The 57671-nt window shown below is 53.8% G+C and carries 56 protein-coding genes and 2 pseudogenes (2 of these 58 cut by a window edge); 28 read left to right on the top strand and 30 right to left on the bottom strand.

Annotated elements, in window-relative coordinates:
- The 6 genes from M2374_RS16350 to prs form a co-directional block, all read right to left on the bottom strand.
- Positions 1 to 406: the 5' portion of a biotin-independent malonate decarboxylase subunit beta gene (locus tag M2374_RS16350; protein WP_115257326.1), read on the bottom strand. The gene continues 428 nt to the left of window position 1, outside the view; only the first 406 of its 834 coding nucleotides appear in the window; it begins with the start codon at positions 404 to 406; its stop codon lies off the left edge, out of view.
- Entirely contained in the window at positions 399 to 698 is a 300-nt protein-coding gene (gene mdcC, locus M2374_RS16345; protein WP_062775705.1) for a malonate decarboxylase acyl carrier protein, read from the bottom strand. The genes M2374_RS16350 and mdcC overlap by 8 nt, the downstream gene beginning before the upstream one ends.
- Before the next feature lie 104 nt (positions 699 to 802).
- Positions 803 to 1690: a triphosphoribosyl-dephospho-CoA synthase gene (locus tag M2374_RS16340; protein WP_181688692.1), complete on the bottom strand. Its 888-nt coding sequence runs from the start codon at positions 1688 to 1690 to the stop codon at positions 803 to 805.
- The gene (gene mdcA / locus M2374_RS16335; protein WP_062775702.1) at positions 1690 to 3345 is read right to left on the bottom strand and encodes a malonate decarboxylase subunit alpha; all 1656 of its coding nucleotides are present in this window, start codon (positions 3343 to 3345) and stop codon (positions 1690 to 1692) included. The genes M2374_RS16340 and mdcA overlap by 1 nt, the downstream gene beginning before the upstream one ends.
- A 194-nt stretch (positions 3346 to 3539) precedes the next feature.
- A complete protein-coding gene (locus M2374_RS16330; RefSeq protein WP_259155273.1) occupies positions 3540 to 5030 on the bottom strand; it encodes a nicotinate phosphoribosyltransferase in 1491 nt (496 codons plus the stop codon).
- 14 nt (positions 5031 to 5044) lie between these two features.
- Positions 5045 to 5905 (bottom strand): ribose-phosphate diphosphokinase, encoded by an 861-nt coding sequence (gene prs / locus M2374_RS16325; RefSeq protein WP_181596164.1) that lies wholly within the window; start codon positions 5903 to 5905, stop codon positions 5045 to 5047.
- A 192-nt stretch (positions 5906 to 6097) separates the two neighbouring features.
- Here prs and M2374_RS16320 point away from each other — a divergent pair, with 192 nt between their 5' ends.
- The 4 genes and pseudogenes from M2374_RS16320 (at position 6098) to M2374_RS16305 (ending at position 9058) form a co-directional block, all read left to right on the top strand.
- Positions 6098 to 6817 carry an NUDIX domain-containing protein gene (locus tag M2374_RS16320; RefSeq protein ID WP_117342452.1) on the top strand — a complete coding sequence of 240 codons (720 nt, stop codon included), beginning with the start codon at positions 6098 to 6100 and terminating at the stop codon, positions 6815 to 6817.
- A gap of 35 nt (positions 6818 to 6852) precedes the next feature.
- Positions 6853 to 7915: pseudogene (locus M2374_RS16315) on the top strand (hydrolase).
- Positions 7916 to 7917: 2 nt separating this feature from the next.
- A complete protein-coding gene (locus tag M2374_RS16310; protein ID WP_096759303.1) occupies positions 7918 to 8136 on the top strand; it encodes a YheU family protein in 219 nt (72 codons plus the stop codon).
- A gap of 52 nt (positions 8137 to 8188) precedes the next feature.
- The gene (locus M2374_RS16305) at positions 8189 to 9058 is read left to right on the top strand and encodes a phosphoribulokinase (RefSeq protein WP_096759302.1); all 870 of its coding nucleotides are present in this window, start codon (positions 8189 to 8191) and stop codon (positions 9056 to 9058) included.
- A gap of 72 nt (positions 9059 to 9130) precedes the next feature.
- Here the strand turns inward: M2374_RS16305 and M2374_RS16300 are convergent, their stop codons facing one another.
- Entirely contained in the window at positions 9131 to 9535 is a 405-nt protein-coding gene (locus M2374_RS16300) for an OsmC family protein (protein ID WP_096759301.1), read from the bottom strand.
- Between the two features lie 309 nt (positions 9536 to 9844).
- On the opposite strand from M2374_RS16300, the gene crp reads away from it, so the two are divergent.
- Positions 9845 to 10477 (top strand): cAMP-activated global transcriptional regulator CRP, encoded by a 633-nt coding sequence (gene crp / locus M2374_RS16295; RefSeq protein ID WP_000242758.1) that lies wholly within the window; start codon positions 9845 to 9847, stop codon positions 10475 to 10477.
- Positions 10478 to 10528: 51 nt separating this feature from the next.
- The gene (locus M2374_RS16290) at positions 10529 to 12616 is read left to right on the top strand and encodes a YccS/YhfK family putative transporter (RefSeq protein ID WP_181689102.1); all 2088 of its coding nucleotides are present in this window, start codon (positions 10529 to 10531) and stop codon (positions 12614 to 12616) included.
- Here M2374_RS16290 and M2374_RS22385 read toward each other — a convergent pair.
- From M2374_RS22385 to ppiA, 6 genes and pseudogenes are all read right to left on the bottom strand, one after another.
- Positions 12609 to 12707: pseudogene (locus M2374_RS22385) on the bottom strand (hypothetical protein); the annotation flags it as partial. The gene M2374_RS16290 and the pseudogene M2374_RS22385 sit on opposite strands and share 8 nt — an antisense overlap.
- 4 nt (positions 12708 to 12711) lie before the next feature.
- Complete coding sequence (locus tag M2374_RS16280; RefSeq protein WP_137362544.1) at positions 12712 to 13929, bottom strand: aspartate aminotransferase family protein; 1218 nt, start codon at positions 13927 to 13929, stop codon at positions 12712 to 12714.
- Positions 13930 to 14014: 85 nt separating this feature from the next.
- Complete coding sequence (pabA, locus tag M2374_RS16275; protein ID WP_096759298.1) at positions 14015 to 14578, bottom strand: aminodeoxychorismate synthase component 2; 564 nt, start codon at positions 14576 to 14578, stop codon at positions 14015 to 14017.
- Positions 14579 to 14609: 31 nt separating this feature from the next.
- Positions 14610 to 15212, bottom strand: a complete 603-nt coding sequence (locus tag M2374_RS16270; protein ID WP_117342456.1) for a putative adenosine monophosphate-protein transferase Fic — start codon at positions 15210 to 15212, stop codon at positions 14610 to 14612.
- Positions 15202 to 15369 (bottom strand): YhfG family protein, encoded by a 168-nt coding sequence (locus tag M2374_RS16265; protein ID WP_115257317.1) that lies wholly within the window; start codon positions 15367 to 15369, stop codon positions 15202 to 15204. Before M2374_RS16265 ends, M2374_RS16270 begins: the two co-directional genes overlap by 11 nt.
- Positions 15370 to 15476: 107 nt before the next feature.
- On the bottom strand, positions 15477 to 16049 hold the full coding sequence (gene ppiA / locus M2374_RS16260; protein WP_096759295.1) for a peptidylprolyl isomerase A: 573 nt from the start codon (positions 16047 to 16049) through the stop codon (positions 15477 to 15479).
- Positions 16050 to 16313: 264 nt separating this feature from the next.
- Between ppiA and tsgA the strand changes: the two genes are divergently transcribed.
- From tsgA to M2374_RS16230, 6 genes are all read left to right on the top strand, one after another.
- The gene (gene tsgA, locus M2374_RS16255; protein WP_115257316.1) at positions 16314 to 17495 is read left to right on the top strand and encodes an MFS transporter TsgA; all 1182 of its coding nucleotides are present in this window, start codon (positions 16314 to 16316) and stop codon (positions 17493 to 17495) included.
- Between the two features lie 271 nt (positions 17496 to 17766).
- A complete protein-coding gene (gene nirB, locus M2374_RS16250; RefSeq protein ID WP_096759293.1) occupies positions 17767 to 20310 on the top strand; it encodes an NADPH-nitrite reductase large subunit in 2544 nt (847 codons plus the stop codon).
- Entirely contained in the window at positions 20307 to 20633 is a 327-nt protein-coding gene (nirD, locus tag M2374_RS16245; RefSeq protein ID WP_115257314.1) for a nitrite reductase small subunit NirD, read from the top strand. Before nirB ends, nirD begins: the two co-directional genes overlap by 4 nt.
- Positions 20634 to 20839: 206 nt before the next feature.
- A complete protein-coding gene (gene nirC / locus M2374_RS16240) occupies positions 20840 to 21649 on the top strand; it encodes a nitrite transporter NirC (RefSeq protein WP_115257313.1) in 810 nt (269 codons plus the stop codon).
- Positions 21650 to 21660: 11 nt separating this feature from the next.
- A complete protein-coding gene (gene cysG, locus M2374_RS16235) occupies positions 21661 to 23034 on the top strand; it encodes a siroheme synthase CysG (RefSeq protein WP_181517787.1) in 1374 nt (457 codons plus the stop codon).
- Between the two features lie 240 nt (positions 23035 to 23274).
- Entirely contained in the window at positions 23275 to 23442 is a 168-nt protein-coding gene (locus M2374_RS16230) for a DUF4223 family protein (protein WP_096759289.1), read from the top strand.
- Between the two features lie 106 nt (positions 23443 to 23548).
- Here the strand turns inward: M2374_RS16230 and trpS are convergent, their stop codons facing one another.
- The 12 genes from trpS to M2374_RS16170 all read right to left on the bottom strand — a co-directional run bounded on the left by trpS (position 23549) and on the right by M2374_RS16170 (position 33738).
- Positions 23549 to 24553, bottom strand: a complete 1005-nt coding sequence (gene trpS / locus M2374_RS16225) for a tryptophan--tRNA ligase (protein ID WP_137399883.1) — start codon at positions 24551 to 24553, stop codon at positions 23549 to 23551.
- Positions 24546 to 25304, bottom strand: coding sequence for a phosphoglycolate phosphatase (gene gph, locus M2374_RS16220; RefSeq protein ID WP_117342457.1), 759 nt, complete (start codon positions 25302 to 25304; stop codon positions 24546 to 24548). Before gph ends, trpS begins: the two co-directional genes overlap by 8 nt.
- On the bottom strand, positions 25297 to 25974 hold the full coding sequence (rpe, locus tag M2374_RS16215) for a ribulose-phosphate 3-epimerase (protein ID WP_181688690.1): 678 nt from the start codon (positions 25972 to 25974) through the stop codon (positions 25297 to 25299). The genes gph and rpe overlap by 8 nt, the downstream gene beginning before the upstream one ends.
- 17 nt (positions 25975 to 25991) lie before the next feature.
- Positions 25992 to 26828 (bottom strand): adenine-specific DNA-methyltransferase, encoded by an 837-nt coding sequence (gene dam, locus M2374_RS16210; protein WP_115257312.1) that lies wholly within the window; start codon positions 26826 to 26828, stop codon positions 25992 to 25994.
- A gap of 117 nt (positions 26829 to 26945) precedes the next feature.
- Positions 26946 to 28256: a cell division protein DamX gene (gene damX / locus M2374_RS16205; RefSeq protein ID WP_115257311.1), complete on the bottom strand. Its 1311-nt coding sequence runs from the start codon at positions 28254 to 28256 to the stop codon at positions 26946 to 26948.
- 96 nt (positions 28257 to 28352) lie between these two features.
- Entirely contained in the window at positions 28353 to 29441 is a 1089-nt protein-coding gene (aroB, locus tag M2374_RS16200; RefSeq protein ID WP_115257310.1) for a 3-dehydroquinate synthase, read from the bottom strand.
- Between the two features lie 55 nt (positions 29442 to 29496).
- Entirely contained in the window at positions 29497 to 30018 is a 522-nt protein-coding gene (aroK, locus tag M2374_RS16195; protein WP_003023552.1) for a shikimate kinase AroK, read from the bottom strand.
- 403 nt (positions 30019 to 30421) lie between these two features.
- Complete coding sequence (hofQ, locus tag M2374_RS16190; RefSeq protein ID WP_181688689.1) at positions 30422 to 31660, bottom strand: DNA uptake porin HofQ; 1239 nt, start codon at positions 31658 to 31660, stop codon at positions 30422 to 30424.
- Positions 31572 to 31976, bottom strand: a complete 405-nt coding sequence (locus M2374_RS16185; RefSeq protein ID WP_137362549.1) for a HofP DNA utilization family protein — start codon at positions 31974 to 31976, stop codon at positions 31572 to 31574. The genes hofQ and M2374_RS16185 overlap by 89 nt, the downstream gene beginning before the upstream one ends.
- Positions 31966 to 32436, bottom strand: a complete 471-nt coding sequence (locus M2374_RS16180; protein WP_181688688.1) for a hypothetical protein — start codon at positions 32434 to 32436, stop codon at positions 31966 to 31968. The genes M2374_RS16185 and M2374_RS16180 overlap by 11 nt, the downstream gene beginning before the upstream one ends.
- Entirely contained in the window at positions 32420 to 32959 is a 540-nt protein-coding gene (locus M2374_RS16175) for a PilN domain-containing protein (RefSeq protein WP_181688687.1), read from the bottom strand. Before M2374_RS16175 ends, M2374_RS16180 begins: the two co-directional genes overlap by 17 nt.
- The gene (locus M2374_RS16170) at positions 32959 to 33738 is read right to left on the bottom strand and encodes a DNA utilization protein HofM (RefSeq protein ID WP_135911290.1); all 780 of its coding nucleotides are present in this window, start codon (positions 33736 to 33738) and stop codon (positions 32959 to 32961) included. The genes M2374_RS16175 and M2374_RS16170 overlap by 1 nt, the downstream gene beginning before the upstream one ends.
- Positions 33739 to 33858: 120 nt before the next feature.
- On the opposite strand from M2374_RS16170, the gene mrcA reads away from it, so the two are divergent.
- Positions 33859 to 36411: a peptidoglycan glycosyltransferase/peptidoglycan DD-transpeptidase MrcA gene (mrcA, locus tag M2374_RS16165; protein WP_161959014.1), complete on the top strand. Its 2553-nt coding sequence runs from the start codon at positions 33859 to 33861 to the stop codon at positions 36409 to 36411.
- Positions 36412 to 36506: 95 nt separating this feature from the next.
- On the opposite strand, the gene nudE is transcribed toward mrcA, so the two are convergent.
- Positions 36507 to 37067 (bottom strand): ADP compounds hydrolase NudE, encoded by a 561-nt coding sequence (nudE, locus tag M2374_RS16160; RefSeq protein ID WP_161959015.1) that lies wholly within the window; start codon positions 37065 to 37067, stop codon positions 36507 to 36509.
- A 323-nt stretch (positions 37068 to 37390) separates the two neighbouring features.
- Here nudE and igaA point away from each other — a divergent pair, with 323 nt between their 5' ends.
- Genes igaA through hslO form a run of 4 tightly spaced genes read left to right on the top strand, consistent with a single transcriptional unit; the run spans position 37391 to position 41570 of the window.
- Positions 37391 to 39526, top strand: coding sequence for an intracellular growth attenuator protein IgaA (gene igaA / locus M2374_RS16155; protein WP_181688686.1), 2136 nt, complete (start codon positions 37391 to 37393; stop codon positions 39524 to 39526).
- Between the two features lie 60 nt (positions 39527 to 39586).
- Positions 39587 to 40255, top strand: a complete 669-nt coding sequence (yrfG, locus tag M2374_RS16150) for a GMP/IMP nucleotidase (protein ID WP_096759274.1) — start codon at positions 39587 to 39589, stop codon at positions 40253 to 40255.
- A 10-nt stretch (positions 40256 to 40265) separates the two neighbouring features.
- Complete coding sequence (gene hslR / locus M2374_RS16145) at positions 40266 to 40667, top strand: ribosome-associated heat shock protein Hsp15 (protein ID WP_115257302.1); 402 nt, start codon at positions 40266 to 40268, stop codon at positions 40665 to 40667.
- Positions 40668 to 40691: 24 nt separating this feature from the next.
- On the top strand, positions 40692 to 41570 hold the full coding sequence (gene hslO / locus M2374_RS16140; protein ID WP_181688685.1) for an Hsp33 family molecular chaperone HslO: 879 nt from the start codon (positions 40692 to 40694) through the stop codon (positions 41568 to 41570).
- A 50-nt stretch (positions 41571 to 41620) separates the two neighbouring features.
- On the opposite strand, the gene M2374_RS16135 is transcribed toward hslO, so the two are convergent.
- Positions 41621 to 43339: a DUF4153 domain-containing protein gene (locus tag M2374_RS16135; protein ID WP_181688684.1), complete on the bottom strand. Its 1719-nt coding sequence runs from the start codon at positions 43337 to 43339 to the stop codon at positions 41621 to 41623.
- 378 nt (positions 43340 to 43717) lie between these two features.
- On the opposite strand from M2374_RS16135, the gene pckA reads away from it, so the two are divergent.
- The 3 genes from pckA (at position 43718) to nadS (ending at position 46130) form a co-directional block, all read left to right on the top strand.
- Entirely contained in the window at positions 43718 to 45340 is a 1623-nt protein-coding gene (gene pckA / locus M2374_RS16130) for a phosphoenolpyruvate carboxykinase (ATP) (RefSeq protein ID WP_115257300.1), read from the top strand.
- 123 nt (positions 45341 to 45463) lie between these two features.
- Complete coding sequence (locus M2374_RS16125) at positions 45464 to 45781, top strand: type II toxin-antitoxin system RelE/ParE family toxin (RefSeq protein WP_181688683.1); 318 nt, start codon at positions 45464 to 45466, stop codon at positions 45779 to 45781.
- A gap of 52 nt (positions 45782 to 45833) precedes the next feature.
- Entirely contained in the window at positions 45834 to 46130 is a 297-nt protein-coding gene (nadS, locus tag M2374_RS16120; protein WP_003837894.1) for a NadS family protein, read from the top strand.
- A gap of 55 nt (positions 46131 to 46185) precedes the next feature.
- Here nadS and envZ read toward each other — a convergent pair whose 3' ends face one another.
- Positions 46186 to 47538, bottom strand: coding sequence for a two-component system sensor histidine kinase EnvZ (gene envZ / locus M2374_RS16115; RefSeq protein ID WP_096759268.1), 1353 nt, complete (start codon positions 47536 to 47538; stop codon positions 46186 to 46188).
- Complete coding sequence (ompR, locus tag M2374_RS16110; protein WP_001157751.1) at positions 47535 to 48254, bottom strand: two-component system response regulator OmpR; 720 nt, start codon at positions 48252 to 48254, stop codon at positions 47535 to 47537. Before ompR ends, envZ begins: the two co-directional genes overlap by 4 nt.
- A 226-nt stretch (positions 48255 to 48480) precedes the next feature.
- Here ompR and greB point away from each other — a divergent pair, with 226 nt between their 5' ends.
- The 5 genes from greB to feoC all read left to right on the top strand — a co-directional run bounded on the left by greB (position 48481) and on the right by feoC (position 54629).
- Entirely contained in the window at positions 48481 to 48954 is a 474-nt protein-coding gene (gene greB / locus M2374_RS16105) for a transcription elongation factor GreB (protein WP_003023524.1), read from the top strand.
- 96 nt (positions 48955 to 49050) lie between these two features.
- Positions 49051 to 51387: a Tex family protein gene (locus tag M2374_RS16100; protein ID WP_181688682.1), complete on the top strand. Its 2337-nt coding sequence runs from the start codon at positions 49051 to 49053 to the stop codon at positions 51385 to 51387.
- 430 nt (positions 51388 to 51817) lie between these two features.
- Entirely contained in the window at positions 51818 to 52045 is a 228-nt protein-coding gene (gene feoA / locus M2374_RS16095; protein WP_115257296.1) for a ferrous iron transporter A, read from the top strand.
- Between the two features lie 18 nt (positions 52046 to 52063).
- Complete coding sequence (gene feoB, locus M2374_RS16090; protein ID WP_115257295.1) at positions 52064 to 54382, top strand: Fe(2+) transporter permease subunit FeoB; 2319 nt, start codon at positions 52064 to 52066, stop codon at positions 54380 to 54382.
- 10 nt (positions 54383 to 54392) lie between these two features.
- Positions 54393 to 54629, top strand: a complete 237-nt coding sequence (feoC, locus tag M2374_RS16085) for a [Fe-S]-dependent transcriptional repressor FeoC (protein ID WP_096759504.1) — start codon at positions 54393 to 54395, stop codon at positions 54627 to 54629.
- A 76-nt stretch (positions 54630 to 54705) separates the two neighbouring features.
- Here the strand turns inward: feoC and bioH are convergent, their stop codons facing one another.
- Complete coding sequence (bioH, locus tag M2374_RS16080) at positions 54706 to 55476, bottom strand: pimeloyl-ACP methyl ester esterase BioH (RefSeq protein ID WP_181618412.1); 771 nt, start codon at positions 55474 to 55476, stop codon at positions 54706 to 54708.
- A gap of 37 nt (positions 55477 to 55513) precedes the next feature.
- On the opposite strand from bioH, the gene gntX reads away from it, so the two are divergent.
- From gntX to gntT, 3 genes are all read left to right on the top strand, one after another.
- Positions 55514 to 56197 carry a DNA utilization protein GntX gene (gene gntX / locus M2374_RS16075; RefSeq protein ID WP_181506454.1) on the top strand — a complete coding sequence of 228 codons (684 nt, stop codon included), beginning with the start codon at positions 55514 to 55516 and terminating at the stop codon, positions 56195 to 56197.
- 58 nt (positions 56198 to 56255) lie between these two features.
- Positions 56256 to 56831, top strand: coding sequence for a Fe-S biogenesis protein NfuA (gene nfuA / locus M2374_RS16070; RefSeq protein ID WP_096759262.1), 576 nt, complete (start codon positions 56256 to 56258; stop codon positions 56829 to 56831).
- 361 nt (positions 56832 to 57192) lie between these two features.
- Positions 57193 to 57671, top strand: partial view of a gluconate transporter gene (gntT, locus tag M2374_RS16065; RefSeq protein WP_045448464.1) — the 5' end (the start) only. Its footprint extends 838 nt past the window's final position; only the first 479 of its 1317 coding nucleotides appear in the window; it begins with the start codon at positions 57193 to 57195; its stop codon lies beyond the right edge, outside the window.

Raw genomic sequence — 57671 nt, 5'->3', positions numbered from 1 at the left:
CAACAATCGCCGCATGAATATCGGCAATCGCCGCCAGGCCAAGGTTGGCCTCCTGCAAACGCACGCCGCCGGTTTCCAGGCTTAAAACAGCCTGAGTTGGGATGCCGTTGCGGTTATCTTCCGCCGCCAGCTCCAGCGCCGCTGCCATTTTGGCACCGGACACTTCACCCATGCTGCCACCCTGGAATGCGCCTTCAATCGCCACCACCACGGCCGGTTTGCCGTTGATGGTGCCTTTAGCAACGACCATGCCGTCATCCGACTGCGGAACGATGCCCTGCGCGCCAAGCCAAGGCGACATCACGCCGTCAAACGGGTCGAGCAGTTCGCGGTAGCTGCCTTCATCAAGCAGCGCGTGGGCACGCTGACGTGCTTTTAATTCGATAAAACTGCTGTCATCACGCATGGCTCACCTCTTCAAATACCTGTTCGATACGAATACGTGCAACACCTGGGGTTGCGCCAAAGTCGTGGATCGTCAGTTTTCCTGCAGGCAGGCTGCTGACCGTTTGCAGACGGTTCAACAACGCTTCCCAGCGACTACGGCTGTTATCGACAGAAGTGGTGATATCAATGGTTAACGTCTGGCTCTGGTCGGCGGTGAATAACACCTCCATATCCCCGGAGCCCACAACGCCTGCCAGCGCTTTACCGCTTAAGGTGCGGCTGGCCGGTACGGTTAACGTAATGTGTTCCATAACATCCTCTTAATGCTTTAAATATACACGTCGTACTTCACGTTACAGTTGCGTTGGCTACGCTCGTTCACCCCAGTCACGTACTTATGTACGCTCCTGGGGATTCACTCCCTTACCGCCTTCCTGCAACGCGAATTACTTTGTGTATAGGGCGAATCGATGCGGTCGATGAACAAGGTGGCGGCGAGTAAATCTGCTGCCCCGCCCGGCGAGGCGTTCAGCGCCAGCATATGGCTATCGAGTGCGGCCAATGCCGCCTGACCTGCTGGATGAGCGCTGCCGCCAGCATTCAGCACCGCACGGGCACCGTCCTGCATGGCATCCAGCCCTTCCATACCTGCGCGAGACAGCACGCAGGTATCGGTCAGCGAGGTCATGATCGCCATCAGCGCGTCGAGCCTGGCGTGCGTTTCACTGCTGCCGTTAAACCGGCTTAAACGCAGTTGCGGCAACGCACGCTGCATCACATGCGGAAAAGCCTGCTGTGCCTCTTCACGTGCACCCGGCACCTGATAACGGTGCGTCGCACGCAGCCCTTTGCTGAACACTTTGGGTGCGGCGGCATCCGGCAGTTTTGCCAGCTCGGCGGCAGTCGCCGCGACCTGCTGTGCACTCGCGGTACCACCGTGCATTGCCACCGCGCTCACCAACAATCCCAGTGCCCAAATCGCGCCACGGTGGGTGTTCACACCGTCCGTGGCCGCCATCATCTGTTGCTCGCCTTCGCGACCGAGTCGCCCTATGGTTTGTCTGAGCGCAATATCCGCTGGACGCTGCCAGCTTTGTTGCGCCAACGACTGAAATGTAGAGGTCAGGCTGTGCGCAGAACGCTCCATTAACGCAAGCGACAAGTCGTGATGCGCGCCATTCCCCCGACTGTCCACCAGACCGGGTTTCGGGCTGAGTCGCGCTTCGTCAATCAGACACTGCGTGGCAGTTTGCGCCAGCCATTCGGCACCGCCTTCAACCTGAATCGGGGACAGAAGTTTCATTACCAGCTCCGGAATTTCGCAGGTGGGTTGTAAAGACCGCCAGACCATTCAACGAGATCGGACACGCTACCGGCGGCCAGCAGAGAACGGGTCGCGTCGGTACGACGAATGCCCATATCTTCTGGATACACCACCTTGCCACTCTGACGCAGTTCAGCGACGCGTTTCGCATCAACGCCCAGACCGATGTCGGTGATCCCGGCAACCGCAGCCACCATCGCCCGGCGCTCTTCAAGATCTTTTGCCCGGTAGAGGTAAGCGATCCCTTCTTCGGTCAGGACGTGGGTGACGTCATCGCCATAAATCATCACCGGTGCCAGCGGCATCCCGGAGGTTTTGGCGACTTCAACCGCATCAAGTTTCTCGACGAAGGTCGGTTTCACACCGGCCTGGAAGGTTTCAACCATCTGAACAACCAGTTTTTTACCGCGCTGCATTGGGTCAGGTTCGGTAATCATGTTCAGCCAGGCAGGTGTTGCATGACGACGGCCGTGCGGGTCATGGCCCATGTTTGGTGCGCCGCCGAAACCAGACAGGCGTCCACGGGTCACCGTTGAGGAGTTGGCATAGCCATCAACCTGCAAAGTGGAACCGATAAACATATCGACCGCGTACTGACCCGCCAACTGACAGAAAGCACGGTTAGAACGCATTGAACCATCGGCACCGGTGAAGAACACGTCTGGGCGGGCACGGATGTACTCTTCCATCCCTAATTCACCGCCGAAGCAGTGCACGCTTTCAACCCAGCCGCTTTCGATAGCAGGAATCAGCGTTGGATGCGGGTTCAGCGTCCAGTGTTTACAGATTTTGCCTTTCAGACCCAGCTGTTCGCCGTAGGTCGGCAACAGCAGCTCGATTGCCGCAGTGTTAAAGCCGATACCGTGGTTGAGGGACTGGACCTGATGTTCTGCGTAGATACCTTTAATGGCCATCATCGCCATCAGGATATGTTCTTGTTTGATCAGGCGCGGGTCACGGGTGAACAGCGGTTCAATGAAGAACGGCTTATCGGCGACGACCACGTAATCAATCCATGAGCCCGGAATATCAACGCGCGGCAGGTCGCATTCATCGTCGACCAGTTCGTTAACCTGCGCGATGACGATACCGTCATGGAATGCGGCGGCTTCAACCAGCGCCGGGGTATCTTCGGTACTCGCCCCGGTGTAGAGGTTACCTTTGCGGTCGGCTTTAAAACCGGCAATCAGCGCCACGTTTGGTGACAGGTCAACATACAGACGGGAGTAAAGTTCGATGTAGGTGTGGATGGCGCCAATTTCCAGCTGACCATCTTCCAGTAGCTGCGAAATACGCAGGCTTTGGGTACCGGAGAAAGAGAAGTCCAGCTTGCGAGCGATACCTTTTTCGAAGATATCCAGATGCTCGCTGCGTCCGACGCTGGGCATAATCATGTGCAGGTCGTGCACTTTTTGCGGGTTAACTTCAGCCAGCATGCGAGATAAGAAATCTGCCTGCTTTTGGTTATTCCCTTCTAATACCACGCGGTCACCCGGCGCGATAAGTAATTCCAGCATCGCGGTCAGGTCTGCAGTCGGCAGAACCTTGCCCTGCACCGGAACGGAAGCCAGACGCCGCTGTTTTTCTGTGCGGCGGGTGTTCCAGACTCGAGCTGGCGTTTGCCCAGATAACATTATTAACCTCCTGATTCAGCGAATCATTTTTGATTGCTTAACACTGGAAAGAGTGTGCGCTCTGGTGAGAAAGTCATCAATTAAGCGTAGGCGTGAATCATTAGCTTGAGAGTAATAATTGAAGTAACGATTTGTGATGAGGATCAATTTAAGCGGGGTAAGTAAAGCGGGTATCGCTACCCGCTTGTAGGAAATTATTTTTGCGCCGCCAGGCGCTGGCGGATATCGTCGAAATGTTGACGGTGATAAAGCTTACCGTCGAGGAAGCGGGTTTTCAGCTCGCCTTCCTGCTCCTGTTGCCAACGTTGTTCATCATGCAGTCGTAACTCGCCCTGCTCATCACGTGCAACGCGCAGCAGCCCGCGGGCAGAGCGTTTCAGACCATTGTCGGTTTTCGGCTCCTTAAAGATGGTTCGGCCTTTACCGTTCACTTCTCCCCACGTCGCTTTCATCGCAAAGCCAAAGGTATCTCGCGTGTTGTACTGATAGGTAAACGATCCCACCCCGAACACCACGTTTGAGCTGGCAAAGCCTTTAGCCTCGAGGCGACGCAAGATTTCATTCGCCCGCTCCAGCGTAATGGAGTCGCCATAAATCAGCCCTACATGCGGGTCGAGCACCTTATACCCTTTGGCGTTTACCGTACCGCCAAAAATCTCCCACAGCACCTCCACGGAACCTTTTTCCTCTGGCGTACGTTCGGCACGGTTATCGTCATCTAACCCAGTGCCACACAGAATATCGACCGGGTTACCGCTGTCCGGGCGGAACACAACCCGCCCCTCACGCGCCAGAATGATGTGCTTCAGTTCCCGGGTATACTCCGTCAGCACCTGCCAGTAGTCCCAGGTATCGGAGACTATCGACACAAATCCCTGCGGGTACAGATCGGCAATCAGACGACGGAAGGTTTCGATCTCATGTTCACGCTCGCCCATGCACATCACGCTGTGCTCGGTGGCTGGAATGCTGGCGCCGATGAAATACGCCTCGCCGTTGGTGTAGTAATCACGGGCGTACAGCAGTGACGGAATACTGTCGGTGCCTTTAAAACTCAGCAGATGCCCGCCGCCCGCCTGCATGGTGTCCTGCAATCCGGACATACCGCGAAACGAAAAGTCATGGCACTGGAAGTCAAGGTGCGTCATATCGCTACAGGTTTTTTCTGCCCAATGCGCACAGATTTTGCGGTAGTGATGCGCGATGGTGGCATTGGTTGACGCTTTCCACAGCTCAGCCGACAGTACCGTCTCGAGGTAATTCACCAGCCAGAAAAACTCAGGTTGAGTATTGATGATGGTTAATACCGGCATCGCCATCGGGACTTTGCTGCCTTCATCCAGTGCTTTAATGTGCAACGGCAGATAGCCCAGCTGATGCAGCGCACGGATGTGATCAACCGGCACGGCATCTTTTCCCAGATACCCGTCCATCACCTGTTTGTATTCACTGACCACCTCTTCCTGCGGTCGGGCAAAGAACGCCTCGTTAAACAAATCAACCAAAAACCACTGCAAAAAGCCCTGCAGACCGAAGAACACCAGCTTGCCATCCGGCAACGGCGACGAGAAAAAGCGATCGCTGCGCGGGGTAAAGTTGGAATAGACCCGGCTGGTGCCCTGCGGATACTGCACGCGGTGAGACACTTTGTAGCCATCAATAGCCAAGATTGGATTCATTTTCATAACAGGTGTCTCCCTCAGGCGCGGTAAATCGCGTCAATGTCGATAAGTTCAAGCTGCGGATGGGCCAGCGTAGAGGACGCTAACGATGTGGTGGTGTAAACGGCGTCAATGCCGTTGGCAAACAGGTGCTCAACGCCCTTAGAAAAGATCCCGTGGGTAACGTACAGGCTGACGCTGCGCGCGCCGGCATCGCGTAAAACCTGGGCAGAGCCAATGAAGGTGCCGCCAGCGTCGCACAGGTCGTCGACAATCAGCACATCCCGGTCTTTAACATCCCCGGCAACCAACGCGAAACCCGTCAGGTTGCCGCTGGCGACATCGCGTTTTTTGCTCAAAATGGCGTACTCAGCAGTCCCTGCGGCTCTGGCGACAGCATCAATTTTCTTTAATGCTCCGGCATCAGGAGCCACCAGCATCAGCGCATTTTGCTGGAACTGGCGCTGCAAGGTCGCGCTTTGCAGCAGACAGACCTCCTGGGGAAGAGTGATGAAATTATCGATAGCCGCTGCCGCCGCGTCGCTGTGTGGATCAAGTACCTTCACCTTGTCGAACTGCAACGTATTGAGCTGACGGGCAAAAACCTTCAGCGCAAAGCTGTCGCCCGCAACCATATGTCGGTCCTGGCGCGCCCACGGCAGCCAGGGAAGTTCAAGATGGCTGACCCGTACATCGGTCTGATGGCGCACCGCGTCGACCAACTGCGCCAATAGCATAAAGTCGTTCATATCGCGCATCGCCGTAGCACGAATGCGCATCTGGTGAGCGAAGGATGGCAACGCGTCGGTGACTTTCAACCAGACGGCCCCATCAGGAAAAATACCGCTGGCAATAGCGTAAGCCTGGTCATCCAGCGTTAAGGTTAATTTTACGCTCATCTCGCTTCCCCTTTAAATTGGGTCCCTTCGACACAATTAATAATGTCCCTAAGACAATTATTAAGCAAGCATAAAATAAAGTATTTTTGAACGTGCGCTAATCAACTGATAATCAATGGAAAAAAAACGTACCTTGCCCACCGATACCGGGCTGGTACACTTGGCAGCGTTGCACATCATCGTGAGTACCTTATGACCACCGAAGCCGACTACCTGAATCAGTACGATGCCCGCCGCTTTCCCTCCCCGCTGGTAACGGTGGATAGCGTGTTGTTTACCGTGCATCAACAGGCGCTGTGCGTGCTGCTGGTCGAACGGGCAAACCAGCCGCAGAAAGGACGTTGGGGATTACCCGGCGGCTTTATTGATATGGCACACGATGATTCCACTCGCGCCACAGCGCTGCGTAAACTCACTGAAAAAACAGGCGTTTCGCCTTCGTGGCTGGAACAGCTGGACACATTTTCCGGGCCAGATCGTGACCCGCGTGGCTGGAGCCTGACGGTCACCTGGTTTGCGCTTATCGCCTGGGTGGACTGCGAACCGCATATTGCCAGCGTCAGCGATGCCCGCTGGGTCCCGGTTGATAAGCTTGCCGACTATCCGCTGGCCTTTGACCACCAGGCGATCATTGATGCCGCCCTGAACCGGCTGCGGCAAAAAACGAAGTATTCTTTACTGCCCGTTTATTGTTTGCCGGATACCTTTACCCATGGTCAGCTACAGGAAGCCACAGAGGTTATCCTCGGCCAGCCGATTCAGCGCAAAAGCCTGATCCGCCGCTTTGAGGCCTCAGATATGTTTGAAGATACCGGTGAAAGCATGGCCACCGGCACGCGGAAAGCCCGCCTGTGGCGACGTAAACCGGGTGTGGATTTTCATCTTTTCTCACGTAACCTGCTGGCTGAATAAGTACAAAATCACATATTGGCTAACCCGCAGGCTCTGTGCGCGGTATAGTTGCTGTTTTCGATGATTAATTGCTCTGGTGTTATGGTTGAAATCACTCCAACAGAAATGAATCTCCCTGCCGATGATTCGCGAGAATTCCGCCCGATGCGCGGGATCAGTAATCGCCATCTGCAGACCATGCTGCCGCGTTTAATTCGCCGTAAGGTGAAGTTCGACGCCCACTGGCAGCGTCTGGAATTACCCGACGGCGACTTTGTCGATCTGGCATGGAGTGAAGATCCGCATCAGGCGAAGCACAAACCGCGTCTGGTGGTTTTTCACGGTCTGGAAGGTAGCCTGAACAGCCCGTACGCCCACGGTCTGATTGAGGCGGCGCAAAAGCGCGGTTGGTTAGGCGTGGTGATGCATTTTCGCGGCTGCAGCGGCGAGCCGAATCGCCTGAACCGCATTTATCACTCCGGCGAGACCGAGGACGGTACCTGGTTTTTACGCTGGCTGGAGCGCGAGTTCGGCCGCGTGCCAACCGCAGCGGTCGGCTACTCGCTCGGTGGCAACATGCTGGCCTGCCTGTTGGCCAAAGAAGGGAACGCTATCCCGATTGATGCCGCGGTTATTGTCTCCGCCCCCTTCGTGCTGGAGGCCTGTAGCTATCATATGGAAAAAGGGTTCTCCCGCGTTTACCAGCGCTATCTGCTTAATCTGTTAAAAGCCAATGCCTCGCGTAAGCTCGAAGCTTATCCTGGCTCGCTGCCGGTAAGCCTGGCACAGCTGAAGTCCCTGCGCCGCATTCGTGACTTTGACGATCTGATCACCGCCAAAATCCACGGTTTTGCCGATGCGATAGACTATTATCGTCAGTGTAGCGCCATGCCACTACTCAACCTGATCGCCAAACCGACGCTGATTATTCACGCCAAGGACGATCCTTTTATGGATCACCACGTGATCCCCAAACCGGAAAATCTGCCCTCACAGGTGGAATATCAGTTAACCGAGCACGGTGGACACGTCGGGTTTATTAGCGGCACGCTGCGCCATCCTGAGATGTGGCTGGAATCCCGTATCCCCGACTGGCTGACAACGTATCTGGAGGCATAATCATGCAGATCCCCTGGCAGGACTTATCCCCTGAAGCGCTGGACAATCTGATTGAAAGCTTTGTCTTGCGCGAAGGCACCGATTATGGTGAACATGAACGTTCGCTCGAACAAAAAGTCGCCGACGTCCGACGCCAGTTACAATCTGGCGAAGCTGTACTGGTATGGTCAGAACTGCATGAAACGGTCAACATTATGCCGCGAAAACAGTTTCGCGAATAACCCGCAGCCGGCGGCTGACTATAATAAAAACTAACCTATCCATGGAGTTATTATGTCTGCCAAACATCCGGTGATTGCGGTAACAGGATCCAGCGGCGCGGGGACCACCACCACCAGCCTCGCGTTTCGTAAAATTTTCGCCCAGTTAAATCTGCGCGCCGCCGAGGTGGAAGGCGACAGTTTTCACCGCTATACCCGTCCGGAGATGGACATGGCGATCCGCAAAGCGCGCGACGCCGGGCGACACATCAGTTACTTCGGCCCCGAAGCCAACGACTTCGGCCTGCTGGAACAAACCTTCAGCGAGTACGGCCAGACCGGCAAAGGCCAGTCACGAAAATATCTGCACACCTACGATGAAGCCGTACCGTGGAATCAGGTTCCGGGAACGTTTACCCCGTGGCAGCCGCTGCCTGAACCCACAGACGTCTTATTCTATGAAGGCCTGCACGGTGGTGTGGTGACGCCGCAGCAAAACGTGGCGCGGCATGTTGATCTGCTGGTCGGCGTGGTACCGATCGTCAATCTGGAGTGGATCCAGAAGCTGACCCGCGACACCAGCGAGCGCGGTCACTCCCGCGAGGCGGTAATGGATTCGGTGGTACGTTCAATGGACGACTACATTAATTACATCACCCCACAGTTTTCCCGTACGCATATTAACTTCCAGCGTGTACCGACCGTCGACACCTCCAATCCTTTTGCCGCCAAAAGCATTCCGTCACTGGATGAAAGCTTTGTAGTGATTCATTTTCGTAACCTGGAAGGCATCGACTTCCCGTGGCTGCTGGCGATGCTGCAGGGCTCATTCATTTCCCATATCAATACATTAGTGGTACCGGGCGGCAAGATGGGGCTGGCGATGGAATTAATTATGCTGCCGCTGGTCCAGCGACTGATGGAAGGCAAAAAAATCGAGTGAAGCGTGGGAAGTGCCCGATGGCGTTACGCTTATCGGGCCTACAAATCAACATCATCCATCCGGCATCAGGGATTACGCGGCAATCACTTCATAGGAATGGGTAATATTCACCGCTTTTTCCAGCATCAGCGCCACGGAGCAGTATTTTTCCGCGGAGAGATCGACGGCGCGAGACACCGAAGCGTCTTTCAGATCGTTGCCGGTAACGATGAAATGCAGATTAATATGGGTAAACAGACGCGGCGCTTCTTCACGACGCTCGGAAGTGAGCTTCACTTCGCAGTTGGTCACATCCTGACGACCCTTTTGCAGGATCGACACCACATCAATGGCGCTACAGCCACCCGCAGCCATGAGTACCATTTCCATCGGGCTCGGCGCTTTATCACCGGAGTTACCGTCCATCAAGATTTGGTGGCCTGAGGCGGACTCACCGAGGAAGGTTAACCCCTCAACCCACTTTACACGCGCTTGCATATTTCGTAACTCCAATGTTTCAATTTTCCTGACAGATTACGCGTACATAACAATTCTCGCAACGGAAGGCGACCTGAGTCATGCTGAAGCGAGACACCAGGAGACACACGGCGAAAGCTATGCTAAAACAGTCAGGATGCTACAGTAATACATTGACGTACTGCATGTATGCAGAGGACATCACATTACAGGCTGCAGTTCACTTTTTAGCAGCCCCTTTCCCAGGTAGCGGGAAGCATATTTTTGCAACCCCAGAGGCAGCGTCGTGTTCTGACTCTGGAGACAGCTTATAACAGAGGATAACCGCGCATGGTGCTTGGCAAACCGCAAACAGACCCGACTCTCGAATGGTTCTTGTCTCATTGCCATATTCATAAGTACCCATCGAAGAGCACGCTGATTCACCAGGGTGAAAAAGCGGAAACGTTGTATTACATCGTTAAAGGCTCAGTGGCAGTGCTGATCAAAGATGAAGAAGGGAAAGAAATGATCCTCTCTTATCTGAATCAGGGCGATTTCATTGGTGAATTAGGCCTGTTTGAAGAAGGCCAGGAACGTAGCGCCTGGGTACGTGCCAAAACCGCATGTGAAGTTGCTGAAATTTCATACAAAAAATTTCGTCAATTAATCCAGGTTAACCCGGATATTCTGATGCGCCTGTCTTCTCAGATGGCTCGTCGCCTGCAGGTAACGTCCGAAAAAGTGGGCAACCTGGCCTTCCTGGATGTCACCGGTCGTATCGCCCAGACCCTGTTGAACCTGGCGAAACAACCTGATGCGATGACCCACCCGGACGGCATGCAGATCAAAATCACCCGTCAGGAAATTGGCCAGATCGTTGGCTGCTCCCGTGAAACCGTTGGTCGTATCCTGAAAATGCTGGAAGATCAGAACCTGATCTCCGCACACGGTAAGACCATCGTCGTCTACGGCACGCGTTAACCTCATCGAAATGGCGCGTTACCTGGTAATGCGCCATTTTTGTTTGCACCGATGTGGCGAAGACTGATTTATCACCCCGAGATCAACTACGCACTACGACAAACGCTGGTGCTGTGTTTACCCGTGGCTGTCGGTCTTATCATCGGTCAGCTTCATCTGGGGCTGCTGTTCTCCCTCGTCCCCGCCTGCTGCAACATTGCCGGTCTTGATACCCCGCATAAGCGATTTTTTAAACGCTTAGTTATTGGCGCGTCACTGTTTGCCGGATGTAGCCTGATCATGCAGCTATTGCTGGCAGAAAACATTGCGCTCCCGCTGATCCTTACCGGCCTGACGCTGGTTCTCGGCGTGACCGCCGAGTTAAGCCCGCTGCATGCACGACTGCTGCCCGCCTCGCTGATTGCCGCTATTTTCACGCTAAGCCTGGCCGGAAACATGCCGGTCTGGGAACCGCTACTGATCTATGCGCTAGGTACATTATGGTACGGCGCGTTCAACTGGTTCTGGTTCTGGCTGTGGCGTGAGCAGCCGCTGCGCGAATCGCTCAGCTTGTTATATCGCGAACTGGCCGATTACTGTGAAGCGAAATACAGCCTGCTAACCCAGCACGTCGATCCCGAAAAAGCGCTGCCCCCGCTGCTGGTTCGCCAGCAAAAAGCGGTGGATCTGATCACCCAGTGCTATCAGCAAATGCATATGCTGTCGGCGCATCACAACAACGAGTACAAACGCCTGCTACGGGCCTTTCAGGAGGCGCTGGATTTGCAGGAGCATATTTCCGTCAGCCTGCATCAACCAGAAGAGGTGCAGAAGCTGGTCGAACGCAGTCATGCAGAACAGGTGATTCGCTGGAATGCGCGCACCGTCGCCGACCGGTTACGCGTACTGGCAGATGACATTCTGTATCACCGCTTACCAACACGCTTTTCGATGGAAAAACAGATTGGCACGCTGGAGAAAATTGCCAACCAGCACCCGGAAAACCCGGTCGGGCAGTTTTGCTACTGGCACTTTAGCCGCATTGCCCGCGTGCTACGCACCCAGCGTCCGCTGTATGCCCGAGATTTAATGGCCGACAAACAGCGCCGCCTGCCGTTACTCCCGGCCCTGAAAAACTATCTGTCGCTGAAATCTCCCGCGTTGCGTAATGCCGGGCGTATCAGCGTCATGCTGAGCATCGCCAGCCTGATGGGCAGCGCCTTACACCTGCCCAAACCTTATTGGATCCTGATGACGGTCCTGTTCGTCACGCAAAATGGCTACGGTGCCACGCGGGTACGCATTCTGCATCGTTCGCTGGGTACGCTTGTCGGGCTGGTGATTGCCGGCGTCACGCTGCACTTTCATATTCCGGAAGGGTTTACGCTGGCGGCCATGCTGGTCATCACCCTCGTCAGCTATCTGATCATGCGCAAAAACTACGGCTGGGCCACCGTCGGGTTTACGGTTACGGCAGTGTATACCCTGCAGTTGCTGACGCTGAACGGAGAACAGTTTATTGTGCCGCGCTTTGTCGATACGGTGCTGGGCTGTTTGATTGCCTTTGGCGGCACGCTCTGGCTGTGGCCACAGTGGCAAAGCGGCCTGCTGCGCAAAAACGCCCACGATGCGCTGGAAGCCGACCAGGAAGCCATTCGCCTGATCCTCAGCAACGATCCACAGGCCACACCGCTGGCGTATCAGCGTATGCGGGTCAACCAGGCGCATAACACGCTGTTTAACTCACTGAACCAGGCGATGCAGGAGCCAGGATTTAACTCACATTACCTGGCCGATATGAAACTGTGGGTCACGCACAGCCAGTTCATCGTCGAACATATTAATGCGATGACCACGCTGGCCCGGGAACACACCATGTTGACGCCGGATTTGGCGCAGCGGTATCTGCAGTCCTGTGAAATTGCGATTCAGCGTTGTCAGCAGCGGCTGGAATATGACGGGCCGGGGAGCTCCGGTGATGTGAATATTCTCGAGTCGTCGGAGATGCTGTCCCACGGTCCATTAAGTACCCTGGAGCAGCATCTGCAACGTATACTGGGGCATCTGAATACCATGCACACCATTTCGTCGGTGGCATGGCGTCAACGCCCGCACCACGGTATCTGGCTGAGCCGCCGGTTGCGGGATATGAAAGGTTAAGAGATTTGCCGGATGGCGGCGTAAACGCCTTATCCGGCCTACGGAGTAAGGTGTGATTCGTAGGCCGGATAAGCGTAGCGCTATCCGGCAATCCATCAACCAATAACCTTCGCTACCGCCTGCGCAAAGCGCTGCATCCCTTCATCGATATCCGCCTCTTCCACCACCAGCGATGGCGCAAAACGCATCACATCCGGCCCCGCGTTCAGTACCATAACGCCTTCATGAGCAGCGGCGTAGAGGAAATCACGCGCCCGACCTTTGAACTGCGGCTTCAGCTCCGCGCCAATCAGCAGCCCCATACCGCGAATATCGCTAAAAATGTCATACTGAGCATCTATTTTCTGTAAATGCGCAACAAATGCCTGACGTTTGACCTGAACACCGTCCAGCACGTCCGGCGTGTTGATAATATCGAACGCCGTCTCTGCAACCGCACAGGCCAGCGGGTTACCGCCGTAGGTTGAACCGTGCGAACCGACATGGAACGCAGAAGCGATTTCCTGAGTGGTCAACATCGCGCTCACCGGGAAACCGCCGCCGAGGGCTTTGGCGCTGGTCAGGATATCCGGCGTCACGCCGTAGTGCATATAGGCAAACAGGTCGCCGGTACGCCCCATACCACACTGCACTTCATCAAACACCAGCAATGCCTGATGCTGATCGCACAGTTCGCGCAGGCCCTGCAGGAATTCCGGCGTGGCGGCCATAACACCCCCTTCGCCCTGAATTGGCTCGACCACCACCGCACAGGTGTGATCGTCCATCACCGCTTTTACCGCATGCAGGTCGTTAAACGGTACATGGATAATGTCCGCCGGTTTTGGCCCAAAGCCGTCAGAATATTTTGGCTGCCCACCGACGGAAACGGTAAACAGCGAGCGGCCATGAAACGCATTATGGAAGGCGATAATTTTGGTTTTGAACGGACTATGCCGGACGCAGGCATAGTGGCGCGCCAGCTTAAAGGCGGTTTCGTTGGCTTCAGTGCCAGAGTTCATGAACAGCACGCGTTCGGCAAAGGTCGCATCAATGATTTTGCGGCCTAAGCGCAGTGCAGGCTCATTGGTGAAAACGTTACTGGTGTGCCACAGGGTTTCGCCCTGCGTTTTTAACGTTTCGACCAGGGCCGGATGGCAATGCCCTAACGCGGTAACTGCAATACCACCCGCGAAATCAACATACTCTTTACCCTGTTGATCCCAGACTCGACTTCCTTTCCCTTTGACCGGAATAAACTCTGCCGGTGCATAAATCGGCAGAATCACTTCATCGAATGTCGCGCGCGTAATTGCAGTTTGTTCTGTTGCCATGTCATTACCACCCAGTTAAGCAGAAATGCTAGTGAAATTATAATCACAAAATATGAATAAAAAATCACTGAATAGCAACTACAAATCACCGATTGAGGAAATTAGCCAGCAGCTGATGCCCCTGCTCACTGAGGATACTCTCCGGGTGAAACTGCACGCCTTCCAAATCCCACTCGCGGTGGCGAATGCCCATAATCTCCTGCGTTTCACTCCAGGCCGTTACCTCAAAGCAGGCCGGCAGCGTCTCAGGTGCAACCACCAGAGAGTGGTAGCGCGTCACCGTTAGCGGGTTCGCCAGCCCCTGAAAAACGCCCTGCCCGGTATGCGTAATCGGGGAGGTCTTACCGTGCATGACTTTCGCCGCCCGCACGACGCTGGCACCAAACGCCTGCGCCATCGCCTGGTGGCCCAGACAGACGCCCAGTATTGGAGTTTTTCCCGCATAGTGACGGATGACATCCAGCGAAATCCCGGCATCATCCGGCGTGCAGGGACCGGGGGAAATAACGATTTTTTGCGGACTTAACGCATCAATTTGCGCCAGCGTCAGCTCGTCGTTGCGCCTGACAAGGACCTCTGCGCCCAGTTCGCAGAAATATTGATACAGGTTCCAGGTAAAAGAATCGTAGTTATCGATAAGCAGGATCATGGCGGCTCCGGTACAGAAAAACCGCGCTATTCTACCCAGTTTCTCGGGCTTCGCTTACCACTTTACGAAATATCGCCCGCAGCGCCGACAGGTCGCCCATCGCACCACTCTGGTTGGCCTGATTCCACTCTTCGACCGGGATACCCTCCCAACTGAGCATATACCCGGCATGAACCGCTAACTGTTCGAAGAAAATACGTTGGGCCAGACCGCTGCCAATACGAAATGGGTGTAGCACATTAATTTCGCAATAATAATGCGCAAGTCGGTCGATAAACTTATCCGCCGACAGCCCCACCAGCCAGGACTCGTCTTCCAGGTCCTGCATCAGCGCGTTGCCCTCTTTCTCAATGTAAGCAAAGTGGCAGAAGCGGGTATCGCCCTGGTAAATATCGACCTCGCGCAGATGGCCCGCCCAGTCAAAAATATCCTGATAGAGCTGGCGATGAATAGCGCACAGATGCGGCAGACCGCGTTTTAGCGGGCCCAGCCCAATCGTCGCCGCCCGCAGCGCCGTCAATTCGTAGGCCGCCTGCGCCAGACGCTGGGCCTGATGGACCCCGAGACGATTACGCATCACGTTCAGGCCCGGATACAAATAGGGATCGCGCCCATCACCGAATTTATCGCTCATAGTGCCTCCTCAATTCTTCAAGGCGCGCCAGGGCATCTTCAGCGCTCAGCGTAACCCGTGGAATCTCCACGCCTTCCAGACGTCGGCTAGCCTGGAAATTGCCGTTTCGCAGTTGCTCCCAAAGACAGGACTTTTGTTTATCGGTGAGTTTTTTCACGTGACCTCCCTGAATGAGCCAGCACTTGCCACAAGTATAAGCAGCAATTTCGGGTTACGCAGAGAAGGGAGAGAACGCGGGCAGGAACCGCCCGCGCAAAAATACGATTACGGCAGGACTTTCGCAGACAGGATAACAATCGGTTTGGACGGAACGTTCTGGTAAGGGCCGACGTCGTGGGTCGGTACCTGAGCTATCTTATCCGCGACATCCATCCCCTTCACCACTTTACCAAAAACGGCATAGCCGAAGTCACGCTGGCCGTGATCGAGGAAAGCGTTGTCCGCAATGTTGATAAAGAACTGGCTGGTCGCGCTGTCTTTGTCTGCGGTCCGCGCCATGGCAATGGTGCCACGGGTATTGCGCAGCCCGTTATCGGCTTCATTTTTGATAGGCGGGTTAGGTTTCTTCTGCTGCATCTGCTCGGTAAAACCGCCGCCCTGTACCATAAACCCAGGGATCACACGGTGAAACGTGGTGTTGTTATAGAAACCACTATTTACATAATCGACAAAGTTTTGCACTGAAACCGGGGCCTTTTGGCTGTTCAGCTCCAGCTCAATGTTACCAGCAGAGGTCGTCAGCAGTACACGAGGGTCACCTTTCGCTGCCAGTGCTGCGGGAGAGAGGGCAGAAAGAGCGAGAACAGCTGCAACAGCCGCCAGAGTCGATTTGAGCATGAGAATTCCTTTACAAGAGCAGAAATGAAGCAAGTGAATTGATTCTAAAGAGCCTTCCATGACAAGGCCATCCCTTTACTTAATTTTACGAACCTGAAACAAATGTAAATGCTTTGCAACGCGCATCAATGTGATCATGATCACATTGAAATATGTAATAGAAACAGCAGTTGCTAAAAAATATTTAAATACATCAACAAAACGCCTAAAATCCGCCCGCTCACGGCGCCTTCAATGCGCCTTACACTTCTATACAGGCCAGTCATGACTAACAGCAATCGTATCAAGCTCACATGGATCAGCTTTCTCTCCTACGCCCTGACAGGCGCGTTGGTTATTGTCACCGGGATGGTGATGGGAAACATCGCAGACTATTTCCATTTGCCCGTTTCCAGTATGAGTAACACCTTCACCTTTCTGAATGCCGGTATTCTGATCTCTATTTTTCTGAATGCGTGGCTGATGGAAATTGTCCCGTTGAAAACGCAACTACGTTTTGGCTTTATTCTGATGCTGCTGGCTGTCGCCGGACTGATGCTCACGCATAGCCTGGCGCTGTTCTCCGCCGCCATGTTTGTGCTGGGGGTCGTCAGCGGGATCACCATGTCGATTGGTACTTTCCTGGTCACCCAGATGTATGAAGGTCGCCAGCGTGGATCTCGCCTGCTGTTTACAGATTCCTTCTTCAGCATGGCGGGCATGATTTTCCCGATGGTTGCCGCGTACCTGCTGGCACGTAGCATCGAATGGTACTGGGTCTACGCCTGTATCGGCCTGGTGTACGTCGCCATTTTCCTGCTGACCTTTGGCTGTGAGTTCCCGGCGCTGGGTAAACACGCGCAGCAACCGGAAACACCGGTGGCGAAAGAGAAGTGGGGCATTGGTGTGCTGTTTTTGTCCATCGCCGCGCTGTGCTACATCCTCGGTCAGTTGGGTTTTATCTCCTGGGTACCGGAATACGCCAAAAGCCTCGGCATGAGCCTGAACGATGCAGGTAAACTGGTCAGCGATTTCTGGATGTCCTACATGGTGGGTATGTGGGCGTTTAGCTTTATCCTGCGCTTCTTTGATTTGCAGCGTATCCTGACCGTGCTGGCAGGACTGGCAACCGTATTGATGTATCTCTTCATCACCGGTACGCCAGAGCACATGCCGTGGTTCATCCTGACGCTGGGCTTCTTCTCCAGCGCCATCTATACCACCATTATCACCCTCGGCTCCCAGCAGACTAAAGTGGCCTCACCGAAGCTGGTTAACTTCGTCCTGACCTGCGGCACCATTGGGACCATGTTAACCTTCGTGGTGACCGGTCCGATCGTTGCCCACAGCGGTCCTCTGGCCGCACTACAAACCGCGAATGGCCTGTATGCCGTGGTATTCGTGATGTGCTTTATCCTTGGGTTTGTCACGCGTCATCGCCAGCATAACGCACCGGCTGTGCAGTAAACCTGAATGCCGGATAGCGGCTCTGATTATCCGGCATTTATCACTCCCCTTTCTAACCCTTAGGATCCTGACCTATTCACACTAAAACCCCTTAATTTGTACGCTAATCATACAAACATGAAAAGCCTGTCAATTCCGTGACTTATAAAAACGCTGACAAATCAGTTATATACCTCTTAAGGAGTATATAAGGGCGAAATTGATTTGTATCAATAAGCGGGGTTGCTGAATCGTTAAGGTAGGCAGTAATAGAAAAGAAATCGAGGCAAAAATGAGCAAAGTCAGACTCGCTATTATCGGTAATGGTATGGTCGGCCATCGCTTTATTGAGGATCTTCTTGATAAATCCGATGCGGACAAGTTTGATATTACCGTCTTCTGTGAAGAACCCCGCAAAGCATACGACCGCGTACACCTGTCTTCTTACTTCTCTCACCACACTGCTGAAGAGCTGTCTCTGGTGCGTGAAGGCTTCTACGAGAAGCACGGCGTGAAGGTATTAGTCGGCGAACGCGCGATTACCATCAACCGCCAGGAGAAGGTGATCCACTCCAGCGCTGGTCGTACGGTTTATTACGATAAACTGATCATGGCAACCGGCTCCTACCCGTGGATCCCGCCAATTAAAGGTTCGGAAACGCAGGACTGTTTCGTTTACCGTACCATTGAAGACCTCAACGCCATTGAGTCTTGCGCTCGTCGCAGTAAACGCGGCGCCGTTGTCGGTGGTGGCCTGCTGGGTCTGGAAGCCGCAGGTGCCCTGAAAAGCTTAGGCGTTGAAACCCACGTGATTGAATTCGCCCCGATGCTGATGGCTGAACAGCTGGATCAGATGGGTGGCGAGCAGTTACGTCGCAAAATTGAAAGCATGGGCGTGCGTGTGCACACCAGCAAAAATACCAAAGAGATCGTCCAGCAAGGCACTGAAGCGCGTAAAACTATGCGCTTTGCCGACGGCAGCGAACTGGAAGTCGACTTCATTGTCTTCTCCACCGGTATTCGCCCTCGCGACAAACTGGCAACCCAGTGCGGCCTTGATGTGGCACAGCGTGGCGGTATCGTGATCAACGACGCCTGCCAGACCTCTGACCCGGATATCTACGCTATCGGCGAATGCGCCAGCTGGAACGACCGCGTTTATGGCCTGGTCGCACCGGGGTACAAAATGGCGCAGGTCGCCGTTGACCATATTCTCGGTAGCAAAAACGCGTTCGAAGGCGCAGACCTGAGCGCCAAGCTGAAACTGCTGGGCGTAGATGTCGGCGGTATCGGCGACGCACATGCGCGTACACCGGGCGCCCGTAGCTACGTTTACCTCGACGAAAGCAAAGAAGTCTACAAACGCCTGATCGTCAGCGAAGATAACAAAACGCTGCTGGGCGCGGTTCTGGTGGGTGACACCAGCGATTACGGCAACCTGCTGCAGCTGGTGCTGAACGCCATCGAACTGCCGGAAAACCCGGACTCACTGATCCTGCCAGCACACTCAGGCAGCGGTAAGCCGTCCATCGGCGTGGATAAACTGCCGGACAGCGCGCAGATTTGTTCCTGCTTCGACGTCACCAAAGGCATGCTGGTTGCCGCCATTAACAAAGGCTGCCACACCGTTGCAGCACTGAAAGCCGAAACCAAAGCCGGTACTGGCTGCGGTGGTTGTATTCCGCTGGTTACCCAGGTGCTGAATGCCGAACTGGCGAAACAGGGCATCGAAGTCAACAACAACCTGTGCGATCACTTCCCGTACTCACGTCAGGAACTGTTCCATCTCATCCGCGTGGAAGGCATTAAAACCTTCGAGGAATTGCTGGCGAAACACGGTAAAGGTTACGGCTGCGAAGTATGTAAACCAACCGTCGGTTCCCTGCTGGCCTCCTGCTGGAATGAATACATCCTCAAGCCGCAGCACACGCCGCTGCAGGATACCAACGACAACTTCCTGGCCAACATCCAGAAAGACGGTACCTACTCCGTTATCCCACGCTCTGCCGGTGGCGAAATTACCCCGGAAGGTCTGGTTGCCGTGGGCCGTATCGCTCGTGAGTTCAATCTGTACACCAAGATCACCGGTTCTCAGCGTATTGGTCTGTTCGGCGCGCAAAAAGATGACCTGCCGGAAATCTGGCGTCAGTTGATTGAAGCGGGCTTCGAAACCGGTCATGCGTATGCTAAAGCGCTGCGTATGGCGAAAACCTGCGTGGGTAGCACCTGGTGCCGTTATGGTGTCGGCGATAGCGTAGGCTTCGGCGTTGAGCTTGAAAACCGCTACAAGGGCATTCGTACCCCGCACAAAATGAAGTTTGGCGTCTCTGGCTGTACCCGTGAGTGCGCAGAAGCCCAAGGTAAAGACGTGGGTATCATCGCCACTGAAAAAGGCTGGAACCTTTACGTCTGTGGTAACGGCGGGATGAAACCACGCCATGCGGATCTACTGGCAGCGGATCTCGACCGTGAAACGCTGATGAAATACCTTGACCGCTTCATGATGTTCTACATCCGTACTGCGGACAAACTGACCCGTACCGCACCGTGGTTAGATAACCTGGAAGGCGGCATCGAGTATCTGAAGTCTGTCATCATCGACGACAAACTGGGCCTGAACGAGCATCTGGAAGAAGAGATGGCGCGTCTGCGTGAAGCCGTCGTATGCGAGTGGACAGAAACCGTCAACACGCCGTCCGCGCAGGTTCGCTTCAAGCACTTTATCAACAGCGATAAACGCGATCCGAATGTCCAGGTTGTGCCTGAACGTGAACAACATCGCCCGGCCACGCCGTATGAGCGTATCCCGGTCACTCTGGTGGAGGAAAACGCATGAGCCAGTGGAAAAACATCTGCAAAATCGATGACATTCTGCCTGCAACAGGCGTCTGCGCCCTGTTAGGTAAAGAGCAAGTCGCGATTTTCCGTCCTTATCACAGCGACCAGGTGTTTGCGATCAGCAACATCGACCCGTTCTTCCAGTCCAGCGTACTTTCACGCGGGATTATTGCTGAGCACCAGGGCGAGCTATGGGTTGCCAGCCCGCTGAAAAAACAGCGCTTCCGCCTCAGCGACGGTCTGTGCATGGAGGACGAAAGTCATTCCGTGGCGCACTACGAAGCCCGGGTGAAAGACGGCATGGTACAGTTGCGCGGTTAGTAAATTATTGGGAGGCGCAATGCCTCCCTTTTTAGATTTTTATTTTTGTTCCACTTTTAATCATTATCACAAAATCATTTGTGCTGCATCGCGGCGGCAACCGCGCAAATCCCCTGGAGCATAGTTCACTATGTGACTGGGGTGAGCAAGGGCTGCCAACAAAGAGGCAGTGCAAAGGATGAAGTGAGAAAAGGATAATCAAACACATGTTTACAGACACTATCAATAAGTGTGCGGCTAACGCTGCGCGCATTGCACGCCTGTCGGCCAACAACCCAATCGGTTTCTGGGTCAGTTCCGCTATGGCTGGCGCTTATGTCGGTCTCGGCATCATTCTTATTTTCACTCTCGGCAATCTGCTTGATCCATCCGTACGCCCTCTGGTGATGGGTGCAACCTTTGGTATTGCCTTAACGCTGGTGATTATTGCCGGTTCAGAGCTGTTTACCGGGCACACCATGTTCCTGACGCTTGGCGTCAAAGCGGGCACCATCAGCCACGGTCAGATGTGGGCCATTCTGCCGCAAACCTGGCTGGGAAATCTGCTCGGTTCCGTGTTCGTCGCCCTGCTGTACAGCTGGGGTGGCGGTAGCCTGCTGCCGGTCGATACCAGCATCGTACATAGCGTTGCCCTGGCGAAAACTACAGCCCCTGCCAGCGTACTCTTCTTTAAAGGTGCGTTGTGTAACTGGTTGGTTTGCCTGGCAATCTGGATGGCGATCCGTACTGAAGGTGCGGCGAAGTTCCTCGCCATCTGGTGGTGCCTGCTGGCGTTTATCGCTTCTGGCTATGAACACTCCGTTGCCAACATGACGCTATTTGCGCTCTCCTGGTTCGGTCATCACAGCGATGCCTATACCTTGTCCGGAATTGGCCATAACCTGCTGTGGGTGACACTCGGTAATACTTTGTCCGGTGTCGTATTCATGGGGTTGGGTTATTGGTATGCTACGCCAAAATCGGAGCGTCCCGTTCCGGCAAAAATCAACCAAACTGAGGCTGCTGCCAATAATTAAGGGGTAATGTCGTGGATCATTTGCCTATATTTTGTCAACTACGTGACCGCGACTGCTTGATCGTCGGCGGTGGTGATGTCGCAGAACGCAAAGCGCGGTTACTGCTGGAAGCAGGCGCCCGTTTAACGGTTAATGCGCTAGCGTTTATTCCACAGTTCACCGTATGGGCAAATGAAGGCATGCTGACGCTGGTTGAGGGGCCGTTTGACGAAGCCCTGCTCGACTCCTGCTGGCTGGCGATCGCCGCCACCGATGACGATGCCGTCAACCTTCGCGTCAGCAACGCCGCTGAATCACGTCGCATCTTCTGTAACGTGGTCGACGCCCCAAAAGCGGCCAGTTTCATCATGCCCTCCATTATTGACCGTTCACCACTGATGGTGGCGGTCTCCTCTGGCGGCACCTCTCCTGTTCTGGCACGACTGCTGCGTGAAAGGCTCGAATCCGTGTTGCCACAGCATCTGGGCCAGGTCGCGCAGTATGCAGGACAGCTGCGTTCCCGGGTGAAAAAGCAGTTCGCCAGTATGGGTGAACGTCGCCGCTTCTGGGAAAAGCTGTTTGTTAACGACAGGCTGGCGCAGTCTCTGGCAAACGACGATCGGCAGGCAATAGAAGAAACGACCGAGCAGATGCTCAGCGAACCGCTGGACCATCGTGGCGAAGTAGTCCTGGTCGGTGCCGGTCCAGGCGATGCCGGGCTGCTGACGCTGAAAGGGCTACAACAGATCCAGCAGGCCGATGTCGTGGTGTATGACCGCCTGGTTTCCGATGACATCATGAACCTTGTTCGTCGCGATGCCGATCGTATTTTCGTCGGCAAGCGTGCGGGTTATCACTGCGTACCGCAGGAAGAGATCAACCAGATCCTGCTGAACCAAGCGAAACAGGGCAAACGCGTAGTGCGCCTGAAAGGCGGCGACCCGTTCATCTTTGGTCGCGGTGGCGAAGAGCTGGAAACCCTGTGCCACGAAGGTATCCCGTTCTCTGTTGTTCCCGGTATTACCGCGGCGTCCGGCTGTTCTGCCTATTCCGGCATTCCGCTGACGCATCGAGATTACGCCCAGAGCGTACGCCTGGTCACCGGACACCTGAAGACCGGCGGCGAGCTGGACTGGGAAAACCTGGCAGCAGAAAAACAGACGCTGGTGTTCTATATGGGGCTGAATCAGGCGGCCACTATCCAGGAAAAATTGATCGCGTTTGGGATGCCAGCAGACATGCCGGTTGCGCTGGTCGAAAACGGGACCTCCGTGAAACAGCGCGTTGTCAATGGTGTACTGACGCAACTCGGTGAACTGGCGCTACAGGTGGAAAGCCCGGCGCTGATCATTGTTGGTCGCGTGGTTGGCCTGCGCGATAAGCTGAACTGGTTCTCAAACCATTAATATTCAGGCGCTATGTTTTCTGCATAGCGCCGTTTTTTGATTACCCTTCCAGTCATTATCCTTCATCTTTAATCATCATCAATTATTATTTTTTAAAAATTCTTAAATCTACTATTAAGTTAAAAGAACAAGTAATAACTTCCTGGTCACGTTATATATAGCAAGCTTAATTCACTACGTGTTTTTCGAAGCATATGGAATTGGCATACTGATATTTTATTGATTGATAGGGATTATTAAATGAAAAACATGCTTAAAGCTGCTGCAGTACTGCTGGCTCTCTCCACATTGACTGCCTGCACCGGTAGCGTTCAGAACAAAAACAAGACCTGTGATTACGATTATTTTCTGCACCCAGCCATTTCTATTTCTAAAATCATTGGCGGCTGCGGTGACACTGCACTGTAATTATTTATATTTCGTATAAATATATAAAGCCGGGTTATCTCCCATGCCGTTATAATATTAAACAGTATGGGAGATAATCCGGCTTTTATTTTAGCCGTACGTTACATTACGGCTTCGCAACAAATCCAATTGCTTCATACACCGCTTTCAGTGTTTCTGCTGCGCGCGCACTGGCTTTTTCTGCACCATCTTTCATCACTTGCTGCAAGAAGGCTTCATCGTTACGGAAACGGTGGTAACGTTCCTGAAGCTCAGTCAACATACCGGAAACGGCATCGGCAACTTCACCCTTCAGGTGGCCATACATCTTGCCTTCAAAGTGCTGCTCCAGTTCCGGGATGCTCTTACCCGTTACGGCAGAGAGAATATCCAGCAAGTTGGCAACACCCGCTTTATTCTGCACATCGTAACGAACAACAGGCGGCTCATCGGAATCCGTCATGGCGCGTTTGATTTTCTTCACCACAGATTTCGGATCTTCCAACAGGCCGATCACGTTGTTGCGGTTGTCATCCGACTTAGACATTTTCTTCGTCGGCTCCAGCAGGGACATCACACGCGCACCAGATTTCGGAATAAACGGCTCAGGCACTTTGAAGATGTCACCATACAGTGCGTTAAAACGCTGGGCGATGTCACGGCTCAGTTCCAGGTGCTGTTTCTGATCTTCCCCTACCGGTACCAGATTGGTCTGGTACAGCAGAATATCGGCTGCCATCAGTACCGGGTAGTCGAACAGACCGGCATTGATGTTTTCAGCGTAACGGGAAGATTTATCTTTGAACTGGGTCATGCGGCTCAGTTCACCAAAATAGGTGTAGCAGTTCAGCGCCCAGCCTAACTGTGCATGTTCCGGCACGTGGGACTGAACGAAAATGGTGCTTTTCTCAGGATCGATACCACACGCCAGATACAGCGCCAGCGTATTCAGCGTAGCATTACGCAGCTTCTGCGCGTCCTGGCGGACGGTGATAGCATGCTGGTCCACGATACAGTAGATGCAGTGGTAATCATCCTGCATGTTTACCCATTGACGCAGCGCACCCATATAGTTGCCAATGGTCAATTCACCTGAGGGCTGTGCGCCACTAAAAACGATGGGCTTAGTCATTTTTCAATTCCTGATTTTCGCTATTCGGAAGCCCGAGTGCGGGCAGAAGGTCATTAATGCTGTCATATATTACATCCGGCTGGCTGAGGTCGATCCCTTCACCGTAGTTATACCCATACGTAAGACCAACCGAAGGACAGCCAGCGGCTTTTGCCGCCTGAATATCATTGCGCGAATCACCCACAAAGAGCAATTTTTCAGGCGCAATCCCCATACGTGAGGCCACTAGCAGCAGCGGATCGGGATGCGGTTTTTTATTTTTCACGTCGTCACCGCCGATGACCACACTAAAATACTTGGCGATATCCAGTGCGTTAAGCAGCGGTGCCACAAACGGTGTCGGCTTGTTGGTTACCAGACCTAACGGCAGGCCTTTCGCATGCAGCGCGCCCAGCGTATCGGCAACGTGGGGAAATAAGAACGTCCCTTCTTCGGCAACATCACCGTAATAGCGGTCAAACAGCTTACGTAAAATACGCACCTGCTCAACGGCAGGAATGTCGTCATCGATGGGCGGTTTGCCCGTCGTTTTACGCAGCGTAGCGCGCTCAAGGCGAGCCCAGGTGAGTGCACGCTCCATCAATACATCTGCGCCATTACCAATCCAGGTAATCACACGTTCTTCGCCTGCAGTGGGTAATTCCAGCGCGTACAGCGCCATATCCACTGCGGCGGCTAATCCCGGCGCGCTATCAACCAGCGTACCGTCGAGGTCAAAAGCTACGCCCCGAATATCCTGAAATTTATCCATGACTTACCTTCGCCAGTTCATGGCGCATTTCATCAATGACTTTTTTGTAGTCAGGTTGGTCGAAAATCGCGGAACCTGCGACAAACATATCCGCACCCGCTGCGGCGATTTCGCCGATATTGTTCACCTTAACGCCGCCATCAACTTCCAGGCGAATGTCATAGCCAGACTCATCAATACGACGGCGGACTTCACGCAGTTTTTCCAGCGTTTGCGGAATGAAAGATTGCCCGCCAAAACCGGGGTTAACGGACATCAGCAGGATCACATCCAGCTTATCCATAACGTAGTCCAGGTAGCTCAGCGGCGTGGCCGGGTTGAACACCAGGCCCGCTTTACAGCCATTCTCTTTGATCAGCTGTAAGGTGCGATCGACGTGTTCGGAGGCTTCCGGGTGAAAAGTAATGATGCTGGCGCCAGCGGCAGCGAAGTCCGGGACAATACGGTCAACCGGCTTCACCATCAGATGCACATCAATAGGGGCGGTAATCCCATATTTGCGTAGCGATTTCAGTACCATCGGCCCGATAGTCAGGTTCGGTACATAATGGTTGTCCATGACGTCGAAGTGCACGACATCGGCACCGGCGGCCAGAACGCTCGCGGTGTCCTCACCCAGGCGGGCAAAATCAGCCGACAGAATTGAGGGGGCAATCAAATACTGTTTCATCCGCTTCTCCTTGAGAATTATTTTTTCGCAGGCGTTACGACTCCTGGTTTGTACAGAGCCAGCAGTTCATTCACCTTTTTACGTGTGCCGCCGTTGCTGCTTATACTGCGCCGCACTTTTACCTGAAAATGCTTCGCCGCTCGGTACCACTCGCGCGTATCGGGCGTGTCATGGTTCGAAATTAACACCGGGATCTGCTTACTGACCAGCTTTTCTGCCATTTCGGCCAGATGCGCCTGCTCTTTCGGGCTAAAGCTATTGGTGTGATACGCGGTGAAATTCGCCGTCGCCGACAGCGGCGCATAAGGCGGGTCGCAATAAACCACAGAGTTGATATCAGCACGCTCCATGCACTCTTCATAGGAGAGGCAATGAAACTCTGCATTCTGCGCTTTTTCGGCAAAATGATACAACTCAGCTTCCGGAAAGTAGGGTTTTTTATAACGGCCAAACGGCACGTTAAATTCGCCACGCAGGTTGTACCGACACAGGCCGTTGTAACCAAAACGGTTGAGGTATAAGAACAGTACCGCACGTCGGAATGGATCCTGGCTGGCGTTAAATTCTGTCCGGAACTGATAGTACACCTCAGACTGATTGGTCTCAGGGACAAACAGCTCGCGCGAAGCCTGCACATACTCATCGGTACGCGACTTCACGATGTTATAGAGACTGATGAGGTCGCTGTTGATATCGGCAAGAATATAACGAGAAAAGTCGGTGTTGAGGAACACCGACCCTGCACCCACGAAGGGTTCGACAAGACATTCGCCCTGAGGCAAATGCCGTTTGATATCATCAAGCAGGGGGTATTTTCCCCCTGCCCACTTCAGAAAAGCGCGATTTTTTTTCATGCTGACTAACTAATTACACCTTCTCCGGCTGTGGAGAAAGCTCCGACAGCATCCTGCGCTTTAGTCTTTGTCCCGCAATTGGGCGAAACATCAAACCATTGCAGAACATATCCTATCTTACTTCAGATCGGCCTGAACCTGATGCAGCGGTTTCGCCCACGGGTTTTTCGCCTGAATGTCGGCTGGCAACGTAGACACCGCACGTTTTGCATCGTCTTTAGATGCATATACACCCGTCACCAGAACATACCACGGTTGACCGTTACGCGTCGTCTGATACACCACGTAGTTCTTCAGGTTCTCTTTCTTCGCCCAACCGTTCAGGTTGTCGTAGTTAGAAGAACTGCTGAGCTGCAGAGTGTAATGACTGGACGGCGCTGATTTTAACGCCCCAACATTACCTGCCGTTTTTGCTCCGCCCGCTACAGGCGTTGCCGTAGTTGGCGCAGGAGTAGCAGTCTGCGCAGGTGTGGTGGTACTGACGGTTGCTTTAGGCTCAGCTGTCGCTTTTGGCGCAGTCGTTGCCGCAGGTGCTTTGGTCGTAGTAACCGGTGCAGTCACTGGCGCAGTCGGTTCAGTGCGCTTCGCCTGGGCAACAGGTTTTGGCTCTGTCGGCGTTGCTTTCACGGTCGTCTGCGGTTTGCTCTTCGGCTCAATAACGGCCTGTTTGCGTTCCGGACGCGCAGTCGCGTGACGCTCAGCAGGCTCCGTTGTTGCAGGACGCGCCGTAGTACCATTACGAACAGGTGCAACGGTAGCAGGTTCGGTTGGCAGCGTGGAGTTCACAACCACGTTGTTCACCTGTTCCTGACCTTGCGGTTGCGTCAGGGCATTATTCAGATCGCCCTGAACTTCAACACGCTGTTGACCTTCAGCGGCAACAGGTGCTTGCCCCTGAGTTGGCGTAGAAGAAATTGGCGGCAGAGAAACATCCTGCTGCGCATTGCCAGCCGGTTGCTCAGCAGTCGTTGCAGGCTGAGTGGTACTCGCCTGATCGGTCGCGCTATTGCCAGAAAGATCGATACTCTTCTCGCCAGACGCCGTCTGATCGCTGGAAGAGGGAGATGAGGGGGCTTTCAACGCTGAACCGATGCCGACTATCAACAGCAGCAGCACCAGAACCCCCACACCCATCATCATATATTGACGAGAGGCAGGTTTGCTGGCGGCCTTCTTACGCTTACGCGGACGGCGTTCTACACGCTCTTCATCCACGGTATCGTCATCAGATTCATAGTCTTCTTCAATGTCTTGCTCTTCGTCACGTTCTTTACGCGCGCGCGCTGGACGACGATCGTCAGTATCCAGATCAACATCATCAAAATTGATTTGCGGCTCATTATCGCGTTCAGACGATTGACGAGAACGACCAGTACGACGATCGCTGGGATCGGGTTTCAGCTCGTCTTCTGGTTTGAATTCATCCATTTAACACCCCACTCAAAGGTTAATGCTTACGACGTTGCACATAACCTGAAGCTAAAAGACTTACGCCTTACAACGCAAGCCGGACCTTTCTTGTTGTTACGCCTGCTGGCAATCAGCAATAGCGTTAAGAACCACCTCGTGCGACACTCCGCCGCGCACTTCACTCTTCCCTATTGCCAACGGAAGAACTAAACGCATCTCCCCCGCCAACACTTTTTTATCTCGCAGCATGTGCGGTAAATAGGCCTGAGTGGACATCTCACGTGGTCCATCAACCGGTAAGCCTGCCCGCTTCAGCAGCGTAATGATGCGCTGCGTGTCCGCGGAGCAAAACTGACCCAGACGTTCTGACGTACGAGCAGCCATTACCATACCTGCGGCCACCGCTTCACCATGTAACCAATTGCCATAACCCATTTCAGCTTCGATTGCATGGCCAAACGTATGTCCCAGATTCAGTAAAGCACGTAAGCCCATTTCGCGCTCGTCCGCTGCGACAACTTCTGCCTTCAGCTCACAACAACGGCGGATACAGTACGCCATTGCCGGACCGTCCAGATGCAGTAATGCGTCCAGATTGTCTTCCAGCCAGCTGAAAAATTCACCGTCAAGGATGATGCCGTATTTGATCACTTCCGCCAGACCCGACGCCAGTTCACGCGCAGGAAGCGTTTTCAGACAGTCGAGATCCACCACCACGGAAGCGGGTTGGTAAAAAGCACCAATCATGTTCTTGCCGAGGGGATGGTTTACGGCGGTTTTGCCGCCAACGGAGGAATCAACCTGCGACAACAGCGTTGTCGGAACTTGAATAAAACGTACGCCGCGCTGATAGCTGGCGGCTGCAAAACCGGTAAGATCGCCAATCACGCCGCCGCCAAGAGCAACCAGCGTGGTATCGCGACCGTGCGGTTTTTGCAGTAATGCTGTGAATACCGTATCCAGCACCGTCAGGCTTTTATACTGCTCGCCGTCGGGAAGGATGACGCTATCAACATTAACACCCGCCTGTTCAAGTACGCCGCGAATCTTATCAAGATAAAGGGGAGCCAGGGTTTCGTTGGTCACCAACATAACCTGATCGCCCGATTTCAGCGGTAAGAATGAAGCCGGCTCATTAAACAAACCAGCCGCGATGGTGATAGGGTAACTACGTTCCCCGAGAGTGACTGTAATCCTCTCCATGACGCGACATCCACCTTAGTTACTTGTACCCGCAGACGAGTGTATTAAGCCAGAATCAGTTGCTTTCCAACATATGAATAATCTGGTTTGCCACGACTTTAGCGCTCTGATCATCGGTGCGAATGGTCACGTCAGCAATCTCTTCATACAGAGGATTGCGTTCGTCAGCCAACGCTTCCAGAACTTCGCGAGGCGGTGATTCTACCTGCAGCAGTGGGCGTTTCTTGTCGCGTTGAGTTCGCGCAAGTTGTTTTTCAATTGTCGTTTCAAGATAGACCACGACGCCACGCGCGGAAAGACGGTTACGTGTTTCACGTGATTTAACAGAGCCACCGCCAGTTGCCAGCACAATACCCTGTTTTTCCGTCAACTCGTTGATGACTTTTTCTTCGCGATCGCGGAAGCCGTCTTCACCTTCTACATCGAAGACCCAGCCCACATCAGCTCCGGTTCGTTTCTCAATCTCTTGATCAGAATCGTAAAATTCCATATTGAGTTGTTGAGCTAACTGGCGCCCAATAGTGCTTTTTCCGGCACCCATAGGCCCAACCAGAAAGATATTGCGTTTCTCTGCCATTTTTTCGGTACTACTAAGACTATTCGTTAATGGTAAACCCGCTTCGCAGACACTCAGCGCAGCAGGACATGAACTGAAACCTCATAAGATATTGCGAGAGTCAGACTGAAAATTATCTCAATACTCAAGCGGGTTTGGCAACTGAATAAATCACCAAACCTTTCGCATTTCTGGTCGTGGCAGGCGTATTGCCCTGCAAACATCAGGCCTGGCAACGAATCGCACGGCCAAATGACGCCAAATCAACCCATGACACACCACCAGAAAGGCAAAGCGTATTACCGGTGCACAAGTAAAGAAAACGACCGACGCTCAAATCGGTACTCCTTGTATGCTAAATACACCCGCACGTCAAATTTCTGAAACATGTCCAGTGCAAAAACAACGGCTTTTCATGCATAAATTAATCGCTCGAGACCAGTCTGGGCGTGATAAAAACCACTAACTCGCGCCGCTCATCCTCTTTACCGTCATGGCGAAATAAATATCCAAGCCAGGGGATATCGCCTAACAACGGCACGCTGTCCGCCGCAGATTTATTTTTATGCGAAAAAATCCCACCCAGCGCGATTGTCTCTCCGTTTTTTACCTCGACCTGCGTTTCAATTTCCTGCTTATCGATAGCCAGTACTTCGCCATCCGCCTGCTGTAACACCTGCCCGGGGACATTCTGGCTGATATGCAACTTTAGTCTAATTCGCCCTTTTTGCAGCACGGTTGGCGTCACCTCCATTCCCAGTACGGCTTCTTTGAACTCAACAGACGTGGCTCCGCTTTCCCCGCTGGATACCTGATAAGGGATCTCGCTGCCCTGCTTAATACTGGCAGGTTGCAGGTGAGAAGCCAGTAATCGTGGGCTGGCGATGATATCAAGCTGCTGTTTTTGCTCCAGTGCAGACAGCTCCAGTTCCAGTAGACGACCATTGATACGACCAATGTTAAACCCCACACGCGACGTCGCTGCGGACACAGAGAGATCGCTGGTCATTGTAGTGACGTTGCCCACCGTCCCCGCTTGCGTGGCGTCGGCCAGCGACCATTTCACGCCCAACTCGTGTAGGCTTTTTTCGTTAATCGTCACAATGTGTGCCGCCAGTTCGACCTGTTCAACCGGCAAGTCCATCTGCGACACCCACGTTTCCAGCGCCATCAGCGCAGGTTTGTTATCGCGAAGCAGCAGTCGGTTCGTGCGTTTATCTACCGTCATACTGCCTTTGGCGCTCAGCAGTTTCTCACCCGCTTTTGCCAGATCGGCGGCGTCAGCGTACTGCAAAACAATGCTGCGATGTTCCAGCGGGAGACTGGCCTGCCGCCGCGCCTGCTCGCTCTCCAGGCGTGCCACATTTTCATTCTGCCAGCCTACCGAATGCACATGCAGGATGCTCCCCTCCTGGCGCAACACCAGTCCGGCGCTTTTCACCACCGTCTGGAATGCCTGCTTCCACGGGACATCCGTCAGATGCAACGACATCACGCCGCTGACATCGGGCGAAATCACCAGATTTTTTCCTTCCTGCTCAGCCATCGCCTGCAATACCTGAACCACGGGAACATCATCCACCACCAGCGTCACGTTTGGCGCTTTTCCCGCCAGCACGCTGGGGATGACGACCATCAGCACCACGGCTATCCATCGCTTCATACCCTTCTCCTTGTCGTTGCCACTGCCAGCGTGACGGCTCACAGTCTTTACCCATCTCAATAGTTATGCTTTGTGCCGAGATATGAGAAACCGTCCATCCCCCCTTCAGCGCCTCATGCAGTTCGATCCGCCGCCATGTATTTTTACCATCCTGAACCAGGCCAATCAGGCGCGCTCCCCGGCTTACCGCGCCTTGATAACGCCACGTCGACAGCTCAGTGGTATGGCAACGATCCTCCGGCGGCTGGAAAGGATCGCGCATCCCGGTCAGTATCAGCAGGCTAATCCCCACCAACAGTCCACGCTTAACCGTCATTCAGGCGCTCCAGCTGCAGTGTAAGCATCAGCTCGGCATCCTCCAGGCGAAGAGAAAAACTGTTGACCTGCATCCCCCGTTCCGCCAGCCGGACAAACAATGCTGGAACAGCATCCCAGGCGGGATTCAGCGTCATCTCCCCGCCCTGTGCAGAAGGCTGCCAGTGAGTCAGGCGTGAAAGCGGAGTCTGAAAATCCAGAGCGGAAAAAGGCATCGTATTCTCGTCATTAGCCCAAAGTGTGGGGTCAGCCGGTGTAACCAGTTGGTACAGATTCCGCCATTGCGCCTGGTTCGCCGCATGTTGCTGCCGCAGTTCCTCCCGTTGTACGTTCCATTCTTGCCGTAGCGGATAAAGCAGGCACAACATGACCATCAGCGCCATGGTGACACTCCAGCCCCCCCAGCAGACGATTCGACAACGCGGCGACAAGGCCAGCCAACGATCACAGAGTACGTTCATGCATTACGCTCCGCGTCAGACGATAGTGAAATTGCCAACGTCCCAACGCATCCTTCTGAGTTTCGCCGGGGTCGCCTAAGCGAAAAAAGGACTGTTTGCGTAATTGCGTTTCCAGCGTATTGAGGGCGCTAAAGTTCTGCGCCATTCCGCTCAGTTCCAGCACTTCATGTTGCCAGGTCAGGGTTGTCAGCCACACCTGTTCGGGCAGTAAATTTGCCAGTCCTTCGAGCATCGGTTGCCAGCTTCGCGTCTGATCTCGCTGCGTTTTACGCATCTGTCGCTGTTGCCATTGTTGCTGGCGCAGGAGTAAATGCGGTTTTTGGGCCACAAGCGTCTCGCCCCGCATTTTCTCCGCAGCTATCTTCACCGTTTTTGCCCGGTTGTCTTCGATGACGACAGCGTAATAGCTCAGTGCACAGCCAACGATCAACAGCAGCGATCCGCTAAATAAAACAGCCCAAAACCGCAGGCAGGCGCGCCGCTGTGACTGACGCCAGGGGAGAAGGTTGATGGTCGCTATCATCAGTCTGTTCCCCCCATTGCCAGCCCAAGCGCAATAGTAAAGATATGACTTTCAGGCGGAATGGGCGGCTGACGAACAGACACCACGCTTAAGGGGTCAAAACGGCCTGGCCCGCACAACGCAATCTCTTCCGGGGAAAGCGATAATGTTGCAGCAAGATCGTCGATAGCGTGACTGTCGCCCACCGGTTTACGCCCCCATGCATAACGAGTCGCCCACAACCACTGCGCGTCATCGCGCCAGGCCAGACACTGCTGATGCGCCGATAAGTACGGTATAAAGCGCTGTAACGCGCTGGCATCCGGCGTAATGGCGGTTATCTGTACTTTCAGCGTTTGCATCAGCGTCAGGAGGGTCGACACCTCTTTGCTTTGCGCGGCGGTCACGTTAAAGGCCGGACTTAAGGTGTCTTCGCTATAATCGAATTGCAGCGCATCTGGGTCCATATCCAGCTCACGCGCCATCGACCCAGACAACCATGCCGTTTGTTCTGGCTCACGCAGCGTCATGACTGGGCGGGGGATCTTTTTTTGTAACGTCCTGTGGGCGGGAAAGGACAGATGAATGTGGTGTCTGCGAGGGAGTTCACGACTCCACGGCAATAACACCTTGCTGAGCTGTTCAGGTGCGCGAATGTGCCCGTCGACAATCGTCTGGTTCGCCAGCGGCAACCGCCACCAGCGCTGTAGAAACCAACCGGAGGCGTCGCGAACGACGGCCACAGCCAGCACGTCATGTTGCTGAATATGCAGACCAATTTGCCAGATATTGAAAGCCATTGCTGATGATCTCCTTATCACCCGTTGCTTTAACGGGTATATCAATGCGTCTGGCTTGCCTTTATACTACCGCGCGTTTGTTTATAAACTGCCCAAATGCCACTAAATGGGAAATCTCCAGTGAAGTTCGTAAAGTATTTATTAATCCTTGCAGTATGTTGCATCCTGCTGGGAGCAGGCTCGATTTATGGCCTCTATCGCTATATTGAGCCGCAATTACCTGACGTCGCGACGTTAAAAGATGTGCGTTTGCAGATCCCGATGCAGGTTTACAGCGCTGACGGCGAACTGATCGCGCAATATGGCGAGAAACGTCGTATTCCGGTCACGCTGGATCAGATGCCGCCGGAAATGGTCAAAGCCTTTATCGCCACCGAAGACAGCCGCTTTTATGAGCACCACGGCGTTGACCCGGTGGGGATCTTCCGTGCGGCCAGCGTTGCGCTGTTCTCCGGGCACGCGTCGCAAGGGGCGAGTACCATCACCCAACAGTTGGCGAGAAACTTCTTCCTCAGCCCGGAACGCACGCTGATGCGTAAGATCAAAGAGGTCTTCCTCGCGATCCGCATCGAGCAACTGCTGAGTAAAGATGAGATCCTCGAGCTTTATCTGAATAAGATCTACCTGGGGTATCGCGCCTATGGCGTTGGTGCCGCAGCACAAGTCTATTTCGGTAAGACGGTCGACCAGCTCAGCTTAAGCGAGATGGCAGTCATCGCCGGTCTGCCAAAAGCACCGTCAACCTTCAACCCGCTCTATTCAATGGACCGGGCTACCGCGCGACGTAACGTTGTGCTGTCGCGTATGTTGAGCGAAAACTACATCACGCAGGCCCAGTACGATCAGGCACGCAGCGAAGCTATTGACGCCAACTATCACGCGCCGGAAATTGCCTTCTCTGCGCCGTATCTGTCTGAAATGGTGCGCCAGGAAATGTATAGCCGTTATGGTGAAAAAGCCTATGAAGACGGGTATCGCATCACCACCACCATTACGCGTAAAGTCCAACAGGCGGCCCAGCAGGCGGTCCGTAATAACGTCATGGATTACGACATGCGCCACGGCTACCGTGGCCCGTCAAACGTGCTATGGAAAGTGGGCGAAAGCGCCTGGGACACCAAGAAAATCACCGACTCCCTAAAAGCGCTGCCGACCTACGGACCGCTGCTGCCGGCGGTGGTCACCAACGCAAATCCACAGGAAGCGACCGCCACGCTGGCGGACGGCACATCGGTGGCGCTGCGTATGGAAGGCATGCGCTGGGCGCGTCCTTACCGATCCGATACCCAACAGGGCCCGACGCCGCGAAAAGTGACCGATGTTGTCCAGACGGGTCAGCAAATCTGGGTCCGCCAGGTCGGTGACGCCTGGTGGCTGGCACAGGTTCCTGACGTCAACTCCGCGCTGGTCTCCATCAATCCGCAAAACGGCGCGGTAATGGCGCTGGTTGGTGGCTTTGATTTCAACCAGAGCAAGTTTAACCGTGCTACCCAGGCGTTACGTCAGGTCGGTTCGAATATCAAACCGTTCCTCTACACCGCGGCAATGGATAAAGGCCTGACGCTGGCCAGTATGCTGAATGACGTCCCAATTTCCCGCTGGGATGCGGGTGCAGGCTCTGACTGGCAGCCGAAAAACTCACCGCCGCAATATGCCGGCCCTATCCGCTTACGTCAGGGGCTGGGTCAGTCGAAGAACGTGGTGATGGTCCGCGCCATGCGCGCGATGGGCGTAGATTACGCAGCAGAGTATCTGCAACGTTTTGGCTTCCCGGCGCAAAATATTGTTCATACCGAGTCGCTGGCGCTGGGTTCCGCCTCGTTCACCCCGCTGCAGGTTGCCCGCGGCTACGCGGTGATGGCCAACGGTGGTTTCCTGGTTGATCCGTACTTCATCAGCAAGATTGAAACCGATCAGGGCGGTGTTATCTTCGAAGCGAAGCCCAAAATTGCCTGTCCGGAGTGTGATATTCCGGTGATTTATGGCGACACCCAGAAATCTAACGTGCTGGAAAACAGTAACGTTGAAGACGTTGCCATTTCTCAGGAACAGCAGAATGCCGCGGTGCCAATGCCGCAACTTGAGCAGGCGAATCAGGCGCTGGTCGCGCAAAGCGGGACCCAGGAATACGCCCCGCATGTGATCAACACGCCGCTGGCGTTCCTGATTAAAAGCGCGCTGAACACCAATATCTTTGGTGAGCCAGGCTGGATGGGTACCGGCTGGCGTGCAGGTCGTGATTTACAACGTCGAGATATCGGCGGTAAAACCGGGACCACCAACAGCTCGAAAGATGCCTGGTTCTCCGGCTACGGCCCAGGGGTCGTGACCTCGGTATGGATTGGTTTTGATGACCATCGCCGTAACCTTGGACACTCTACGGCCTCGGGTGCGATCAAAGATCAGATCTCCGGCTATGAAGGGGGGGCGAAGAGTGCCCAGCCAGCGTGGGATGCCTATATGAAGAGTGTGTTAGAGGGCGTACCAGAGCAGCCGCTGACGCCACCGCCAGGTATCGTAACGGTCAATATCGATCGCAGCACCGGTCAACTGGCGAGCGGCGGCAACAGTCGCGAAGAGTATTTTATTGAAGGGACTCAGCCCACACAGCAGGCGGTACATGAAGTGGGGACCACCATTATTGATAATGGTGAGGCTCACGAACTGTTCTGATCTATTGCCGGATGGCGCTTCGCTTATCCGGCCTACTTAACGCAACATGGTAGGCCGGATAAGACGCCTCTGGCGTCACCTTCCGGCGCTATACGCTACAGTCGTCCCTGCCCTTTCAGCCATTCACGCACCAGAAACAGCGCGCTCACATTACGCGCTTCGTGAAAGTCCGGGTCTTCTAACAAATCCATCAAATGTGCCAACGGCCAGCGCACCTGCGGCAACGGCTCGGGTTCATCACCTTCCAGCGATTCAGGATACAGGTCCTCGGCCACGACGATGTTCATCTTGCTGGAGAAATAGGACGGTGCCATGCTGAGTTTTTTCAAAAACGTCAGGTCATTTGCCCCAAATCCGACCTCTTCTTTCAGCTCCCGATTCGCCGCTTCAAACACGCTTTCACCGGGATCGATTAACCCTTTGGAAAAACCAAGCTCATAAGATTCGGTCCCGACCGCGTATTCGCGGATGAGAATCAGATGGTCATCAACAATCGGCACAATCATTACCGCTTCGCGCGTGGACGGACGCATACGTTCGTAGACGCGGCGTACGCCGTTGCTGAACTCAAGGTCAACACTTTCGACTTTAAACAGCCGGGATTGTGCGACGGTTTCCACTTTCAGAATCGTGGGTTTTTGTAATGATTTGCTCATCGTGAGAGTCTTTGCCGTGAAATCTGGGGTCATTGTGCGATATACCGCACGGTTTCGGCAATGTGAATTGCCGTTTATTTACATTTATGTAACGTACTAAAAGTTAATTCCCATTTCAAATTAAAAGTCAATAGGTTGAAATAACTCCAGGAATTTGCTGATATGCCGTTTTTGGTGATTTTGCTATGATTCGCATTTACTGGGCTGTACTTTAAAGATGCTCAAGTTCAACTCCACGCTTGCCGATAGCCAACGACAGAATCACGATTATTTTCCAGGGTGCGACTGACCACGCCTGACAGACTAAGTAAGATGGGGAAAGCATGAGCACCATTCTGATTTTTTTAGCTGCTTTGCTGGCCTGCTCGTTACTTGCAGGGTGGCGACTCAGATCAAAATCCAGGCGGCAAAAACTGCCCTGGAGTAACGTTTTCTCAGACGCCAATAAGCGTAAACTGACGCCCGAAGAGCGCAGCGCAGTCGAAAACTACCTGGAAAACCTGAGTCAAAATCAGCAGATACCTGGCCCAACAGGCGCCAGCGCCGTCCCTGTATCGCTCACACTGAATGCCCAAAGTAATAGCGTCATCGTGCTGACCCATTCGATTACGCGCTACGGTATCACCACGGACGATCCCAATAAGTGGCGTTATTATCTGGATTCCGTCGAAGTGCATTTGCCTCCCTTCTGGGAACAATACATCAATGACGAAAATAGCGTTGAGCTGATCCACACAAATACGCTACCGCTGGTGATCTCGTTAAACGGTCATACGCTGCAAGAGTACATGCAGGAAGCGCGTGGCTATGCGCTACAGCATACTGCATCGACGCAGGCCTCTATTCGTGGTGAAGAAAGCGAGCAAATTGAGCTGCTAAATATTCGCCAGGAAACACATGAAGAGTATGCGCTGAGCCGCCCGGCAGGACTCCGCGAGGCGTTGCTGATTGCCGCATCTTTCCTGTTGTTCTTCTTTTGCCTAATCGTGCCGGATGGCTTTGTACCGTGGCTGGCCGGTGGTGCCGTATTGCTGCTGGCTGCGGGCCTGTGGGGACTGTTCGCCCCGCCGTCTAAAACTGCCCTGCGGGAGATCCATTGCCTGCGCGGAACCCCGCGTCGTTGGGGGCTGTTTGGCGAAAACGACCAGGAACATATTAATAATATCTCACTGGGTATTATCGATCTGATTTATCCGCCTCACTGGCAGCCCTACATTGCGCAAGATCTCGGGCAACAAACGGATATCGATATTTATCTCGATCGCCATGTTGTCCGCCAGGGGCGTTTTTTATCCTTGCATGACGAAGTGAAAAACTTCCCCTTGCAGCACTGGCTACGTAGCGCTGTTATCGCAGGAGGATCGTTGCTGGTCCTGCTGATGCTGCTGTTCTGGATCCCGCTGGATATGCCGATAAAATTCACGCTGTCCTGGATGAAAGGCGCGCAAACTATCGAGGCCACCAGCGTTAAGCAGCTCGAAAACGCCGGGGTTCGCGTCGGCGATACCCTGCATCTGAGCGGTACGGGAATGTGCAACATTCACACATCCGGAAGCTGGAACGCACAGCCCACCACGCCTTTTCTACCTTTCGATTGCTCACAGATTATCTGGAATGATGCACGCGCGCTGCCGCTGCCCGAGTCCGATTTGGTGAATAAAGCGACGGCACTCACGCAGGCCGTCAGCCGCCAACTACACCCCAAACCCGATGATGATTCCCGTGTCAGCGCATCGTTACGATCGGCCATTCAGAAATCCGGCATGGTATTACTGGATGACTTTGGTGAGATTGTCCTGAAGACTGCCGACCTGTGCGCCGCCGAAGATGAATGTGTGCGCCTGAAAAATGCGCTGGTCAATCTAGGTAACAGTAAAGACTGGACCGCGCTGGTGAAGCGGGCCAACGCAGGTAAGCTGGATGGTGTAAACGTGTTGCTGCGCCCGGTCAGCGCCGAGTCGCTGGATAACCTGGTCAATACCTCCACTGCGCCGTTTATTGCACGCGAGACCGCCCGCGCCGCTCAGGCACTGAACAGCCCTGCACCTGGCGGCTTCCTGATTATCAGTGACGAAGGCAGCGATCTGGTCGATCAGCCCTGGCCTGCCACATCGTTGTATGACTATCCGCCTCAGGAGCAGTGGAACGCCTTCCAGCGTCTGGCGCAGATGCTCATGCAGACACCCTTCCGCGCGGAAGGGATCGTCACCAATGTCACGACCGATGCCAATGGAACCCAGCACATCGGGCTGCACCGTATCCCGGATCGTTCAGGCCTGTGGCGTTACCTCGGCACCACCTTGCTGATGTTTTCCATGCTGGGTTGTGCGCTCTATAACGGCATTCAGGCGTTCAGACGCTACCAGCGCCACCGCTCACGCATCGCAGAAATTCAGGGATACTACGAAAGTTGCCTGAATCCCACGCTGATTGACGATCCGGAAAGCCTCATTCGATAACACGCCCGCGCGACAGGATATGCTACCCTGTCGCGCATCTGTTTTCCTTTGGGAGTTCCTATGCATATTGATATCGCCTGGCAGGACGTCGACACCGTGCTGCTGGATATGGACGGCACACTGCTCGATCTGGCGTTCGATAACTATTTCTGGCAAAAACTGGTGCCGGAAACGTATGGCGCGCAGCAGGGGATCTCTCCCGAGGAAGCCCAGAACTATATTCGCCAGCAATATCACGCCGTGCAACATACGCTAAACTGGTACTGCCTGGATTACTGGAGCGAACGCCTGGGTCTGGATATTTGTGCCATGACGACAGCCCAAGGGCCACGCGCCGTGCTGCGCGAAGATACTGTCCCCTTTCTTGATGCCTTAAAGGCCTGCGGCAAGCGCCGTATTTTGCTGACCAACGCGCATCCACATAACCTGGCGGTGAAGCTGGAGCATACCGGTCTGGCCTCACACCTTGATTTATTACTTTCCACCCATACATTTGGTTATCCCAAAGAGGATCAGCGGTTATGGCACGCTGTAGCTGAAGAAACGGGAATGCGTGCTGAGAAAACGCTGTTTATTGACGACAGCGAAGCCATTCTCGACGCCGCTGCTCAATTCGGCATTCGATACTGCCTCGGCGTGACCAATCCCGATTCAGGTATTGCGGAAAAACAGTATGCACGCCATCCGTCACTGAATGACTACCGCCGACTGATCCCCTCACTGATGTGAAGGAGATGCCATGAAAGAGAAGCCCCCTGTTGACGTCAGGCTGGATAAATGGCTGTGGGCTGCGCGTTTTTATAAAACGCGTGCGATAGCTCGCGAAATGGTTGAAGGCGGTAAGGTGCATTACAACGGGCAGCGCAGTAAGCCGAGCAAGATTGTCGAGCTGAATGCCACCCTCACCTTGCGCCAGGGAAATGACGAGCGGACGGTGATTATTAAGGCCATTACCGAACAGCGTCGCCCGGCAACGGAAGCCGTTACGCTGTACGAAGAAACCGCGCAAAGCGTGGAAAAGCGCGAAAAAATAGCGCTGGCGCGTAAACTTAACGCGTTGACCATGCCGCACCCGGACAGGCGACCGGACAAAAAAGAGCGCCGCGACCTGTTACGATTTAAACACGGCGACAGTGAATGACTGTCACCCGCAAGAGAGATGATTATGCCGCAACATGACCAATTACATCGTTATCTGTTTGAAAACTTTGCCGTGCGCGGCGAGCTGGTAACCGTTTCACAAACCCTGCAACAGATCCTCGAAAACCATACTTACCCACAGCCGGTTAAAACCGTGCTGGCCGAGCTGCTGGTCGCCACCAGCCTGCTGACCGCTACGCTAAAGTTTGCCGGTGATATCACCGTACAGCTCCAGGGCGATGGCCCGCTGAGCCTGGCGGTGATTAACGGTAACAACAAGCAGCAGATGCGCGGTGTCGCGCGTATTCAGGGCGATATCCCTGAAGATGCAGATCTGAAAACGCTGGTCGGTAACGGCTATCTGGTGATCACCATTACACCGGAAGAAGGTGAACGCTATCAGGGCGTGGTGGGTCTGGAAGGTGACACGCTGGCCGCCTGTCTGGAAGATTACTTCCTGCGTTCAGAACAGCTGCCAACGCGTCTGTTTATCCGCACTGGCGACGTCGATGGCAAGCCAGCAGCAGGCGGTATGCTGTTGCAGGTGATGCCAGCACAAGACGCGCAGGCCGATGATTTTACCCACCTCGCCATGCTGACGGAAACCATTAAAGCCGAAGAGCTGCTGACGCTGCCAGCAAATGATGTGCTGTGGCGTTTGTACCACGAAGAAGAGGTGACCCTGTACGATCCACAGGACGTGGTGTTCAAATGCACCTGTTCACGTGAGCGTTGTGCAGATGCGCTAAGAACCCTGCCGGACGAAGAAGTGGACAGCATTCTGGCTGAAGAAGGCGAGATCGATATGAATTGCGATTACTGCGCGAGCCATTATCTGTTTAACGCGATGGATATTGCTGAGATCCGCAACAACGCATCCCCTGCTGACCCACAAGTGCATTAAGTTCATAGCCCGGCAGACAGTCCATTCTGCCGGGCTACTTGTTCCAGCGTTTACTCAGCGTAGTAGTTAATCTCTAACCGTTTCCCATCGAGAGTGATATCCCGCCAGATTCTGGGGGCTGTAGTCAGCCTGTGATTTTCCACCGCCTGCAAAAGCGTCGCTTTCGTGAATCCTTCAGGTAACTGGGCTGCGCCGAGCAAAGACCATTGCTTTTCCTTCATGCCAAAGATCAGACTTTCTCCCTCGCCAAAAGCATAAAGCACCTGCTCCGGCTGACCATCTGCGTTAAGATCCTGATTCACTAACACGCATGCATCCTGCTCAACACAGGAGTTAATGCGGTAGCTTTGCTGTTTTACAAACCGCCAGAATGCGTCATCGGGTTTTTTGCTACCCGGCGCAATCATCACCATCGGTGCCAGTTGCGTTGTGGTCAGTTCCCGCATGGGATCGAGGTTCCCGCGTAGAATGGCGTTTAAATCACGTCTGCGCTTACTGTCCTTAGTGAAAGCGTCATCTTTTTGTAACGCCTCCAACGCAGCACGCCCCGGTTTTCCGCTATTACGCAACATGTACAGGCTGACCTGATCCGGTGAAATTTGGCCACTATGATAACGGGCCATATGGCTGTTGACGCTAATACGCCAGACATCAATGACCGGCGACGTCAGCAGAATCAACAGTCCCAGAGACAGTAACGAAACACCGAGGATGACTTTGCTCTGAATTTCCAGTGGATTGTGTCCACGGCGCATAATGCTCGCCATGTAGCCGAATGACCAAACCAGCAGCACTGCGATGATCAGCGCACCATGCAGACGCTCAGGCGTCCAGCCATACTGATTGACGCGGACCCAGAGCGCCCAGCTGGCTATCAACATATAAACCGGGGCGACGAGAAGTGAGGTGTTAATCAGATAACGTAATGCCCCTGGATAGGGTAAGTCGCGTTTTTGCGGCTCGCGCACAACGACCATCAATAGCAGGAGCAGCAACGTCAGCGTCGACATCAGCCCCGCCGCAGACACCCGTTGCGAAATCGCCTCCAGACCGGTAAAGGGTAATGTCAGCATAAACATCAGCGCTAACAACGCGACCAGAGGCAACAGACCCGTGGCGATCAACGTCAGAAGCTTTTGTACCGCCGTCACCAGGCGTGACTGCGTACGTGCCAGAATCACCGCCAGCGCGGTAATAAGGCCAAACGTTACATAACCAAACCAGTCGGTCTCAAAGAATAGCGTGTTAAAAAAGGGAATACCGACCAGCTTAAACATCTCGCTCCACAGCAAGAGGACCATCCAGAACAGGCCGTTGGCGACAAAGACGATCAGCAATGTCAGAACATTCAGCCATATCTGGCTGTAAAACTGCGGATAGCGCGCCTGGTCGGTACGCGTATGGAGTTGGTACTGGATCCAGGGTAACGCCAGCATAGCCATGAGAAAGAGGCGCCAACCGTAGACAAAGAAAATCTCATTCTCATTCCACCGGTTCCCTCCTGCAACGTGCCCCTTCAACCAGATGCTCATCGCCAGTACGACGCAGAAGATCACCGCCATCCAGCACCACAGCGCGCGCTGTTTAAACGAGACCACAGAAAGCAGAATCGCCGACGTCAGCGCTATCGTTACAGGCATTCCATAGAACAGCCAGCTACTGTTATGGGGGATGAGGTAAGTCATCAGCAGGTAACACACTACGCCTTGCAGCAGACCAATAAACATCATGCCCCAGCGGGTCGTACGTGAAAGCTCAACACTGTCCATGTCGTAATCCAGAATGAAGGGAAAAGATCATTATCGCATCAACATCACAATTATTGGCACTTACCGGTGTCTTTCAGCCCCTCACAACGCGACGTGAATCGATATTTCATATGTTTGAGTTACGTTATTTTCCTACATGAATGCGATTACACTCACAAGATTCCCGCCAAATATACTCTCCATTAACGTTTTAGGAACATTTTCCACAACAAAAAAGGGTTTCCTGCCATAATATCCGCCTATTTGCGACAGGAGTCGCAGCGTATTCAGTTATCTGTGATTTTGCCGGATGCGTAAATCTATGAGCCTTGTCGCGGTTAACAATCCCTAAAAAACCTTACTATTCCAGGTAATACATATTGGCTAAGGAGCAGTGAAATGCGTGTGAACAACAGTTTAACCCCGCAAGATCTCGAGGCTTATGGTATCAATGACGTTCAGGATATCGTTTACAATCCCAGCTACGACCTGCTGTACCAGGAAGAGCTTGATCCAAATCTGGAAGGCTACGAGCGCGGAGTGTTAACTAATCTGGGCGCCGTTGCTGTTGATACCGGTATCTTTACCGGGCGTTCACCAAAGGATAAGTACATTGTCCGTGACGACACCACGCGAGATACGCTCTGGTGGTCCGACAAGGGTAAAGGTAAGAACGACAACAAACCGCTTTCTCAGGAAACCTGGCAGCACCTGAAAGGATTAGTCACCCAGCAACTCTCAGGCAAACGCCTGTTTATCGTTGATGCATTCTGCGGCGCGAACGCCGATACCCGCCTTTCAGTGCGCTTTATTACCGAAGTCGCCTGGCAGGCACATTTCGTTAAAAACATGTTTATCCGCCCAAGCGATGAAGAACTGCTTGATTTTAAACCTGATTTTATCGTGATGAACGGTGCGAAATGCACCAACCCGCAGTGGAAAGAACAGGGGCTCAACTCTGAGAACTTCGTGGCTTTCAACCTGACTGAACGTATTCAGTTAATTGGCGGGACCTGGTACGGCGGAGAGATGAAAAAAGGCATGTTCTCCGTGATGAATTACCTGCTGCCGCTGAAAGGCATTGCCTCCATGCACTGCTCGGCAAACGTCGGTGAAAAAGGTGATGTGGCGGTGTTCTTTGGCCTGTCCGGTACCGGTAAAACCACGCTGTCTACCGACCCGAAACGTCGCCTGATTGGCGATGATGAGCACGGCTGGGACGACGACGGTGTGTTCAACTTCGAGGGCGGCTGCTACGCGAAGACCATCAAGCTGTCTAAAGATGCAGAACCAGAAATCTACAATGCGATTCGCCGCGATGCGCTGCTGGAAAACGTCACCGTACGTGAAGATGGCTCTATCGACTTCGATGACGGTTCTAAAACCGAGAATACCCGCGTTTCCTACCCGATTTATCACATCGATAATATCGTTAAGCCAGTGTCAAAAGCGGGCCATGCCACCAAGGTTATCTTCCTGACCGCCGATGCGTTTGGCGTTCTGCCACCGGTATCCCGTCTGACCGCAGATCAAACCCAGTACCACTTCCTGTCTGGCTTCACCGCCAAACTGGCTGGAACCGAGCGCGGCGTGACTGAACCGACCCCAACCTTCTCTGCCTGTTTCGGTGCGGCCTTCCTGTCACTGCACCCGACGCAGTACGCAGAAGTGCTGGTGAAACGCATGCAGGCTGCTGGCGCACAGGCCTATCTGGTTAACACCGGCTGGAACGGTACCGGCAAACGTATCTCTATTAAAGATACCCGCGCCATTATCGATGCCATCCTGAACGGTTCTCTGGATGACGCAGAAACGTTCCGTCTGCCGATGTTTGACCTGGCGATCCCAACCGAACTGCCGGGCGTAGACACACGTATTCTCGATCCGCGTAATACCTACGCGTCACCAGAACAGTGGCAGGAAAAAGCCAATGCGCTGGCGAAACTGTTTATCGAAAACTTCGAGAAGTATACCGATACCCCAGCGGGTGCCGCGTTAGTCAGCGCCGGTCCGAAGCTGTAATTTTTGATTCGTTATATGGCCCCTTATCTGAAAGGATAAGGGGCTTTTTATTGTATTTACTCTTTTAAAATGTACTCTGTACACCTATAATTTGTACTATTAGCCCCATGCGCAGGAAGCGCCATGTTCACATTTATTGAGCTACAGGGATTTAGTAAACGCCGTCCGTTACTTTTACCTGACGATGAGTTTCGTGCCTTTCAAGAGGCGCTTATTGAAAACCCTGAGGCAGGGGATACTATCGCTGGTACGGGGGGATTCAGAAAAATTCGCTGGAGTCGCTCTGGTATGGGTAAGCGCAGCGGTATTCGGGTTATCTATTACAACGTGACGCGTAAAGGTCGAATCTATCTGGCTTTGCTCTATCCTAAGAATGAACAGGATGATTTAACCGAAGAGCAAAAAACCGTTTTAATGCACTTATCCGATATGCTGATTTAATTATGAGAATTTTAATCATCAGGACACCGCGATCCGGTGTGGTGAGGCCAAAATGAAAGACGAATTATTTGCCGATTTGCTGGCCAGTGCAGAAGAAATGGTACGTATAGAGAAAGGTGAAGAAACACCTAAACCTGAACATGTGCATACTTTTAGCGAAATTGATGTTAAAGCCATCCGCGAAGCAACAGGGTTACGCCAACAGGATTTTGCCATAGCGGTTGGTGTGAGTTATGACCTGGTTAAAAGCTGGGAAACGAAACGACGCCAACCCACTGGAGCACCAAGAAAACTGCTTTTATTAATTCAAAAAAACCCATTTATAATTAATCAATTAAAAGCAATTTAAGCCAGAGGTTTTACTGTTTACCCCATAAACAGAGGGAGGCTTTCGCCTCCCTTTTTTATGCGTCTTTGGTTGTTCCCGGCACACGGGAGACAGGAACAGGAAGCCAGGCGCGAATCGACAGCCCACCGCGTTCGCTGGTGCCGATTTCCAGCATGCCGTTATGGTTATCGATGATGCGCTGCACGATCGCCAGGCCCAGACCGGTACCGCTGGTACTGCGGGCACTGTCGCCGCGTACAAACGGCTGGAACAGATGCTTACGCTGCTCCGGCTTGATGCCCGGACCATCATCCTCGACCTGGAACCAGGCGCGATGTGGCTCTGTGCCACTGCTAACCTTAATCCAGCCATTACCATAGCGGGCAGCATTGACCACCATATTGGCAACCGCGCGTTTGATCGACAGCGGATGCATCTTCACCTGAATGAGGCCAGGCTGCAGCGCGGTATCAATCTCACGTTCATAACCGCTTTCTGCCGCAACGACTTCTCCTAACACCGCGTTCAGATCCGCCATCTCCATCGGCATCTCCTGCCCGGTGCGCAGATAGTCGATAAACTGTTCGATAATGGCGTTACACTCTTCGATGTCCTTATTGATGGACTCCGCAAGGTAGCCGTCTTCTTCCCCCATCATCTCGGTCGCCAGGCGGATACGCGTCAGCGGCGTACGTAAATCATGGCTCACCCCGGCCATCAGCAACGTTCGGTCATCGGCCAGCTGCTTCACGCCCGCCGCCATATGGTTGAAGGCTCGGGTCACCGAGCGCACCTCAGAGGCACCATATTCGCGCAGTGGCGGCGGAATAATGCCTTTACCCACCTGCAACGCCGCATGTTCCAGATCCACCAACGGCCGGTTCTGGATACGAATAAACAGCCATGCACCACCGATTGCCAGCAGCATGATCGCCAGCGTATAGCGGAACAGCGGCGAGAAATCGCCCTGATGAATTTCAGTGAGAGGAACGCGAACCCAGATATTCGGAGACAGCCAGGTTTTCAGCCACACGACCGGCGAGCTTTTGTTGACCTCAACGCGAACTTCCGTTGGGCCGCCCAGCTGCTGCGCCATCTGATGACTTAAGAATTCATAGTGCTGCGCCCAACGCAACCCCGCCTCTTCAGCGGCTTCGTTGGAATAGAGGGAAATCCCCAGCTCACGGTAAATTTCCCGGCGGAATGCGGGAGGCACGACCAGTTGCGTGCCGTCCTCCAGCTGCAGTTTATCGGTCATCAGCATACGGACTTCGTAAGCCAGGACCTTATTAAACTGCTGGAGGCTCGGCAGGATCGCGAAGTTCAGCACCACCAGATAAGTCGTCACCAGGCTGGCGAACAGCAAGGTGACGATGAGCAATAACGTGCGAGCAAACGAACTTCGTGGCGAGAAGCGCATTCGCCTCATGCTTTAGAACCGTCCGGGACAAAGACGTAGCCCAGACCCCATACGGTCTGAATATAACGTGGATGTGCCGGATCTTCTTCCACCATACGACGCAGACGGGAAATCTGCACGTCAATAGAACGTTCCATCGCGGAGTACTCGCGACCACGGGCCAGGTTCATCAGCTTATCACGGGACAACGGCTCACGCGGGTGACTGACCAACGCTTTCAGCACGGCAAATTCACCGCTGGTCAGCGGCATAGGTTCATCTTCACGGAACATCTCACGGGTGCCGAGGTTCAGTTTGAACTTACCAAAAGCGATAACCGCTTCTTCCTGAGACGGCGCGCCCGGCAGTTCATTTGCCTGACGACGCAGTACGGCACGAATACGCGCCAACAGTTCGCGCGGGTTAAACGGTTTCGGGATATAGTCGTCAGCGCCGATTTCCAGCCCAACGATACGGTCAACCTCTTCCCCCTTCGCCGTCACCATGATGATCGGCATTGGGTTGCTCTGGCTACGCAGGCGGCGGCAAATCGACAGACCATCTTCACCTGGCAGCATCAAATCCAGTACCATAAGGTGGAAGGATTCACGGGTCAGCAGACGATCCATCTGCTCAGCGTTTGCGACGCTTCGAACCTGGAAGCCCTGCTCGGTCAGATAACGTTCCAGTAGCGCGCGCAGGCGCATGTCGTCATCGACCACCAGAATCTTATAGTTCTCTTGCATTGTTATTACTCCCAAAGGTTCGCAACAATTGTAAGTGTGTATTCTTAAGAAAGCTCACCTGAGTAACCAGCAAATTCTGGTATGAATTCCAGGCTAAATTGTTACAAAGCATATTAAACAGCAGCTTAAGTATACAATGTTTCTCGTAATACATTATTTATTCTGTTGATATGCTCACGTAATACCAATTGTGCGCATCATCACAGAATCAAGGTAAAACAATAAGATGAAAACGCCCCTGATAACCCGTGAAGGGTATGAAAAACTCAAACAAGAGCTGAATTACCTCTGGCGTGAAGAGCGCCCGGAAGTCACCAAGAAAGTGACCTGGGCCGCCAGTCTGGGTGACCGCAGCGAAAACGCTGACTACCAGTATAATAAAAAGCGCCTGCGCGAGATCGACAGACGCGTCCGTTATTTGACCAAGTGCATGGAGAATCTAAAAATTGTCGATTACTCCCCTCAGCAGGAAGGAAAAGTGTTCTTTGGCGCATGGGTTGAGATTGAAAATGATGACGGCGACATCCGCAAATTTCGCATTGTCGGCTACGATGAAATCTTTGGCCGTAAGGATTACATCTCTATCGACTCACCGATGGCGCGCGCCCTGCTCAAAAAAGAGGTCGGCGATCTCGCGGTAGTGAACACCCCTGGCGGAGAAGCAAGCTGGTACGTGAATGAGATTGAGTACGTTAAATAAGACGGAACAATCCGAAGCCCCTGCTGATGGCTGGCATTTTTGCCAGTCAATCCGTATAACTATCCCCTGATTTTTATCCTAAAGACGAAGCTATCCATGATGAATGATTCTTTCTGCCGCATTATCGCAGGTGAAATTCAGGCTCGTGCTGAACAGGTAGAAGCTGCCGTTCGCCTGCTTGATGAAGGGAACACCGTGCCGTTTATCGCACGTTATCGTAAGGAAATCACCGGCGGTCTGGATGACACGCAGCTGCGTAATCTGGAGACCCGTCTGGGATATCTGCGGGAACTGGAAGACCGCCGTCAGGCGATCCTCAAATCTATCGGCGAGCAAGGCAAACTGACCGACGATCTGGCCAAAGCGATCAACGGCACGTTAAGTAAGACCGAACTCGAAGACCTCTACCTGCCGTACAAACCTAAACGCCGCACCCGTGGGCAAATCGCCATTGAAGCGGGTCTTGAGCCGCTGGCCGACCTGCTGTGGAACGATCCCTCTCACGACCCAGAAACCGAAGCAGCCAAATACATCAATGCCGAAAACGGCGTGGCGGATACCAAAGCGGCGCTCGACGGCGCGCGCTACATTCTGATGGAGCGTTTTGCCGAAGACGCCGCGCTGCTGGCAAAAGTCCGTGATTACCTGTGGAAGAACGCCCATCTGGTTTCCATCGTAGTGAGCGGGAAAGAAGACGAAGGCGCCAAATTCCGCGACTACTTCGATCACCACGAACCTATTTCCACCGTTCCTTCTCACCGAGCACTGGCGATGTTCCGCGGGCGTAACGAAGGCGTGCTGCAGCTTTCTCTGAATGCTGACCCGCAGTTCGATGAGCCTCCAAAAGAGAGCCACGGCGAGCAGATTATCCGCGATCATCTGGGTCTGCGCCTGAACAACGCGCCGGCGGACAGCTGGCGTAAAGGCGTTGTCAGCTGGACATGGCGCATCAAAGTGCTGATGCACCTCGAAACCGAACTGATGGGCACCGTGCGCGAACGTGCGGAAGATGAGGCCATTAACGTCTTTGCCCGCAACCTGCACGACCTGCTGATGGCCGCTCCGGCCGGGTTGCGTGCCACTATGGGTCTCGATCCTGGTCTGCGTACCGGTGTGAAGGTCGCGGTTGTTGACGGGACCGGCAAGCTGGTGGCGACCGACACCATTTATCCCCATACCGGACAGGCAGCCAAAGCCGCCGTTGCGGTGGCCGCGCTGTGCGAAAAATACAACGTTGAGCTGGTGGCGATTGGCAACGGTACCGCATCGCGTGAGACCGAACGCTTCTTCCTCGACGTGCAGAAACAGTTCCCGAAAGTGACCGCACAAAAAGTGATCGTCAGCGAAGCCGGGGCCTCGGTGTACTCTGCTTCTGAACTGGCGGCACTGGAGTTCCCGGATCTCGACGTTTCCCTGCGCGGTGCGGTGTCTATTGCCCGCCGTCTGCAGGATCCGCTGGCCGAGCTGGTGAAAATCGACCCGAAATCGATCGGTGTCGGCCAGTACCAGCACGACGTTAGCCAGACCCAGCTTGCCCGTAAATTGGATGCGGTAGTCGAGGACTGCGTAAACGCCGTCGGCGTTGATCTGAATACCGCCTCCGTGCCGCTGTTGACTCGCGTAGCCGGTTTAACCCGCATGATGGCGCAGAACATTGTTGCCTGGCGTGATGAGAACGGTCAGTTCCAGAACCGTCAACAGTTGCTAAAAGTCAGCCGTCTGGGGCCTAAAGCCTTTGAGCAGTGCGCGGGCTTCCTGCGCATTAACCACGGCGATAACCCGCTGGATGCCTCAACCGTTCACCCGGAAGCCTATCCGATAGTGGAACGCATTCTGGCCGCCACCGAGCAGTCGCTGCGCGACCTGATGGGCAACAGCACCGAATTGCGTAACCTGAAAGCAGCCGACTTTACCGACGAGCGCTTCGGGGTGCCGACCGTAACCGACATCATCAAAGAGCTGGAAAAACCGGGTCGTGACCCGCGTCCTGAGTTCAAAACCGCACAGTTTGCTGACGGCGTAGAAACCATGAACGATCTGCTGCCGGGCATGATTCTGGAAGGCGCAGTCACCAACGTCACCAACTTTGGTGCGTTTGTCGATATCGGCGTTCATCAGGACGGTCTGGTGCATATCTCCTCGTTATCGAACAAATTCGTTGAAGACCCGCACACCGTGGTAAAAGCCGGCGACATTGTGAAAGTGAAAGTGCTGGAGGTTGATCTACCGCGTAAGCGTATCGCCCTGACCATGCGTCTGGACGAACAGCCGGGTGAAACCAATGCCCGTCGCGGCGGCGGTGGCAACAACGAGCGCACACAGGTTAACCGCCCGGCGCCTAAAGCCGCAAAACCCCGTGGTCGTGAAGCGCAGTCAGCCGGTAACAGTGCGATGATGGATGCACTGGCGGCGGCAATGGGTAAAAAGCGCTAGTGTGACGCGTGTGCCGGATGGCGGTGTAAACACCTTAGCCGGCCAACTTGTCGTTATTAATTTGTAGGCCGGATAAGACGCGCGAGCGTTGCCATCCGGCCTATTTAATATATTTATCGCTTTCCGTCACAATATATTTATCACTTTATTAACAGCTGAAACCTTAATTAAACATTAATAAATTCCAATAGTTTCTCCCTCGAATCATTCATGTCAGACCTGAATAAATGTTGAGCCATATCAAAATTGACTCAAATTATTCGCCAATCCAACATTCCGTCACATTTATTCTATTGATGATAGAAACCATTCTCATTATCATTGTTTTGTTGATTATTTACTCTTTCCTTCGTTGGCTAATCATCTGGTCTCATGCCGCCTTTCGCCCCATGAGGTAATCATCCAGTTAGCGAGATATAAGTAGGTCCCTATGCAATTCACTCCAGACACTGCTTGGAAAATTACCGGTTTTTCTCGTGATATCAGCCCGGCGTACCGGCAGAAGCTCTTGTCGCTCGGCATGCTGCCAGGCTCATCGTTCAATGTGGTTCGCGTCGCCCCATTAGGCGATCCTATCCATATTGAAACACGCCGAGTCAGCCTGGTGTTGCGGAAAAAAGATCTGGCGTTATTAGAAGTGGAAGCGGTTTCCTGTTAATACAGTGAGTCTATAAAAATGAAAAAACTAACCATTGGTTTAATTGGTAATCCTAATTCCGGCAAGACAACATTATTCAATCAGCTTACCGGCGCGCGTCAGCGTGTGGGTAACTGGGCTGGCGTTACCGTTGAGCGCAAAGAAGGTCATTTCTCGACAACTGACCATCAGGTTACGCTGGTGGATTTACCCGGCACCTATTCTTTGACGACAATCTCATCGCAGACCTCCCTCGATGAGCAAATTGCCTGTCACTATATCTTAAGCGGCGACGCTGACCTGCTGATCAACGTGGTTGATGCCTCAAACCTCGAGCGTAACCTCTACCTGACGCTGCAACTGCTTGAACTGGGGATCCCCTGCATCGTCGCGCTGAACATGCTGGACATTGCTGAGAAGCAGCAAATCCGGATTGATATCGACGCCCTTTCCGCCCGTCTGGGCTGCCCGGTGGTGCCGCTGGTCTCAACCCGTGGTCGCGGGATTGAAGCACTGAAGCTGGCTATCGATCGCTACAAAGAAAACGACACCGTCGAGCTGGTACATTATGCCCAACCGCTGCTGCGTGAAGCCGAGTCTCTGGCTGACGCGATGGCCAAAGAGATGCCGCAGCAACAACGTCGCTGGCTCGGTCTGCAGATGCTGGAAGGCGATATCTACAGCCGCGCCTACGCGGGTGATGCGGCACAAAATCTGGATGCCGCGCTGACTCGCCTGAGTGAAACAATGGACGATCCGGCGCTGCATATTGCTGATGCACGTTACCAGTGCATTGCCGCCATCTGCGATACCGTCAGCAACACCCTGACCGCAGAGCCAAGCCGCTTCACCACCGCGGTCGATAAGGTCGTACTTAACCGCTTCCTCGGCCTGCCAGTATTTCTGTTCGTGATGTACCTGATGTTCCTGCTCGCCATTAACATCGGTGGCGCGCTGCAGCCGCTGTTTGACGTCGGTTCCGTGGCACTCTTTATCCATGGTATTCAGTGGATTGGCTACACCCTGCACTTCCCGGACTGGTTAACCATCTTCCTGGCGCAGGGTCTTGGCGGCGGGATTAACACCGTGCTGCCGCTGGTGCCGCAAATCGGCATGATGTACCTGTTCCTCTCGTTCCTCGAAGACTCCGGCTATATGGCGCGTGCTGCGTTTGTGATGGATCGTTTGATGCAGGCACTGGGATTACCGGGTAAATCGTTTGTCCCGCTAATTGTCGGCTTCGGCTGTAACGTCCCTTCCGTGATGGGCGCACGCACGCTGGATGCACCGCGTGAACGTCTGATGACCATCATGATGGCGCCGTTTATGTCCTGCGGTGCGCGTCTGGCGATTTTCGCCGTGTTTGCTGCGGCGTTCTTTGGCCAGAACGGCGCGCTGGCCGTCTTCTCATTGTACGTACTGGGTATCGTCATGGCGGTACTGACCGGCCTGATGCTCAAGCACACCATTATGCGTGGCGAAGCCACACCGTTCGTGATGGAGCTGCCGGTTTACCATGTACCGCACGTTAAAAGCCTGGTCATTCAGACCTGGCAGCGGCTGAAAGGCTTTGTCCTGCGCGCCGGTAAAGTCATCATCATCGTCAGTATTTTCCTCAGCGCGTTTAACAGTTTCTCCCTGAGCGGAAAAATCGTCGATAACATCAACGACTCGGCGCTGGCGTCCGTCAGTCGCGTAATCACCCCTATCTTCAAACCGATTGGCGTACACGAAGATAACTGGCAGGCCACCGTGGGTCTGTTCACCGGAGCCATGGCAAAAGAAGTGGTTGTCGGTACGCTGAATACGCTCTATACCGCAGAAAATATTCAGGAAGAAGAGTTCAACCCAGCCGAGTTCAACCTCGGTGACGAGTTGGCAGGTGCGCTGGGTGAAACCTGGCAAAGTCTGAAAGACACCTTCAGCCTGAGCGTGCTGGCTAACCCTATCGAAGCCAGCAAAGGCGACGGTGAGATGGCAACCGGCGCAATGGGCGTGATGGGTGCGAAGTTCGGCAGCGCCGCCGCCGCGTACAGTTACCTGATTTTCGTGCTGCTGTATGTTCCGTGCATTTCGGTAATGGGCGCTATTGCTCGTGAATCCAGCCGTGGCTGGATGGGCTTCTCCATTCTGTGGGGACTGAACATCGCCTACTCTCTGTCGACGCTGTTTTACCAGACGGTCAGCTACAAAGAGCATCCGACCTACAGTCTGGTGTGCATTTTAACCGTCATTCTGTTTAACATCGTGCTGCTGGGAATGCTGCGCCGCGCACGCAGTCGGGTAGATATCGAACTGCTGGCGACCAATAAGACGCCAGGTTCCTGCTGTGCCAGCACCACCGGCGATTGCCACTAGGCGGTGAATGATGGCATCGCTTATTCAGGTACGTGATTTACTGGCTCTGCGGGGGCGTATGGAGGCAACACAAATCAGCCATACGCTGCACACCCCGCAGCCGATGATTGACGCCATGCTGAATCAGTTAGAACAGATGGGTAAAGCCGTGCGTATTCAGGAAGATGCCGACGGGTGTCTTTCTGGAAGCTGCAAGAGTTGCCCTGAAGGGAAAGCCTGTCTGCGCGAGTGGTGGGCATTGCGCTAACCTGTTGCAATAGGCCGGATGGCGCTACACTTATCCGGCCTACAAATAGCCCCCAATCCCCGAGCGGGATACGGCGCTAGATCTGCTGCTTCAACGCCACCAGCGCGGCACAGAACTCAGCAGGATGCGAAATAAACGGCGCATGTGCCGCTTTGGCGAATATCAACGACTCACTCTGCGGCCACAGTGCATCCAGCATCGGCACGACTTTACGCGGCACCAGACCATCGAGATAGCCGTACAAACGCAGGAACGGCATGTCCAGGGCGCAGAGCGGCTCACGCAGGTCGACCGTTTTCAGGATCTCCAGCCCACCATTCAGCACCGCCACATCCGGCATCGGTAACGCCAGCACCGTTTTCTTCAGCGCTCGCGCATCCTGACGCGCCGTCTCCGTCCCCATCGTTTGCAGTGCCAGGAAACGCTCCACCGTCCGCTGGAAGTCTTCGCTAAGCTGCTGCTGGAAGCCCGCCAGCACTTCGGGCTTAATACCAGGCCACTCATCGCGTGCGCTAAAGCATGGCGAAGAGGCGACGGTAACCAGCGCCTGCACGCGCTCAGGATGGGTCAACGCCACCTGACTCGCCACCAATCCGCCCAGACTCCAGCCCAGCCAGATGGCTTTCTCCGGAGCCTGTTGCAAAACGCACTCCGCCATTTCTTCCAGCGGCATCGCACCAAAACCCTGACTGCGCCCAAATCCCGGTAAATCAACCAGGTGCAGCGTAAAATGCGAGCTTAATTCCTCACTTATGCAATGCCAGACTTCCGCATTCAGTCCCCATCCGTGCAGCAGCACAAGATGGCAATTTCCCGAACCCCGGGTCTGCCACCAGATGTCATTCATCAGTTACTGTTCTCTTTTGACCAACAAGGATGAACCTATGCTAACAGTACCAGGATTGTGCTGGCTATGCCGAATGCCGTTAATGCTCGGGCACTGGGGAATGTGTTCCGTTTGCACGCGTGCGACGTGTCAACATGTCTGCCTGTGCCCACAGTGCGGGCTGCCCGCCGCCCACCCCGATATTCCCTGCGGACGCTGCCTGCAAAAGCCGCCGCCGTGGCAGCGACTGATCGCGGTCAGTGACTACGTGCCACCGCTGAGCGGGCTTATCCACCAGCTGAAGTTTTCCCGGCGTAGTGACATCGCCCCCGCACTGTCGCGCTTGATGTTGCTGGAGGTATTGCAGGCTCGCCGTACCCGTGACCTTCCCCTGCCGGATCGGCTGATTAGCGTTCCACTCTGGCAACGCCGCCATTGGCGCAGGGGATTTAATCAAAGTGACTTACTGTGTCGCTCACTGGCACGCTGGCTGGGCTGCGACTGGGACGGTCAGGCCATCACACGAACTCGCCCCACCGCCACACAGCACCATCTCAGCGCCCGATTACGCAAACGCAACCTGAAAAATGCGTTTCGCCTTGAATTGCCGGTGCAGGGACTCCATATGGTTGTTGTGGATGATGTCGTCACTACCGGAAGTACCGTCGCGGAGATCGCGCAGCTGCTTTTACGCAACGGCGCGGCGACTGTCCAGGTATGGTGCCTGTGTCGAACCTTGTAGAGCCTCGATGATGGGCGTATTATAACCAAGTAAAATAGTCAACTATTAGGCCATTACTATGATCCATATTTCCGATGCTGCACAAGCGCACTTTGCCAAACTGTTGGCAAATCAGGAAGAAGGGACACAAATTCGCGTATTTGTGATTAATCCCGGCACGCCTAACGCTGAATGCGGCGTTTCTTATTGCCCGCCGGACGCCGTGGAAGCAACCGACACCGCCATTAAATTTGACCTGCTGACCGCTTACGTTGATGAACTGAGCGCACCGTACCTGGAAGAGGCAGAAATTGATTTTGTTACCGACCAGTTAGGCTCCCAGCTAACCCTGAAAGCACCTAATGCTAAAATGCGTAAAGTGTCTGATGACGCACCGCTGATGGAACGCGTGGAGTACATGCTGCAGTCACAGATTAACCCACAGCTGGCTGGCCACGGTGGCCGTGTCTCCTTGATGGAAATCACCGACGAAGGCTACGCAATTCTGCAATTCGGTGGCGGCTGTAACGGCTGTTCAATGGTCGATGTCACACTGAAAGAAGGCATCGAGAAGCAGCTGCTGGCTGAATTCCCTGAGCTGAAAGGCGTTCGCGATTTGACCGAACACCAGCGCGGCGAGCACTCTTACTACTAGTATCCGTAGGCCCGATAAGACGCATCAGCGTCGTCATCGGGCATTGGTGCCGGATGGCAGCGTAAACGCGTTATCCGGCCTACACCCCTGCATTTCTCCGCATATGTCCTGCAACAACCCCCCTATAATTTGACCTGCCTCTCATAATTTAAATTTTGCCTGCCCAGGTGATTTTCAATCACTACATGTTACCCGTATCATTATCGCACGCACCTGGAACACTCATAACAGCCAGCTAAACTACGTAGTTTTGAAGGCAATCAGCATTGGTGCCGTAATAACTCTGTTCCCGGTCGGGACAATCAGAATTTGTCATCTAAACACTGACGTTACCCATAACAAAGTAAAGGCCAGGTAAATCATGCCATTAGTCATCGTTGCTATCGGTGTAATCTTGTTACTCCTCCTGATGATCCGTTTCAAAATGAACGGCTTCATCGCTCTCGTCCTGGTGGCGCTTGCTGTCGGATTGATGCAAGGGATGCCACTGGATAAAGTCATCGGTTCAATTAAAGCCGGCGTCGGCGGAACCCTTGGTAGCCTCGCCCTGATTATGGGTTTTGGCGCCATGTTGGGCAAAATGCTGGCAGACTGCGGCGGTGCGCAACGTATTGCCACCACGCTGATTGCTAAATTCGGCAAAAAGCACATCCAGTGGGCCGTGGTATTAACCGGCTTCACCGTGGGCTTTGCGCTGTTCTACGAAGTGGGCTTCGTGCTGATGCTGCCGCTGGTATTCACCATCGCTGCCGCCGCGAACATCCCGCTGCTGTATGTCGGTGTGCCAATGGCCGCTGCGCTGTCTGTGACCCACGGCTTCTTGCCGCCACACCCGGGTCC

Origin of the sequence: Citrobacter sp. JUb117 (genome assembly GCF_024809055.1) — a bacterium.
Lineage (GTDB): Bacteria > Pseudomonadota > Gammaproteobacteria > Enterobacterales > Enterobacteriaceae > Citrobacter > Citrobacter gillenii.
Note: the sequence above shows the minus strand (reverse complement) of the source record. Positions and strands in the feature narration are given on the sequence as shown.

Excerpts from the sequence above, each read along its gene's own strand:
- mdcC (WP_062775705.1), bottom strand. The coding sequence starts at position 698 with ATGGAACACATTACGTTAACCGTACCGGCCAGCCGCACCTTAAGCGGT.
- M2374_RS16340 (WP_181688692.1), bottom strand. The coding sequence starts at position 1,690 with ATGAAACTTCTGTCCCCGATTCAGGTTGAAGGCGGTGCCGAATGGCTG.
- mdcA (WP_062775702.1), bottom strand. The coding sequence starts at position 3,345 with ATGTTATCTGGGCAAACGCCAGCTCGAGTCTGGAACACCCGCCGCACA.
- M2374_RS16330 (WP_259155273.1), bottom strand. The coding sequence starts at position 5,030 with ATGAAAATGAATCCAATCTTGGCTATTGATGGCTACAAAGTGTCTCAC.
- prs (WP_181596164.1), bottom strand. The coding sequence starts at position 5,905 with ATGAGCGTAAAATTAACCTTAACGCTGGATGACCAGGCTTACGCTATT.
- M2374_RS16320 (WP_117342452.1), top strand. The coding sequence starts at position 6,098 with ATGACCACCGAAGCCGACTACCTGAATCAGTACGATGCCCGCCGCTTT.
- M2374_RS16310 (WP_096759303.1), top strand. The coding sequence starts at position 7,918 with ATGCAGATCCCCTGGCAGGACTTATCCCCTGAAGCGCTGGACAATCTG.
- M2374_RS16305 (WP_096759302.1), top strand. The coding sequence starts at position 8,189 with ATGTCTGCCAAACATCCGGTGATTGCGGTAACAGGATCCAGCGGCGCG.
- M2374_RS16300 (WP_096759301.1), bottom strand. The coding sequence starts at position 9,535 with ATGCAAGCGCGTGTAAAGTGGGTTGAGGGGTTAACCTTCCTCGGTGAG.
- crp (WP_000242758.1), top strand. The coding sequence starts at position 9,845 with ATGGTGCTTGGCAAACCGCAAACAGACCCGACTCTCGAATGGTTCTTG.
- M2374_RS16290 (WP_181689102.1), top strand. The coding sequence starts at position 10,529 with ATGTGGCGAAGACTGATTTATCACCCCGAGATCAACTACGCACTACGA.
- M2374_RS16280 (WP_137362544.1), bottom strand. The coding sequence starts at position 13,929 with ATGGCAACAGAACAAACTGCAATTACGCGCGCGACATTCGATGAAGTG.
- pabA (WP_096759298.1), bottom strand. The coding sequence starts at position 14,578 with ATGATCCTGCTTATCGATAACTACGATTCTTTTACCTGGAACCTGTAT.
- M2374_RS16270 (WP_117342456.1), bottom strand. The coding sequence starts at position 15,212 with ATGAGCGATAAATTCGGTGATGGGCGCGATCCCTATTTGTATCCGGGC.
- ppiA (WP_096759295.1), bottom strand. The coding sequence starts at position 16,049 with ATGCTCAAATCGACTCTGGCGGCTGTTGCAGCTGTTCTCGCTCTTTCT.
- tsgA (WP_115257316.1), top strand. The coding sequence starts at position 16,314 with ATGACTAACAGCAATCGTATCAAGCTCACATGGATCAGCTTTCTCTCC.
- nirB (WP_096759293.1), top strand. The coding sequence starts at position 17,767 with ATGAGCAAAGTCAGACTCGCTATTATCGGTAATGGTATGGTCGGCCAT.
- nirD (WP_115257314.1), top strand. The coding sequence starts at position 20,307 with ATGAGCCAGTGGAAAAACATCTGCAAAATCGATGACATTCTGCCTGCA.
- nirC (WP_115257313.1), top strand. The coding sequence starts at position 20,840 with ATGTTTACAGACACTATCAATAAGTGTGCGGCTAACGCTGCGCGCATT.
- M2374_RS16230 (WP_096759289.1), top strand. The coding sequence starts at position 23,275 with ATGAAAAACATGCTTAAAGCTGCTGCAGTACTGCTGGCTCTCTCCACA.
- trpS (WP_137399883.1), bottom strand. The coding sequence starts at position 24,553 with ATGACTAAGCCCATCGTTTTTAGTGGCGCACAGCCCTCAGGTGAATTG.
- gph (WP_117342457.1), bottom strand. The coding sequence starts at position 25,304 with ATGGATAAATTTCAGGATATTCGGGGCGTAGCTTTTGACCTCGACGGT.
- rpe (WP_181688690.1), bottom strand. The coding sequence starts at position 25,974 with ATGAAACAGTATTTGATTGCCCCCTCAATTCTGTCGGCTGATTTTGCC.
- dam (WP_115257312.1), bottom strand. The coding sequence starts at position 26,828 with ATGAAAAAAAATCGCGCTTTTCTGAAGTGGGCAGGGGGAAAATACCCC.
- damX (WP_115257311.1), bottom strand. The coding sequence starts at position 28,256 with ATGGATGAATTCAAACCAGAAGACGAGCTGAAACCCGATCCCAGCGAT.
- aroB (WP_115257310.1), bottom strand. The coding sequence starts at position 29,441 with ATGGAGAGGATTACAGTCACTCTCGGGGAACGTAGTTACCCTATCACC.
- aroK (WP_003023552.1), bottom strand. The coding sequence starts at position 30,018 with ATGGCAGAGAAACGCAATATCTTTCTGGTTGGGCCTATGGGTGCCGGA.
- hofQ (WP_181688689.1), bottom strand. The coding sequence starts at position 31,660 with ATGAAGCGATGGATAGCCGTGGTGCTGATGGTCGTCATCCCCAGCGTG.
- M2374_RS16185 (WP_137362549.1), bottom strand. The coding sequence starts at position 31,976 with ATGACGGTTAAGCGTGGACTGTTGGTGGGGATTAGCCTGCTGATACTG.
- M2374_RS16180 (WP_181688688.1), bottom strand. The coding sequence starts at position 32,436 with ATGAACGTACTCTGTGATCGTTGGCTGGCCTTGTCGCCGCGTTGTCGA.
- M2374_RS16175 (WP_181688687.1), bottom strand. The coding sequence starts at position 32,959 with ATGATAGCGACCATCAACCTTCTCCCCTGGCGTCAGTCACAGCGGCGC.
- M2374_RS16170 (WP_135911290.1), bottom strand. The coding sequence starts at position 33,738 with ATGGCTTTCAATATCTGGCAAATTGGTCTGCATATTCAGCAACATGAC.
- nudE (WP_161959015.1), bottom strand. The coding sequence starts at position 37,067 with ATGAGCAAATCATTACAAAAACCCACGATTCTGAAAGTGGAAACCGTC.
- igaA (WP_181688686.1), top strand. The coding sequence starts at position 37,391 with ATGAGCACCATTCTGATTTTTTTAGCTGCTTTGCTGGCCTGCTCGTTA.
- yrfG (WP_096759274.1), top strand. The coding sequence starts at position 39,587 with ATGCATATTGATATCGCCTGGCAGGACGTCGACACCGTGCTGCTGGAT.
- hslR (WP_115257302.1), top strand. The coding sequence starts at position 40,266 with ATGAAAGAGAAGCCCCCTGTTGACGTCAGGCTGGATAAATGGCTGTGG.
- hslO (WP_181688685.1), top strand. The coding sequence starts at position 40,692 with ATGCCGCAACATGACCAATTACATCGTTATCTGTTTGAAAACTTTGCC.
- M2374_RS16135 (WP_181688684.1), bottom strand. The coding sequence starts at position 43,339 with ATGGACAGTGTTGAGCTTTCACGTACGACCCGCTGGGGCATGATGTTT.
- pckA (WP_115257300.1), top strand. The coding sequence starts at position 43,718 with ATGCGTGTGAACAACAGTTTAACCCCGCAAGATCTCGAGGCTTATGGT.
- M2374_RS16125 (WP_181688683.1), top strand. The coding sequence starts at position 45,464 with ATGTTCACATTTATTGAGCTACAGGGATTTAGTAAACGCCGTCCGTTA.
- nadS (WP_003837894.1), top strand. The coding sequence starts at position 45,834 with ATGAAAGACGAATTATTTGCCGATTTGCTGGCCAGTGCAGAAGAAATG.
- envZ (WP_096759268.1), bottom strand. The coding sequence starts at position 47,538 with ATGAGGCGAATGCGCTTCTCGCCACGAAGTTCGTTTGCTCGCACGTTA.
- ompR (WP_001157751.1), bottom strand. The coding sequence starts at position 48,254 with ATGCAAGAGAACTATAAGATTCTGGTGGTCGATGACGACATGCGCCTG.
- greB (WP_003023524.1), top strand. The coding sequence starts at position 48,481 with ATGAAAACGCCCCTGATAACCCGTGAAGGGTATGAAAAACTCAAACAA.
- M2374_RS16100 (WP_181688682.1), top strand. The coding sequence starts at position 49,051 with ATGATGAATGATTCTTTCTGCCGCATTATCGCAGGTGAAATTCAGGCT.
- feoA (WP_115257296.1), top strand. The coding sequence starts at position 51,818 with ATGCAATTCACTCCAGACACTGCTTGGAAAATTACCGGTTTTTCTCGT.
- feoB (WP_115257295.1), top strand. The coding sequence starts at position 52,064 with ATGAAAAAACTAACCATTGGTTTAATTGGTAATCCTAATTCCGGCAAG.
- feoC (WP_096759504.1), top strand. The coding sequence starts at position 54,393 with ATGGCATCGCTTATTCAGGTACGTGATTTACTGGCTCTGCGGGGGCGT.
- bioH (WP_181618412.1), bottom strand. The coding sequence starts at position 55,476 with ATGAATGACATCTGGTGGCAGACCCGGGGTTCGGGAAATTGCCATCTT.
- gntX (WP_181506454.1), top strand. The coding sequence starts at position 55,514 with ATGCTAACAGTACCAGGATTGTGCTGGCTATGCCGAATGCCGTTAATG.
- nfuA (WP_096759262.1), top strand. The coding sequence starts at position 56,256 with ATGATCCATATTTCCGATGCTGCACAAGCGCACTTTGCCAAACTGTTG.